Here is a 57,671-nt window from a genome sequence, read left to right as displayed (position 1 = left end):
CCCTCGAACGCATTTACGACCAGTTCAAGGACAAGGCGGAATTCTTCATGGTTTACATCAAAGAAGCCCACCCCACGGACGGCTGGCAGGTGCCGCAGAACGAGCGGCAGGGCGTTTTGGTGAAGGACCCGAAGACGATCGAGGAACGCAACAAAGTCGCGGCCCAAGCTTGCGCGATGCTCAAGATCAAACTGCCCTGCCTCGTGGACGGCATGGATGACGCCGCGAACAAAGCTTACGCCGCGTGGCCGGACCGCATATACGTGGTGGACAGGGAGGGCAAAATCGCCGTGATGGGTGGGCCCGGACCCGGCGGCTTCCCGCCAAGCGTGACTACGGCGCGGACTTGGCTGGAGCAGAATCTTGGCGGTGCCGCGAAACCGTAGCGCGCCTCCACCCGTCCGAGGAGGTTGGCATCGGTGTCAAACAGAGCGCGGAGGCCCGGGCTCATGCGTGGCTCCGGGCCGGAAGTCCGCGACTGCCCGTTGACCGCGCCCCCCAATCCCGCTACAAACCGGAACGACTCATGCACACTCGAACCCCGCTCCTGCTCATTGCCACTGCACTCTCGTCACTGCTCGCGCCCGCCTCCGCGCAGGCGCAGGCGACACCGCCCAAGGGCTTCACCGCGCTCTTCAACGGCAAGGACCTCGCGGGGTTTCGCGGCGGCACGACCTTCGACCACCGCAAGCTGCTCGCGATGACGCCCGAGGCGCGCGCCGGGCAAATCCTCAAATGGACCGCCGCCGACCAGAAGGGCTCGATGATGGAACTCAACGCCAAGACCGGCAAACCGCACTGGTATGTCGAAGCCGGCGAACTCGTGAACGACGGCTTTGGCGCCTACGCGAGCACCGAGAAGGACTACGGCGACTTCGAGCTCCTCGTCGAATACAAGACCGTGCCGCTCGCCGACTCGGGCATCTACCTGCGCGGCGTGCCGCAGGTGCAAATCTGGGACTCGACCGAAACGAGCGAGCAAGCCGTGAAGCTCGGCAAGCCCAAAGGCTCCGGCGGACTCTGGAACAACAGCGCCGGCGCGCCCGGCAAGGACCCGCTCGTCATCGCCGACAAGCCCTTCGGCGAGTGGAACAAGTTCCGGATCATCATGGTGGGCGACATCGTCACCGTGTGGCTCAACGACAAGCTCGTCGTGGACAAGGCGCGCATGGAGAACTACTACGACCGCAAGACCTCCGTGCCCGAGAAAGGCCCGATCCAGCTCCAGACCCACGGCGGTGAAATCCGCTGGCGAAACATCTTCATCCGCGAAATCCAACCCGGGAAGTAATCGAAGGCAACCCTCCAAACGACTCTCACTTGAACGCTCATCGCATTCTCACCGTCGCCTTCGCTTCCGCCGCCGTCGCCGGCGCCGCAGCGTGCGCGAGTCTTCAGCCCGACCCCGAGCGCGGCTTCGTCTCCATTTTCAATGGAAAGGACTTCGAGGGCTGGTCGGGCCCGGTGGACAACTACGAAGTCGTCCAGGGCGCGATCGTCTGCAAGAAGGGCAAGGGCGGCACGATCTACACGAAGGAGGAATACGCCGACTTCATCGTGCGGCTCGAGTTCAAGGTCCCGTCCGGCGGCAACAACGGCCTGGCGATTCGCTACCCGGGCTCGGGCGACACCGCCTACGTCGGCATGTGCGAGGTGCAGGTGCTCGACGACAACTACGACAAGGTCCGCGGCAAGCTCGACCCGCGGCAAGTCCACGGCTCCGCTTACGGAATGGCCGGCGCGAAGCGCGGCTTCCAGAAACCCAACGGCGAATGGAACGAGCAGGAAGTCACCGTGAAAGGCTCGACCATCAAGGTCGTGCTCAACGGCGAAGTCATCCTCGACACCGACCTCGCGAAGATCGATCCCGGGACGTTCATGGCCAAGTCAAAGCATCCCGGCCTCACGCGCACGAAGGGCCACTTCGGGTTCGCAGGACACAGCGACCCGGTGGCCTTCCGCAACGTGCGCATCAAGCGGCTGTAGGTCGCGCGAGGCGCGGCAGGCAATTCCCCGTTGGCTTCGCCGCGGGCAGCGGCTAGTTTTCGCCATGCCTTTCGACCGCCGCCGGTTCTTCACGCAGTCGGGCGCGATTGCCGCCACGTCGCTCGTGGCCCCGCAGGTCACCCGCCCCGCCGAGCCCTCCGGCGCCCGCCCGGGGCAGAAGCCGCGCCACATCATCCACCTCGTCGCCGACGGCATGAGCAGCGGCACGCTCACGTGCGCGGACCATCTCTCGCACTTGCTCCGCGGACGGGGGCTCACGTGGATGCAGCTCCTCAACCGCCCGGACACGCACACGGGCGTCATGGATGTCCGCTCGCTCAACTCGCTCGTGACCGACTCATCCGCATCCGCCTGCGCATGGGGCAGCGGCTCGCGCATCGTCAACGGCACGGTCAACATCCTGCCGGACGGCACGACACTGCGGACGCTTTACGAGCTGTTCGGCGAAGCCGGATGGAAACGCGCTCTCGTCACCACGACGGAGATCACCCACGCCACGCCCGCGGGATTCGCCGCGAGCGGACTCAAGCGCGAGGCGGCACCCGCCATCGCGAAGCAATACCTCGAACGCAAGATCGAAGTCCTTCTCGGCGGCGGCCAGCACTACTTCGATCCCGCGCTGATGAAGGATCCGGTCAAGCGCAGGCTCGTCCTCGACCTCTACCCCGATTACAAGGCCGCCGGCTACGCGGTGATGAAGACCGCCGCGGAACTTCGCGCCGCGCCCCTCGACAAGCCCTGGCTCGGCACGTTCGCCATCAGCCACCTGCCGTTCACGCTCGATGCCCGCGCGGACGACGCGGCGAAGGCGGCCGCGCCGACGCTCGCCGAACTCACGACGCTCGCGCTCAAGAAACTCCAGCGCGAGCCGCACTTCATCATGCAGGTCGAGGGCGGACGCGTGGACCACGGCGGGCACGCGTGCGACGCCGCGGCCGCCTTGCACGACCAGATCGCGTTCGACGAGGCGATGGACGTCTGCCTCGAATTCCAGAAGCGGCATCCCGACACGCTGCTTGTTTTCACCACCGACCATGGCACCGGCAACCCCGGCCTCAACGGCGCCGGCCGCGAATACAACTTGAGCGACCCGCTCTTCAAAAACCTCCTGAACGTCCGCCGCAGCTTCAGCTACATCGCCACCACGCTCGGCTCGGAGGAATACCCGGTCGATTTCAAGGTGCCGCGCGAACCCGCCGACGTCGCCCGGGTGATCCTCGACGCGACCGGCTACGAAATCCGCGCCGACCAGCTTGCGACGCTCCTGCCGTTCATGGAGAAGAAAGGCCGCGCGCTTTACGGGCTGCAATCCAACTGGAGCTCGCAACTCGGCCAGCTCATGGGCAACCACATCGGCATCGGCTGGTCCGCCAACACCCACACGGCCGACTACGTGCCCATCCTCGCCCTCGGCCCCGGCGCCGAGCGCTTCCGCGGCTTCATCCAAAACACGGACGTCTTCCGCCACTACACGCAGCTCGCGGGGATTGACTTCAAGAACCCGACGGCGCCGCCCCAGACCGCATCAGCCCGCGGCCCGCGGCGGGAGGACGCGGACCTCCACTGGCACCACGACGCGCTCGCTTAGCCCGGCACGAAACCCGGCCGCCGCGCGGCGCGGGGCCATCGGCGTCACCATGTTTGCCTTCATCACGGATGGGTTCAGCTTCGAGGCGCTCGCGAGCAACCCGGTCTTCTGGGTGTTCACCGTGTTCACCGTGTGGATGCTCGTGGATGCCATCCGGCGCGGCGAGTGGATCTGGGCGGTGTTCATCTTCATCTTCCCGATGCTCAACGCGATCCTCTACTTCTTCCTCGTCTTTCGGAACGCGGCGTCCGCCACGCGCGGATTCGAGCTGCCCGGCGCGTGGAATCGCAAGCGCATCAAGGAACTCGAGTCGCAAATCCACCATCTCGACAAAGCCCATCACCACCTCCAGCTGGGCGACATCTTCTTCCAGCAAGGCAAGCTCGCGAGGGCCGAGGCCTGCTACCGCGCCGCCCTCGAGCGCGACGCCGAGGATCCCGACCTCCGCGCGCACCTCGGCCAGTGCCTGCTCCGCCTCAAGCGCCCCGCGGAAGCCCGGCCGTTTCTGGAGCAAGTCGCCGCCGCCGACCCTCGCCATGATTACGGCCACACTCAGATGGCGCTTGCCGAGACCCTCGCCGCGCTCGGCGAAAGGGACGCCGCCATCACCGCATGGCGCCGGGTGCTCGAACAGAATTCCTACGCCCGCGCCCGGGTGCAACTCGCCGAGTTGCTCCGCGCCGGCGGCGCGACCGACGAGGCGCGCGCCCTGCTCCAGGAAGTCGTGGACGATCACGCGCACGCGCCCGGATTCCAGCGCGCCCAGGAACGCGTGTGGGTCAAGCGCGCCAAGCGCCTTCTGTAACACTCGCGCGCAAGCCTCAGTTCGTTCATTGACGCGGCCTGCCTTCCTGTTAGCGTCTGCCCCTTGCGTGCCAGTCCGCTGGCCAAACCAATACAACCACCATCGAATGAAACCCTTCCTCATCGCCGGCGTCGCGTCGTGCGCCCTCGCCGCCCTTGCCCTCGCCGCGGACAAACCCGAGACCGTCCCGCTCAAGGACATCAAGGACAAGATCGGCTACTCCATCGGCCTGGACATCGGCAAGAACATGAAGCGCAGCGGCGTGGAAGTCACCGTCGAGTCGCTCGCCCTCGGCCTGCGCGACGCGCTCTCCGGCGCGAAACCGCGCCTCACCGACGAGGAAATGCAGGCCGCGATGGAGACCTTGCAGCAGACCCTCGCCGCCAAGCGGCAGGCGCTCGCCACCGCGGAAGCCGACGATGCCAAGAAAGCCGGCGACAAGAACAAGAAGGACGGCGATGCCTGGCTTGCCGCGAACAAGAAGAAGGAAGGCGTGAAGACCACCGCCAGCGGCCTGCAATACAAGGTCATCAAGGACGGCACCGGCAAGACGCCCAAGGCCAGCGACACCGTCACCACGCACTACCGTGGCACGCTCATCGACGGCACCGAGTTCGACAGCTCCTACAAGCGCAACGAGCCGACGAGCTTTCCCGTCAACCGCGTCATCGCCGGCTGGACCGAGGCCTTGCAACTCATGAAGGAAGGCGCGAAGTGGCAGCTCTACATCCCCTCCGAACTCGCCTATGGCGCGCGCGGCACGCCCGGCGGCCCCATCGGCCCCAACTCGACCCTGATCTTCGACATCGAGCTGATCAAGGTGCAGGCGGGACAGTAGGTCGCACCGAGCCGGAAGCAGCAGGCGCGCGTTCCCAGCGCCATTCGAGCACGCGCTTCGTTCGAGGCGTGACCTTGAAGCTCTCGCCGATGCGCAGCCCCTCGACCCAGAAGGACCTCTCCCCAAGCAGGTCCGCAGCGACGATCAGCCCGCGCCGTTCCTCCGCGGGGATCTTCGCGTTGGTGAACAGATCCTGAAGCTTCACGTCGCGATCCATGCCAATGGGCTGAAACCGGTCCCCCGGCTGCCAGTGGCGCAGGCGGATGAAGCGGCCGACCTTGTCCGCATCAAACCGCTCGAAGCCCGGCGCAGGACGGAAACGCCGCGCGTCCGACGCATTCCGCGGCCGGCGCAGCCACGTGATCCGCACACCGCCGAATTGCCGCTCGCCGCGCCGCGGCTTCAAGTCGAGCGGCGCGCCGCTGAACTTGAACGTGAGCCCGCCCGGTTCACCGTGCCGGCTGGCGACGGTGCCGTTTTCGTCGCGCCACACGCGGACTCCGCGTTCTGCGGTGAACGCTTTGCCCGGATTCAACCGCAGCTTCTCGACGATGTGGAACTCGGTGGATGCGGACGCATCCGCGAGTTGCGTCCGCAACACCTGACGCTGCACGGCGACGTGAAGCCGGTCGAACCGCGGCCGACGGCGCGCGAGGAGCCAGCGTTGCGCGGCCGACATCACGAACTCCGCTTCCGCTTCCGTGATGTCCATCGCGCGCAGGGCCACGTTCACCACGGACGGCTGATACTTGCGCGCGAGGAGCGGCAGCAACTCGTGCCGGATCCGGTTGCGGAGAATGTCGGGGGAGCGGTTGCTCGCGTCCTCGCGGAAGCGGATGTGGTTGCGCCGCGCATGCGTCAGCAGATCGGCCTTTCGCACGTCCAGGAGCGGGCGGACGAGCCGGTTTCGTTCCCGCATTGGTGACGGTGAACTCCACTTCATTCCCCCCAACCCCTGCCCGCCCGCGCCCCGAAGCAGCCGGATGAGGAACAGCTCCGCCTGGTCGTCGGCGTGATGAGCGAGGGCGATGGCTGCGCAGCCGGACGACCTCGCTTCCCTCGCAAGGAAGACGTGGCGCACCTCGCGTGCCGCCATCTCCAGCGACAACTTGGACATGCGCTGGCGTGCCCGCACGTTTCTGCGGTCCGAGACAAATGGGAGCCCGCGCTCCGCCGCGGCGGCTTTCACAAACTTCTCATCGCCGTCGCTCGCGCGGCCGCGGAGCAGGTGGTTGAAATGGGCAACGGTCAGTTTCCACCCGTGCTTCGGTGCGAGGCGGTGCAGCACATCGAGCAGCACCATCGAGTCCACTCCACCGGACACGGCGACCAATACGGACTGTCCGTCGCGCAGCAGCTTGCGCGAGCCGAGGGTGCGCTCGACGTGAGTGACGAGGTTCATGCCAACGGCGGGACAATTTACGGCGCTTCACGACCGGTCGCGGCGCGACCGGTTCCACCTCTGCTCTCAGCGCGGCCGCGGGGCGCTCACGGCTTCTTCGGGAACGGCCTGCCGCCGGCCTCGGTCCACGCCTTCTCCACTTGCGCGGGAAACATCCCGCCGATGTAGCGGGCGATGCGGGCGTTCTTGCGGATGGCTTCCTTCACCGTGTCCACGGCGGCTTGCGCCTCCTCGGGCGACTTCTTTGCGTCCGCGAGTTTCTTCACCTCGGTGCGGAGCGCCATGAGAAAACTGATCTGGTCCTCAAGCACGTCCGCGCCGCCGACGGGGCCGTGGCCGGGGCAGATCTTTGTCGCGCCGAGTTTCTGCGCGGCCTGAAGGGTTTTGATCCACTCGCCGATGTTGCCGTCGCCGACGTAGTTCCACGGGCCGTTCACGCAGGCGTCGCCGGTGAAGAGTATCTTTTCCTTCGGCAGCCACGCGAATCCGTCGCCGTGCGTGTGCGCGACGCCGAAGTGCAGCAATTCGACGCGCCGCGTGCCGTCATCAAAGATGAGGTCCTTGCTGAACAGCACCGTGGGCGGTTTCAGCTTGCTGTCGGCGACGTCCTTGCGGCCTTTCGCGGCGTCCTCCCAGCGGCCGGGGCCTTTGCCGCCGAAATAATTCGTCTCGTAGCGCTTCATCTCGGTGATCACGCCCGTGTGCGCCACGGGAATCGCGCCATGCTCGTGCCACACTTGGTTCCCGTAGGCGTGGTCGCCGTGATGATGCGTGTCGAACGCGAAGCGGATCGGTTTGCCGCCGGCGGTTTCCTTGATTTTCGGGATGACTTCGAGCGCGCCGCTCGGGAAATTGCCGTCCACCACGAGCACATAGTCGGCAAACACGATCCAGCCGTTGTTGCAGTGGCCTTTGCGGCCGATGTCGCCCTCATGAAAGTAAACATCGGGCGCGACTTTCTGCACGACATTGACCTGCGCGGCTGCGGTAAGTGTGGACGCGGCGACGGTGGCGAGGAACACGGGAAGTTTCATGGCGGCATTGTCGGCAAACAACCCGCGCAGTCAAACGGGAAAGCCCGTGGCTCGACACTCCGTTGTCGAGTCGGGCGCGTTCGCCCGCGTCAGTTACCGACATTGGATCGTCGCGCCACTCTCGCCGTGAGCAACAAGTCCGCCCCGAGGCGCCGCGACTCGACCTCGAACAGTTGCAGAACTTCGGAGAGCTTCGCCGCGCCAACGCCCGCAACCGCCCGCCGGGCGTCGCGCCCGCCGAGGACCTTTGGCGCGTAGTAGAATGCGACGCGATGCGCATGGCCGCCCATCAGAAACGAGGCGTTCACCTCGCCGCCGCCCTCGACAAGCACGCTCGTGACGCCCTCGTCACCGAGTTTCCGCAGAACCCAACGAAGGTCGATACGTCCACTCCGGACGGGTGCGAGCCAGACGCGGGCGCGTTTCGCCAGCGCGGCCACCCGGCGGGCGGGCGCTTTGCGGCCGGCGACGATGATCGTTCCTGGCGCATACTCATCATTGAGGACTTTCACCGAAAGCGGCGTGCGGGCCCGTGTGTCGAGAATCACCCGGCGGCGCGGGATTGCCCTCAACTTTGAACTTCGAACTTTGAACCTTGAACGCCCGGCAGGCCGGAACGTCAGCGACGGGTCGTCCGCCCGCACGGTGTTGATGCCGACGAGAACGGCGTCGTTCGCGCGGCGCAGTTGCATCGCGTGGGCGCGCGCGATTGATCCGGTGATCCACTTGGATTCGCCGGCCGCGGTGGCGATTTTCCCATCGAGTGTCATTGCGGACTTCACCGTGACGAACGGCGTGCGATGCACGATCCAGTGGTTGAAGGATTCGTTGAGGCCCGCGGCTTCGCGCCCCAATACGCCCGAGGCGACCGCGATTCCCGCGCGGCGGAGCAGGCGCAAGCCGCGGCCGCGGTGCGCGGGATTCGGGTCGGTCGCAGCCGCGACGACGCGGCCAATCCGGGCGGCGATGATGGCCTCGGTGCACGGCGGCGTGCGGCCCTGCGTGCAGCAGGGTTCGAGCGTGACGTAAAGCGTCGCACCCCGCGCGGAATGGCCGCGACGCGAGGCATCGGCAAGCGCCTCGACCTCGGCGTGCGGTTCGCCGGCGCGCCGATGCCAGCCGCGGCCGAGAATGCGGCCGGACTTCACGAGCACGGCGCCCACGAGCGGGTTCGGCGAGGTGTCGCCGAGTGCGCGTCGCGCCAGGCGCAATGCCAGGCGCATGAACCGATCGTCTCGGGATTTTGGGTCGCTGGCCGCCGGCATGAACGTTCCGGGAGGTTGAGTGAATTCGACCTGCGAGTGAACGAGAAAAGGTTTCCGGGCATCGGTGTGATGCGCGGCATTTCCGAACAAACAGTTGCCCGGACGCGTCGCGTCGAGCATGCTGCATGCGATGGATGCGGGCGAAAAACGGGAGAGTGTCTGGCGCGAATGGCTGCGGCGCGACCGCGTGACATTCGCGCTCGCGCTGTCGCTCTCCCTGCATTGTTCGCTCTATGGAGGGTTCGTGCTCGCGCGGAAGTTCGGCATCGTGGACCTGCCGCTGCCGAGATGGGTGAGGCAAATCACGGAGTTGAAGTTCCTCATGCCGAGGCCGCCCACTCCGCAGGAGCGCGCGAAACTCCCCGTGCCCGCGAAGCCCGAACCGGAGCGCGAGGTGGTGCTTACGTTTGTGGACGTTGATCCGCGCCAGGCCGTCGAAGATCCCCCGCCCAACGCGAAGTTCATGTCCACGCACAGCACTCGCGCCGCGAATCCCGAGCCGAAGCGCGACACGAACGATCCCAACATTGAAGGCAAACAAAAGCTCCTGCCGAAAATTCTGGAGGCCGACCAGCCGCGCCCCGCGGCCACGCCGAAGCCGGAGGAACCCGCGCCGCCGCCCAAGCCGCAACCGCCCGAGCCCAAGGCCGCCCCGACACCGCCGCTGCCCGTCGCGCCGCCCAAGCCGCCGGAGCCAGTCGCTCCCGCACCACCCGCATCGAAGCCGCAGGTCGCCGAACTCAGACCCAGCCCGCAGCCGGTCCCTGCACCGGGCGATTTGCGTCCGATGAAGCCGCCGCCGGAACCGAAGTTCACCGAGGCGAAGTCCGGAGGGCCGCAGGATTTGCAGCCCGCGCCCGCCGCGCCGCGCGACAAGCCGCGACTGCTTTCACAGGTGCGGCCCGCAGAGCAGGGCCTCACGATTGCGGGCCAGCGGATGATTCAGGACGGCGGCGTGCGCCGCATCGGCGACGTCGGCCTCGATGTGCGCGGCTCGCTCTTCGGTGCGTATGACGCCGCATTGATCGCGTCCATCCAGCAAAGCTGGTTTCAGGCGATCGGTGACAAGGCGACGCCGCGCGGCAAGGTGATCATCCGGTTCAAGCTGCATCCCGACGGCCGGGTGAGCGACTTGAAGGTGGAGGACAGCACCGTGGGAGAATTCTTCGATTACTTCTGCCAGCGCGGGATTCTCGCGCCCGCGCCGTTTCCCAAGTGGCCGGCCGACATGCGCCGGCAGATCGAAGGGGACTACCGCGACGTGCGGTTCACGTTTTTCTACAACTAGTCGAACCGCGGGCTGGACACACCGGGCGGCCGCTCACCGCACTGTGATGAAGTCGTTGTGATTGAGCAGCGCGTGGACGAGGTCGGCGCGGGCTTTGGACTCCACTTGCGGATGCTTGCGCGACTCGAGCGCGGCGCGGAACTTTGCGAGACTCTCCAAACAGGCTTGTCGCTCATCGTCGGTGGGCTTGAGCGCGAGCACGGTTTCGAAGGCGACGCGGATGAACTCGTCCTCCGACGCGTCCGCACAGTCCTTCGCGAGCCGTTCGGCGAGCTTCGCGGCGGCGGTCGCCGAGAGCTTGCTGTTCGCGAGCGCGAGCGCCTGCTGCGGCAGGATGCTCTCGGCGCGGCGGTAGCATTCCTTCGTGTTCGCGTTGTCGAACATCTCGAGGAACTTGTTCAAGTCCTCCGGCGACTGCGTGAAGTAGAGGCTGCGCCGGAACGCAGTGTCCTCGACCTTCGGATTGAGGGTGGGCCCGCCCAACTTCGGGTCGAGCAAGCCCGCGAGGTGCAGCAGGCTGTCGCGCAGCGCGTGTGCGTCCATCCGTTGCGCGTTCATGCGCCACAAGAATCGATTCTCCGGGTCGGTCAGAAGGTTCCTTTGAACCGCAGGAAACGCAGTCAACGACGGCTTCGCTCTGTGCTTGTTTCCTTCGTTGCCTTCGTGTGTCGAAGCCATCCGATACGCCTCCGACAAGACCATCTTGCGGTGAAGGTGCTTGAGGCTCCAGCCGTGCTCCATGAAATCCACCGCGAGCCAGTCGAGCAAATCCTGGTGCGGCGGTGCAGGCGAACGGCGGCCGAAGTCGGTGAGATTCGCCACAAGCGGCTGGCCGAAGTGCCGCGTCCAGACGTGATTCACAAGCACGCGCGCGGTGAGGGGATTGCGCCGGTCGGTGATCCACTGCGCAAACGCGGTGCGTCGCCCGGTGCTTGTGGCGGGATACGGCAGCGCGCGGTGCGCCTCGGTTTCGTCGGGCCCTTCCTGCGCCTTGAGGGTTGCGCGGATGGAGGTGTAATTCGTGCCGGGCGCGGCGGCGAGTTTCTGCGCCTTTTCGAGCGCGTCCTTCGCGGCCTTCAGTTTTTGGGCGGGGTCGTCCTTCTTTTTCGCGGCGGCAGCAGTGGACGAGTCCGCTTCGGCTTTCGCGAGGTCGGCTTCGGCCAGGGCGAGTTTGAACCTGGCTTCGGTGCGCGCGGCTTTCTCGGAAAGTGCGACCGATGGGATGGAGGCGGCGCGAGGGTGGTCGGCTTCCCAGATGGCGCGGACCATCGCCGGGCGCAACTCTGCGGCGGCGAGCGCGAGTCCGGCGGCGCGCACGGCGGCTTCGCGGGCGGCCGGGGCGTTCGTTGCCTTGGCTTGCTCGACCGCGGCGCGGGCGTCGGCGATTTGTTTGTCGGCGGCGCGGAGGTGGTTCTCCAGGACGAACGGCCGGAGCGCGGGCTGGTGCGCGGTGGGCGGCAGCGCGACGGGCTTCGGCTCGAACTTCATGAACGCGAGCACGGCGGGCACCGCGGGCCGGATGACGGTGTTGGTGTCCGGGCGCTTTTCGTCGCCCTTGAGATGAATGAACGTCGGCCGGTCGATGTGCAGGTCGAACGCGCGCGGCAGGCCGCCCTTTTCGAGGTCGGTCTCGCCGGGCAGTTCGTCGAGGCGCGCGTGATACGGCTCGAAGATCGCGCGCATCGCGTAGTAATCGGTGTGCGTGAGCGGGTCGTATTTGTGGTCGTGGCATTTGACGCAGTTCATCGTGAGGCCGAGGAACGCCTTGCTCGTGTGCTCGACGACTTCATCGAGCCATGTCGTGCGGTTGAAGAGATAGTAGTTGCGCGCAAGGAAGCCCGTGGCGCGCAGCGTGCCGAGGTCGTCGGGCGCGAGTTCGTCGCCGGCAAGTTGGTCGAGGATGATCTGGTCGTAGCCCTTGCCGGCGTTGAGCGACTCGACGATCCAGTCGCGCCAGTGCCAGATGTGTTTCTGGCTGTAGCGAAGCTGCGCGCCGAGTCCCCACCAGTCGCTGTAGCGCCAGATGTCCATGAAGTGCCGCGCCCAGCGTTCGCCGTAGTGCGCGCTCGCGAGCAACCGTTCGACGACACGCTCGCGGGCCTGCGGCGAAGCATCCGCCTCAAACGCGCGCAATTCCGCAAGTGTCGGCGGCAGGCCGGTGAGGCCGAGTGTGACACGGCGCAGCCAGATGGATTTCTCCGCGGGTGGCGCGGCGGAGAGGCCGTGCTTGCGGCGGGTGGATTCGAGGAACGAGTCAACAGGGTTGCCGATTGCCGGTTGCCGATTGCCAATCTGGAGAAGCGCGACTTTCACCGGCGGCTTGAACGCCCAGTGGTCGCGCGGGTCGCGCTCCGGTTGTTCGTTCGCGGGAGCGGACGCGCCCCGTTTGATCCACGCGGTGATGGCGGCGATTTCCTCGGGCTTGAGCGCCTCGCCCTCGGGCGGCATGCGCTCGTCCTCGTGCTTCGCGGTGATCCGCCCGACGAGGCGGCTCTTCTCCGGGCTGCCCGCGGCGATGACCGGGCCGTTCTTGCCGCCCTTGCGGATGGACGCGGCGGTGTCGAGGCGCAACCCGGCCTGCTGCTTGAGGGCGCCGTGGCAGGCGTAGCAGCGCGCGGCGAGGACGGGCTTGACCTGTGCCCCGTAGTCGGCGCGGTCCGGCGACGCGGCTTCCGTGGAAAGCGCGGCGCAGGCGAGGAGGGCAGGGATCCGGTTCATTCGGAGTGCGGGTTGGACGGCATTCCCGCGAAGTTCATCAACGCGTCGGGTTCCGGGCGGCAAGCGGCAAGGCAAAAATGGAAACGCCCGTCGCGGGCGCGGCGGGCGTTACGAAGAAATCCGGGATGCGGCTAGGTGCCGTCTCCGATGGCCTCGACCGGGCAGCCTTCCTTGGCTTCCTTGCACTGGCGCTCCTCGTCCTCGCCCTCGGGTTGCTTGTAAACGTAGGAGTATCCGCCGTCGTCGCTGCGGGTGAAGTTGTTCGGCGCGGTCTCGCGGCACAGGTCGCAGTCGATGCACTGGTTGTCCACGAAAAAGCGGCCTTCCTTGTTCTCGGGATATCTGTTGGCGATGTCGGCCATAGAGCGTGGTTGTTCGAATTGCGGCGGCTGTTATGGAGTCGCGTCAGCGGGTTGGCAAGTCTCATTTGACGCCGGATGTTTCGCGCTCGAATCGGGCGCGCGCACCGCCGCCGCGATCCATGACGCGGATTGAACGAGGACACTTCGGCCAGGCGCTCCCACATCACGCGCTCCTCGTCCGTGACGGAGTTGGGCACCGGGATGTTGACGATCACGAAGTGGTCGCCTCTTTCGCCCGACTCGGTGGCAAGCCCGAGCTTGCGCAGGCGAAGGCGCTGGACGGCATGCGTGCCGGGTGCGATGCGCAGGTTCGCGCGCCGCTCGAGGGTCTTGATGGGGATGACCGCGCCGAGCACGGCCTTCCACGGGGTGATCTCCACCTGCGCCGAAAGGTCGGCGCCCTCGCCGGCGAAGGCCGCGTGTTTGAGAGGGTGGATGTGGATGAGCAAGTCGCCGGGGCCGGATATCCGCACGGTCTGTCCCTGTCGGCCGCCGGGCGGAATGTCCGCATCGTGTTCCAGCGCGCGTTTCATCACACCGGTCCCGCCGCAGGTTGTGCAGCCGGAGACGCGTCCGCCTGCGTCACGGCACCGAGGGCACGCCGTCTCATGCCGCAGCCGGATGTTGCGATGGCCGCCGTGGAGTGAATCCTCGGCCGTGCGCGTCACTTCGCGATCCCGGCCTGGCTGAGCAGAAACGCGTAATCGAGGGCGATCTCCTTGAGGTGGTCGTAACGGCCGGAGGAACCGCCGTGGCCGGCGTCCATGTTGATCTTGAGCAGCAGCGGGTTGGCGTCGGTCTTGAGGGTGCGGAGTTTGGCGACGTATTTGGCCGGCTCCCAATACATCACCTGGCTGTCGTTGAGCGACGTCTTCACGAGCATCGCAGGATACGCGGTGGCGCGCAGGTTCGAGTAGGGGCAGTAGGTGCGCAGGTAGTCGAACTCGGACTTCTTCTTCGGGTTGCCCCACTCCTCGAATTCCGTGATCGTGAGCGGCAGCGACTCGTCGAGCATGGTGTTGATGAGGTCCACGAACGGCACGTGCAGCACCGCGGCCTTGCAGAGGTCGGGCCGCGCGTTGAGCACGGCGCCCATGAGCAAGCCTCCCGCGCTGCCGCCCGTGATCATCAACCGGTCTCGCCGGGTGAACTTCTCCGCGACGAGAAAATCCGCGCACGCGATGTAGTCGGTGAACGTGTTCTTCTTGTTCATCATCCGGCCGTCGTCGTGCCACGGCTTGCCGAGTTCGCCGCCGCCGCGGATGTGCGCGATGGCGAAGATGAAGCCGCGATCCAGCAGGCTCAGCCGGGAGGAGGAGAAGCCCACGTCGTTCGGGCTGCCGTAGGCGCCGTAGCCGTCGAGCAGCAGGGGCGCGGAACCGTCGCGGCGCGTGCCCTTGTGATAGACCACGGAGATGGGAACCTTCGTGCCATCGGGGGCGGCGGCGTGCAGTCGCTCGGTGCGGTAGTCGTCGGGGTTGAACGTGCCCGGCACTTCCTGGCGCTTGAGCAGGCTCGACGTGCGCCGGACGAGGTCGAGGTCGAACGTGCTGCGCGGGGTGCCGAGCGACTCGTAGGTGTAGCGCAGCGTCGCCGTGTCGAATTCCTCGTTCTCGGCGGGATACACGTCATACACCGGCTCGGGAAGTTCCACGCGCCAGTTGATCCCGGTCTTCAGCTCCGTCACGCGCAAGTGCGGCAGGCCGTCCTCGCGCTCGAGCAACACGGAGTGGTCCTTGAACAGGTCCACGCCCGCGATCATCACCTTCGGCCGGTGCGTGACCACGACTTGCCAGTTTTTCTGGGACGGGTCCTTTACGGGCGCCGTCGCCAGGTGGAAGTTCCGCCCGCCCTTGTTGGACCGGATGTAGAAAAGTTCGCCGTGATGGTCCACGTCGTATTCGTGGTCGGCCTCGCGCTTGGAAATGACCTTCCACTCGCCGCCGGGATCGTCCGCTCGCAAATAACGCACCTCGTCCGAAGTCTTGCTGCCCGAGCTGCAAAGAAGAAACGCCTTGCTGCGCGTGCGGCCCACGTCGATGTCGAACAACTCGTCCTTTTCCTCGAACACAAGCGGGTCCTTCCGGGCGCCGAGCTCGTGCCGGTGCAGGCGATACTGGCGCTTCGCATCGTCCTCGACGGTGTAGAACAGCGTCTTGTTGTCCGCCGCCCAGGTGACCGTGCCGACCTTCTCCGCGCGGTCCGCGAGCAGCCTGCCGGTGCGCAGGTCCTTCACGAAAAGCGTGTATTGGCGGAAGCCGGTGAAGTCGAGCGAGTAGGCGAGCAGATGGCCGTCGTCGCTCACGTCGCTCGCGCCGAGCGCGACGTAAGGCTTGCCCTTGCCGAGCTGGTTCAAGTCGAGCAGCACGACTTCCTTCGCGCCCGGCGCCGGACTCTTCCGGCAGAGGATGGGATACTGTTTGCCCTTCTCCGTGCGCGAGTAGTAGAGCCACCCGCCCATCCGGTGCGGCACCGACGAATCGGTTTCCTTGATGCGCGAGAGCATCTCCTTGTAGAGCGACGCCTGAAACTTCGCCGTCGGCTTGAGCACCGCGTCGGTGTAGGCGTTTTCCGAGCGGAGATGCGCGAGCACCGCGGCGTTGGTCTTCTCGCGCAGCCAGAAGTAATCATCCACCCGCCGTTCGCCGTGGAGTTTGACCTCGTGCGGCGCCTTCTTGGCGACAGGCGGCACGGGCGTTGGGGATTTCGAGGCGGCGCGGGCGTGGGATTTCACAAGATGTAGGCAGGCGAACGCGAGCAACACCGCGAGCGCCGAAGCCCGGCGCGAACGCCACCCACGCCCCGTCACGCTCGCAGGAGTAATCACGCGGCAACGAGTATCCCGTCGCGAAGGTCGAGTCACGACAAAAGGCTGTCGTCCCACCGTGCGCCCGCGCCGCTTGACGCTCCGCGCCCCGTGGGCGTAGTTTGCAGCCAACGAATCCTGCCTGATCATGGATGCCCATCAACGAGCCTTGCGCGAATTCTCCGGCCGCATCGTCCGCCTGCTCGCGTTCCGCACCGCGCTCCGCTGGGCCACGGTCTGGATGCTCGCGCTCGGAGTGCTGGTGCTGCTCGCACGCACGATGACGCGCCTGCCCGTGCACCAGCTCATGCTCGGGATGTTCGGCTTGGTGCCGATCATCGCGGCCGCAGTCTGGCTCGAGTCGCGGCGAAAGCCCGCGCTCTCCGCGGTGCGCGCCGAGCTTGACCGGCACAGTGGTTCCGGCGGGCTCATCATGGCTGCGGAGCAGGCGGATGTTTCGAGCTGGGCCGGCCGGATGCCCGAGGCGCGCCCGCCGGCGCTTCGCTGGCGCAGCGGCCGCGCGCTCAACCTCTTCGGCGTCTCCGCGCTGTTTCTCGCGCTCACGTTCATCATTCCCGACCGCTACACGGCGCTCGGCTTTCAGCGGCCGCTCGAGATCGGCAAGATCGTCGAGGAGCTTTCCGCCCAGATCGAGGCGCTCGAGGAGGAGAAGATTCTCAAGGAAGACAAGGCCGCCGATTTCAAGAGCGAGCTCAACAAGCTCGGCAAGGAAGCGCTCGGCAAGGACCCCGCCAAGACCTGGGAGGCGCTCGACCACTTGCAGCAATCCACGCAGGACCTCGCCAAGCAGGCCGCCGAGGAAGCCATCGCCAAGATGCAGTCGCTCGCGCAATCCGAGGCGCTCGCGAGCGCGATGAGCCAGCTTCCCGACAGCACGGCGGGCGAGGTGCTCACGAAGGCCGCGCAAGAACTCGCCTCGCTGCTCAACGCCGCCAAGCTCGATCAGGGCCTGCTCAACGCCTCGCTCCCGCCCGAACTCCTCGCATCCGCCAAGGACGGCAAGCTCTCCTCCGAACAGATGAAGGAGCTCATGAAGGCCATCGGCGCGAGCAAGGAAAAAATCGAGGCCATCCTCGCGAAGCTCGAAAACCTCCGGCTCATTGACGCCGAGCTGGTTGGCGTCTGCAAGAACGCCGGCCGTTCGCCGAATCCCGGCGCGCTCGCGGCGTTCCTCTCCGAGAACGGGTCCGACGCCATCGCGCTGGAGATTCTCATCGAGCTGCTCGGCAACGGCGGCGTGGACCGCGGCCGCGGGGACGCGCCGCTCACTTGGAAGGACCCGAGCGACGAGAACGACATCGGCTTCAAGGAGCAGACGCTGCCGCCCTCGCAGCTTTCGGCGATGAAGGACGCGCAGCTCGTCGGCATGAGCAAGGCCGCGCCCGAGGTGACCGGCGAAAAGGCCACCGCGCTGTCCGGCGCCCTGAACGCCGCGGCGGCCGGCGGCGGGAACGCGCGCGCGCAGGTCATCCTCCCCGCCCACAAGGGCGCGGTGAACCGCTTCTTCAAGCGCGACAACTGATCGCGCCCATCTCGAGCAGGGCGGAAAAGTCTGTATCCACAACGCTGTCTCCGGCCTGTAATCTCCATCCACTCAATCCATCACCCGCATGACCACCGCCGCCGTCCTCAAACCCGACGAACTCCAGCCCGCCGCCGAGTTGAGCGCGCGCATCCTCGCGCAGATGGATTCCATCCTGCTCGGCCGCGCGGAACTGCACCGCCTCGTGCTCATCGGCGTGCTCAGCCAGGGCCACGTGCTGCTCGAAGGTCTGCCCGGCCTCGGCAAGACCGCGCTCGTCCGCACCATCGGCCGCATCATGAAGCTCGATTTCCGGCGCGTTCAATTCACGCCCGACCTCATGCCCGGCGACATCCTCGGCACCCACATCCTCCAGGAAACCTCGCCCGGCCACCGCGAGATGGTCTTCCAGCCGGGACCCGTCTTCACCAACATCCTCCTCGCCGACGAGATCAACCGCGCCTCGCCCAAGACGCAATCCGCCCTGCTTGAGACGATGCAGGAGGCGACCGTGACGCTCCTCGGCACCACGCGCAAGCTGCCGCGGCCGTTCTTCGTGCTCGCGAGCCAGAACCCCATCGAGCTCGAAGGCACCTATCCGCTGCCCGAGGCGCAGCTCGACCGCTTCCTCTTCCGTCTGCTCGTCAACAACGTGGACGCCGGCGTGCTGCACCAGATCATCGCCGACCGGCGCCGCGGCGAACTGCCCGAGCCGACGTGGCAGCTCGAGCGCGACCAGCTCGAAAACCTCTTCCGCACGATGGACCGCATCTTCCTGCCCAAGCCCGTCGCGCAATACATCTCGCGCGTGGTTGCCGCCACGCATCGCGACGCCGCTGAGGCGACCGAGCTTGTGAACCGCTACGTCACCTACGGCGCCTCGCCGCGCGCCGCCATCGCCATCGCGGAGGCCGCGCGGGCGCACGCGCTCATCGCGGGGCGACCGACCGTGGGCTTCGAGGACGTGAAAGCCGTCGCGCAGCCCGTGATGAACCACCGCATCATCCTGAACTACCAGGCGCGCTTCGACCGCGTGGACACCACGGCCGTCGTGAACGACCTCGTCGGCAAACTCGACGAGACGGGCCTGAAACTCCCCGCCGACGTGAAGCTCGAAACCGCGGCGTGATGAACGGCGACCCGACCATGCGAAATGTGAAGGGCGGCGGGCGGAATCGAAGACCGCGCAGCCTGTTCGCGCTCCTCGTTGCCGTCGTTGCCGTCGGTTCCCCGGTTTTCGCCGCGGACCGGTTCGATGACATCTCCATCCAGCCGCAGGTTTTTTTCCAGGGCGACACGCACCACGGCTACGTCGAGCACCGCGTGCTCGTGGAGAATCATTCCCCCGACCGCTCGCGCACAGTCGGCATCGAGATGCCGAACCAGTCGCACAACTACGGCACGCGCCTCCAGCGGTTGAGCCGGTCGGTGACCGTCGGCCCGAACTCCGCGCTCACCATCTCGCTGTGGCAGCCGCCCGTGCCGATTTACGGGAACAACCTCATGACAGTTTCTGTGGATGGCCGGCGCCGCGGCACGGTGACGCTGCCCGCGGGCCTCCGCCACCGCGCGGGATTCGCCGGTTCCGGCGGCGTTCACGCGGGGACGTTTCTCGTGAGCCGCAGCCTCAACAGCGACGACCTCGACAAACTGCTCAAGGGCGAGAGCGCGACCTCGGCGCCTTTGAGGACCGGCCCCTACTCCGCGCACATGGCCACCGGCCATCCGAACGCAGGCCGGGGCGCCGGCATGGCTCCGAACGCGTGGTCTCCGGAATTGAGTGGCGGCACCGGCGCGGAGTGGTTCGAGGCGGATTTCTCGCCCGCGCGCGCGGCGACGCGAGTCCGGCTTTACACGCGCAGCCAGCCGCCCAACGTGGCGACGATGGTCCTGCTCGACGCCTCGAAGGCCGAGCTCGCGCGATTCACGGGAACGAACATGCCGCCGGTCATGAACATGACCTACGGCGGCTATCCCGCGTGGGAATTCGGGCCGTTCACCAACACGAACGCCATCGCCACGGTGCGCGTGGAATTCACGCCGGGAATCTCGCCCATGAGCTTGACGCTCGACGCCGTCGAACTGCACGACGGCCGGGCAGGTGTGTTTGCCACCGGCGCGCGCGCGAGCAGCACCTACAACGTCCGCTACGGCGGCGGCCGCTCGGCGTCGCCGGCCGAGCTTTCCCCCACCGTGCTGCGCGCCGAGATGGAGGCCAACGCGTGGCGCGACCACTGGCTCGCGTTCACGCCGTTCGAGGCGATCCTCGTGATGCGCGCCGACTTCATGGCCATGCCGCCCGGCACGCAGGCCGCATTGTGGAACTGGGTCAATGCCGGCGGCAGCCTCGTCGTCTTCGGCGACATTCCGATTCCCGCGCCGTGGAATGCGAACGTGTCCCATCCACACCCGGGCTCCAGCGATGCGAGGTCCGGCACGCGGCTGTTTCATGTCGGTTTCGGACAGTGCGTGCTGTTCGCAAGCGCCGCCACCGCGTCACTCAGCCCGCTGCAGGTCCGCTTCCTGCGCGACCTCGGCCGGAGTTCCGGCAGCGCGTGGCCGCAAACCGCAGACATGAACGCGGCCAACGCGGCTTTCCCCGTCATCGCCGACCTGCAGATTCCCGTGCGCGGTCTCGTGGCAATCATGCTGCTCTTCATCCTCGTGGTCGGGCCGCTGAATCTGTTCGTGCTCGCGCGCACCAACCGCCGCATCTGGGCGCTGTGGACCATCCCGGCCATCTCGGCCGTGACGTGCCTGCTGGTTTTCGGCTGGTCGCTGCTCAGCGAGGGCATCACACCGCACGCGCGCATCGAGGGCGTGACGCTGCTCGACCAGCACTCGCACCGCGCGACGACGCTCGGCGCGACCGCCTTCTACGCGCCGCTCACGCCGGGCGACGGGCTGCGCTTCAGCTACGACACCGAGGCCACGCCCGTGGGTTTCGCCGGGGAATTGCGTGGCTACGGCCCGCGGCAGGACGGCTCACCGGTCGAGGTGGAACTCACGCAGGTGCAGCACTTCCGCCGCGGCTGGGTGACGGCGCGCGTGCCCGCGCACTTCCAATTGCGCAAGTCCGAGACCCGCCGCGAACGTGTGCAACTCGAGCGCACCGGGGGCAACCTCGCCGTCGTCAACGGACTCGGCGCGAACATCGAGACGCTGTGGTTCGCCGACACGAACGGCGTCATCCGCAAGGCGCAGAACATCGTCGCCGGCCAGAAAGTGGCGCTCGAACCGCCGGACTTGAACCACCGCGTCACCGCGCCGGCCACCGGGCTGCACGAGTTCTTCAAGTCTGCGACGTGGGATGCCACCCGGCCCCCGATGGTTTCCGACTCGCCCTCGTGTCTGCGGCCCAACACTTACATCGCGATCCTGGCCGACGCGCCGTTTCTCGAGAACGCGCTCGGTGGGAAAACTGCCGTGCGGACCAGGTCGCTCGTCTACGGCGTGCTCTCACCGGAGGATGTAAAGTGAAAGTCCAGGTCCAGGCCCTCCACAAGCGCTTCGCCCGCACGGTCGCGGTGGACACGATTTCCTTTTCGTTCGATTCCGGCCACGTCTTCGGCTTCGTCGGTCCCAACGGCGCGGGCAAGACCACCACGATGCGCGTCATCGCCACGCTCGAGGAACCCACCAGCGGCGACGTGCTCATCAACGGCGTCTCCGTGCGCGAGGAACCCGAATACGCGCGCCGCACCGTCGGCTACGTGCCCGACTCGCTCCCCGCGCACGCCGACGTGACGGTGCACGAGTATCTCGACTTCTTCGCGCGCGCCTACGGGCTTCGCGGCAGCGCGCGCGGCGACGCGGTCCGCGCCGTCGAGGAATTCACCGGCGTCACGACCATCCTCGACAAGCAGATCAAGGCGCTGTCCAAGGGCATGAAGCAGCGCGTCACGCTTGGCCGCGCGCTCATCCCGAATCCGGACGTGCTCATCCTCGATGAGCCCGCGGCGGGACTCGACCCGCGCGCGCGCGTGGAACTGCGCGAGTTGCTCATCCTGCTCGCGCAGCAGAAGAAGGCCATCCTCATCAGCTCGCACATCCTCACGGAGCTCACCGAGATCTGCAACGGCGTGGTCATCATCGAGCGCGGCAAGATCCTCGAGACCGGCACGATTGACGACGTGCTCAAGAAGAGCACGCCGCACCGCGCGCTGTGCGTCCGCGTGCTCGACCGGCAGCACGACCTGTTGAAGGAACTGTTGCAGACGCCGAACGTCGTCGGCGCGCGCGAGGTGAACGGCGAGGTTTACTTCGAGCTCGAGGGCGAGGAGGCGCGTTCGAGCGAACTGCTCGGCGGTCTCGTGGCGAAGGGGTTCAAAGTCGCCGAGTTCCGGCAGACCAAGGCGAACCTGGAGGACATTTTCATGAATGTGACGAAGGGAGGCGTTCAGTGAGGATGGCCGCACTCGCCAGACTGCGCGCGTGGGAACTCAACCCCGTCGTCGTGAAAGAACTCCGGCAAGCTGTCCGGAGCTGGGCCGTGACCGGCATGCTGCTGCTGTTCCTCGCGGTGCTGTTCTTCACGATGCTCGGAATGCTCGTCGGCTACAGCGTCATGGCGGGTGGCTCGCTCGCAGGTGTGAGCGGGGGCCGGCAGGCGCTCGGGCGCGACATCGTGCAGGTGTTCCTGCCGATCCTCACGTTCATGAGCCTGCTGTTCATCCCGCTTTATGTCGCGGTGCGGCTCGCGGCGGAGCGGTCCGAGCACAACGTGGACCTGCTCTACATCACCACGCTCAGCCCCGCGCGGATCATCCGCGGCAAGCTGATGTGCGGCATTTACCTGACGGTGCTGTTCTTCAGCGTGTGCATGCCCTTCCTCGTGTTTACGAACCTTCTGCGCGGCGTGGACCTGCCCACCATTTTCATCGCGCTCTCGGCCGTGTTCCTTGCGGACGTGCTCGCCATTCAAGCGGCCATCTTCCTGGCGTGCCTGCCCGCGACGAGGGGATTCAAGATTCTCATCGCGCTGCCGGTGATCGGATTCGGGATCAGTTGCGTCGTCGGGCTCACGGGCATGTCGTTCTTCATGCTTCAAAGCGGCGTGGGCAGCCGGCTTGGGTCGTGGTCGTTTTGGGGCGACGCGCTGACGGCCGTGCTGCTCGGCGGGCTTACGTTCGGCCTGCTGCACGTGGCTTCCATCGCGATGATCTCGCCGGCGTCCTCCAACCGCACGATGCCCGTCCGCGTTTACATCACCGCCTCGTGGTTCATCGGCGGCGCGACCGCGCTCGGGTGGTTCATCGTGAAGGGCTGGATCGATCCCATCGAGGCGTGGATGGCCATCACGATGGTGTTCGTGGTGCTGATGCTCCTGCTCGGCGTCTCGGAAGGCGATGAACGCAGCGTGCGCGTGGCGCGGGCGATTCCCACCCACCCGGCGCGGCGCTGGATCGCGTTTTTCTTCTACAACGGTTCCGCGGGCGGCCTGGCATGGGCGACGCTGCTCGGCGCGGTGACGCTCGGGTTCATGTGGCTGCTGAGCGAGTGGTTCAACGACCGGTCAATCACGCCCGCGACCGTGGTCATGCCGCTCGACTTTCTCCAGAGCTCCACCGCGGTGTTTGCCTACACGCTGGCTTACTGCCTCGCGGGGCTGTTCCTGCACCGGCGCTTCTTCCCTCAACGCGGTCCGATGATGGCGGGCCTGCTCGCGATGCTGGTGCCCGCGCTGTGGGCGGTGCTGCCCAACCTCGCGCTGTTCTTCATGAACAAGCTCACGTGGGACACACTCCAACAGCGGCAACTCGGCAGCGTGTTCAATGTGTTCGCGCTCAAGGACACCGCCCACCTCAGCCACCACCTCGCGTTCAGCCTGTGCTTCGCCCTGCTGATGGCGGCCGTCAACGTGCCGTGGTTTCTCAAGCAAGTCCGCGCTTTCAAAACCTACGTCCGCCCGGAGAACCCCGCGCCGCCGCCCCTGCCGGTGAAGTAAGCGCACCCGACCCATGGAAACCGCGGCCCGTGACCATCTCCAAGCCGGCGAAGCCCTCGGCCTGCGCTACGCGCTCGCCCTGCCGCAAAGCGCGCTCGCCGGACAATCCGGCAGCCGCATCGGCCGCCGCGCCGGCACTTCGATCGATTTCCAGGACTACCGGGAGTATCAGCCCGGCGACGACTTGCGCAGCATCGACTGGAACGTCTTCGCCCGGAGCGACCGGCTCACGATCAAGCTCTTCCGCGAGGAGGTGAACCCGCACCTCGACCTCGTGCTCGACGGCTCGCGCTCCATGCGGCTCGACGGCTCGGAAAAATCCACCGCGCTCCTGCGCCTCGCCGCCGCGCTCGCGATGGCCGCCGAAAACGCGCAATGCACGCACGCCGCGTGGCTCGCGGGCGACGGCTTCCAGCGCGTGGCCAACGACGCGCTGCGCCCGTCGGCGTGGGATGGCTTCGCCTTCGAGAGCAGGCGCAACATCGAGGAATCGTTCGCCATCCTGCCGCCCCGGCTTCGCCGGCTCGGCATCCGCGTGCTCGTGAGCGACCTGCTCTGGCCGGGAAACCCGTTGTCGGTGTTGCGCCGGCTCGCGGACTCGGCGGCCGAAGTGTTCGTCATCCAGTTGCTCGCGCGCGCCGACTCGGAACCTCCCGAACACGGCAACATCCACCTTGTGGACAGCGAGACGGGCGAGGGCCTCGACCTCTTCGTGGACGCCGCGGTCGCGGGCGAATACCGCGACAACCTCGCGCGCCACCAGGAGGCGTGGCACGACGCCTGCCGCCAGTGCGGCGCGCGCCTCGTGCCCGTGGCCGACGACGATTTCGAAGGCGCCCTCGCGGCCCTCGAGCAAGCCGGTGTGCTCCTGCCCGCATGAAAGTGGACTTCGGAATGCGAACCACGGAATTGCCGCCACGCCGAAGCGGCCCGGCGCCTCATGTCACATGCAGCCGCAACCGCGCGGCGCTCCGGCTGCTCGCCCTCCGCCCTTCCCGATGCTGCCCCTCCTGACTTATCCGCTCGCGCTCCTCGCCGCCGCGGCGCTGCCAACGCTGGCGGCGATTTACATCCTGCGGAACAAGTTCCGCCGGCGCCAGGTGTCGTCGCTCCTGCTCTGGCAGTTTCAGATGCAATCGCGCGAAGGCGGCGCAAAAGTCCAGCGGCTGCAACTCCCGCTTGTGTTCTTCCTCGAATTGCTCGCGCTCACGCTGCTGGTGTGCGCCGCGACCGGCCCGCGCTGGCAGCTGCCGCAAACCACGCGGCCGCTCGTGATCGTGCTCGACGACTCGCTCTCGATGCTCGCAGGCCGCGGCAACGACACCGCGCGCGCCCGCGCCGTCGCCGCCGTCAACTCGCTCCTCAAGGGGCGCAAGTTCCTTTCGATCCGCCTCGTGCTGGCCGGCCCGAAACCCCGCGTGCTCGGCGCGCCCGTCACCAACCCGCGCGAACTCCCGGCGCTCCTCGCGCAATGGCGCTGCCAGGCGCCCACGGCCTCGCTCGACGCCGCCATCGGGCTCGCCTCCGACCTCGGCGGGCCGCAGGCCGACTTGCTTGTGCTGACCGATCACGCGCCGCCGCAGACGGAGTTTTCCGGCGGACGCCTCCAATGGTGGGGCTTCGGCGCGCCGGAGCCGAACCTCGCGTTCATCAACGCGACCCGCACCGCGCACGGCGACAACGACCGCTGCCTGCTCGAAGTCGGCAGCTATTCGAAATCGCCGTCCGCCGCGGAATTGCGCGTGATGTCCGGCTCCAACCTGCTGCACCGCTCCGAGCTGAACTTCGAGCCCAACGGCCGCCAGCGCGTCATCCTCCAGCTTCCCGCGGCGACCGGGCCCATCGAGGCGGTGCTGCCCGCGGACTCGCTCGCCGCCGACAACCGCGTGGTGCTGCTTCCGCCGCCGCGCAAGCGCGTGCGCGTGCAGGTTTCGATCGAGGAGGAACCGCTCCGCGCGCTCATCCAGCGGACGCTTGACGCCACCGGGCTCCGCTCCACGGTGACGGCGCAGCCCGAACTCGTCATCCACACCGGCCGCGCCGCGCCCGCGGGCACGAACGTGTGGGGACTGCGCTTCGTCGCCGGCACGAATGTCACCGCGTTCACCGGGCCGTTCGTGCTCGATGCGGGTCACCCGCTCACGCGCGGCCTCGAACTCGAGGGCGTGCTGTGGTCCGCCGAATCCGCCACGAACCCGCCCGGCGCGCTGCCCGTCATCACCGCCGGCAACACGCCGCTGTTGCTCGCGCAAACGGACGCGCTCGGCCGGCAGCAGGTCGCGCTGTTCCACTCGCCCGCACAGTCCACGCTGATCAACACGCCGAACTGGCCCGTGTTGTTCCACAACCTGCTCGCGTGGCGGTCGCGCGAAACCCCGGGCCTCACGGAGCACAACTTCCGCCTCGGCAGCGACGTGCCGTTCCGCTCGCCGGGCGGACCGGTGAAACTGCTGCGCGCGGACGGCTCGGCGAAGGAAGTGGCGCAACCCGGCGCGAACCTGCTGGTCGAGCCCGAGACCACCGGCTTGCATGCGGTCGTCGCGGGCGGCGCGACGAACCAGTTCGCGGTGAACTTTCTCTCGCCCGAGGAATCCGACCTCGGTCGCGCCGCCGCGCCGCGCCTCGGGCAGTGGGAGCGGCCCGGCGACATGCGCCTCGAATACAGCACCGTCGTGTGGCTCTTCCTGCTCGGCACCCTCGTCGTGCTCGCCGCGCACCTCGTTCTCGTGACCCAAAGCAAAGGCCGCGTGTGACCGCAGCCAACCTGAAACTTGAAACCTTGAACTCGGAAATCTTGCAGTGCTGATCCTCGCCCAACCCATCTGGCTGGTGCTGCTCATCCCGCTCGGGGTGCTGCTGGCCATGTGGCCGTTGCCAACGCGGCTCCTGCGCGCGCTGCGCATGGCCGCGCTTGCGCTGGTCGTGCTCGCGCTTTGCCAGCCCGCGATCAAGCTGCCCGATCGTTCCGGCACGGTCGTGATCGTGGCCGACCGCAGCGAGTCCATGCCGCCGGATGCGCTCGCGGCCGAGAAAGAAGCCGTGGACCTCATCCAGAAGGCGATGGGCCCGCGCGACCAGCTCGCGGTCGTTTCGTTCGGCCAGTCCGCCGTCGTCGAGCGGCCTCCGCAGCGCGGGGAATTTGCGGGCTTCAACGCGCAAGCCGGCCCCGAGGCGTCGAACCTCGGCGACGCGCTCGAGACTGCGCTCGCGCTCATCCCGCCGGACGCGGGCGGCCGCGTGCTCGTGCTCTCCGACGGCAAATGGACCGGTCGCGATCCCGGCGCGGCGACGGCGCGCGCGACCGGGCGCGGCATCGCCGTGGATCATCGCCACCTCGCGCGACCGGGCGTGAACGACCTCGCGATCGCGGGCTTCCAGACGCCCGACTCGGTGCTGCCCGGCCAGGGTTATCTGATGACGGCCTGGGTGCAGTCCTCGATCGAGCAGGAGGTGGAATTCCAGCTCAACCGCGGCGCGACGGTCATCGCATCGGGCCGGCGCGCCGTGCCCGCGGGGCTTTCGCGCCTGCTCTTCCGCGACCGGGCGACCCAGCCGGGCACGACGCCATATCAGTTGAACGTGAAAGCCGCGGCCGCCGACCCGGTGCCGGAGAACAACACCGCCCGCGCGCTCGTCGGCGTGAAGGGCCCGCGCTCGATTCTCGCCGTGTCGAACAACGGCGAGAATTCCGGCCTCGTGAAGTTGCTGCGCGCGGGCGGCGTGGACCTCGCGGCCAAACGCCCGTCCGAGTGCCGCTGGTCGCTCGAGGAGCTTTCGAGATACTCCGCCGTCCTCGTCGAGAACGTGATGGCCGGCCACCTCGGCGGCGCGGGCATGGAGACCATCGCCGCGTGGGTCGAGACGACCGGCAGCGGGTTGATGATGACCGGCGGCAAGAAGAGCTACGCGCCCGGCGGTTACTTCGGCTCGCCGTTCGAGCGCATCCTGCCTGTCTCGATGGAAATGCGCCGCGAGCATCGCAAGCTCTCGCTCGCCATCGTCGTCGCGCTCGACCGCTCCGGCTCGATGCAGGCGCCCGTCGGCAACGGCAAGCGGAAGATCGACCTCGCCAACATCGGCACGGTCCAGGTGCTCGACATGCTTGGGCCGGGCGACGAACTCGGTGTCCTCGCCGTGGATTCCTCGCCACACATCATCGTGGACATCGCCACGGCCGACCGCGTGAAATCCGATCGCGGGAAGATCCTCTCGATTGATTCGCAGGGCGGCGGCATCTTCATCTACGAGGCGCTCGTCGGCGCGTCGCAGATGATCCTCAAGGCCAGGTCCGAGACGCGGCACATCATCCTCTTCGCCGATGCCGCGGACTCCGAGGAACCAGGACGCTACCAGGAACTCCTCGCCAAATGCCGCGAGGCCGGCATCACCGTCAGCGTCATCGGCCTCGGCACGGAGCAGGACGTGGACGCGCAGTTGCTCATCGACATCGCCCGGCTCGGCGAGGGGAACATCTACTTCACCGACCAGCCCACGGAGATTCCGCGCATCTTCGCGCAGGACACGTTCACCGTCGCGCGCAGCACGTTCGTCGAGCAGGAGACGCCCGTGAAGACCACGGCGGGCTTCGGCTCGCTCGGCGGGCTCGGCGACTGGAAGGTGCCCGCGGTCGGCGGCTACAACCTTTGCTACATCCGGCCCGAGGCCAACCTCGCGATCCTCAGCGAGGACGAATACGCCGCGCCCGTCATCGCCGCGTGGCAGGCCGGCAGCGGCCGCGTGCTCGCCTTCACCGGCGAGGCGGACGGACCATTCGCCGGACCGCTCGCGCAATGGGGAACCGTCGGTGACTTCTACGCGACGCAAATCCGCTGGACCGCCGGCGAGCAACCGCAACTCCCCGACAACATGCTGCTCACTCAGGAAGTCCGCGACGGTGTTTGCTACGTGCAACTGCACCTCGACCCCGAGCGCAAGTCCGAGCCGTTCGCTGCCGCGCCGAAGGTGACCGCGCTTCACGGCATCCCCGGCCAGCCCCCGGCGCGGATGCAACTGCCGCTCGCATGGAAATCCGCCGACCTGCTCGAAGCGGTCGTGCCCATCCGCGGGCGCGAGACCGTGCTCAACACCGTGCAGATTCCCGGCCTGAACCCGGTCACGCTGGCGCCGGTGTGCCTGGCGTATTCGCCCGAGTTTGCGCCGACGCCCGCGGACCGCGGCAAGGTCACGCTTGAGCGACTCTCCGCCGCGACCGGCGGCGAGGCGCGCGTCGAGCTTCCCTCGATTTGGAAAACACTGCCCGTTCGCCCGCGGTTGGTGGACCTCGCGCTGTGGCTGGTGCTCGCCGCGCTGCTGGTCTTCCTCGCCGAAGTGCTCGAACGGCGAACCGGCCTCGTCGCGCGTCTCGGAAGAAGGCGTCCGGTCGCCGCGAAAGCGGAGGAAGAGGAACCCGCGCAAACGCCTGCGTCGAGACCGTCTTCCGTGTTCGAGACGTTCAAGCGCCGCAAGCGCGCCCCGATTTCGCCCGCGCTCGCGCCGCGACCAGCATCGAAGCCGGCTTCCCAAGCGGCGGGAACTTCGGCGACCTCCGAACCGCCAGAGACCCCCGCATCCGACGCGTCCAACTTTGACGCGATGCGCGAGGCGCGCCGCCGCGCTTCGGAGCGACGAGGCAGGGCGGGCGATTGAGCCCTCAGCCGGTTTGACCCGCGGCAAACCGCTTCCCCGGCCACGGGAGTTTGAGTAGCTTCGCCCCGATGTCGCTGGTGGAACAGGTCACGCAACTCGCGAAGCAGGCGAAGGCCGCGTCGCGTGAACTGGCGCGCCTCACGACGGCGGAGAAGAACGAGTGCCTCGTGGCGATGGCGGATGGCCTGGAAAACGAGCAGGCCGACATTCTCGCCGCCAATTTGCTCGACATGCACGGCGGCGCGCGTGCCGGACTCCCGGAAGCCATGCTCGACCGCTTGCGGCTCGACGGGAAGCGCATCCGCGCGATGGCGAATGGACTGCGCGAAGTCGCCGCGCTTCCCGACCCGGTCGGGCGCGTGCTCGACGAGCGCGTGCGGCCGAACGGGCTGAGGTTGCGGAAAATCTCCACACCCATCGGCGTGGTCGTGATCATCTACGAGTCGCGCCCGAATGTGACCGCGGACGCGGCGAGCCTTTGCCTCAAGTCCGGCAACGCCACCATCCTCCGCGGTGGCAGGGAGTCGCTGAATTCCAACCGGGCCCTCGGCGGCATCATGGTCGAGGCGGCGCAGCGCGCGGTCGGGAACTTCCCCGCGCACGCGATCCAGGTCGTGCCCACCGCGGAGCGCGACGCCATTCCCGCGCTGCTTTCGCTGACGCAATACGTGGACCTTTGCATGCCGCGCGGCGGCGAGGGGCTCATCCGCGCCGTGGCGGAGTGCAGCAGGGTGCCGGTCATCAAACATTACAAGGGCGTCTGCCACGTGTTTGTGGAACGCGACGCCGACCTCGACATGGCCGGGGCGATCGTGCTCAACGCCAAGTGCCAGCGCCCCGCGGTCTGCAATGCGATGGAGACGTTGCTGGTGGACCGGCCGGTCGCCGGGAGATTCCTGTCGCAAATCGCTCCGAAGCTCGCGGACAAGAAGGTCGAGTTGCGGGCTGACGCTGATTCGCTGGACGTGTGTCGATCGGCCATCGGCCATCGGCCATCGGCCATCAGGGCCGCGACCGAACAAGACTGGTTCACGGAATACAACGACCTCGTGCTGAACGTGCGCGTGGTGGACGGCGTGGAGGCGGCGATGGAGCACATCGCGCACTACGGCTCGGCGCACTCGGACAGCATCGTGACGGGCAACGAGGCGACGGCCCGGCGCTTCCTGGCGGAGGTGGACTCGGCGGCGGTGTATTGGAACGCGAGCACGCGGTTCACCGATGGCGGCGAGTTTGGGATGGGGGCGGAAATCGGCATCAGCACCGACAAGGTCGGCGCGCGCGGACCGATGGGACTTGAGGAGTTGACGACCTACAAGTGGCTCGGCATCGGCACGGGGCAGATCCGGAGCTGAGCCTTCGCGGCGCGGGGCTCAGCTCGCGTATCCGTTCGCGCGAAACCACCCGACCGCGTCCTTGAGGGCATCGCGCGGCGGTGTCTGCGGCAGGCCGAGTTCGCGAACGGCCTTCGAGGGGTTGAAGAACATCTTGTAGCGCGCCATGCGGACACCGGCGAGCGGGGCCTTGGGCGGCCTGCCGGTGAACGTTGAAACCACCTCGTCCACGTGCGCCGCGGCGAGGGCGACTGTGTAAGGTATCCGCATCCGCGGGGCGCGAACACCGGTGAGTTCCTCAAGTGCGGCGAACGCCTGCTTCATCGTCCAGTTGCCGTCGGCGCTGCCGAGGATGTATCGCTCTCCCACGCGCCCGCGTTCGGCAGCGAGGATGTGGCCGGTGGCGACGTCGCGCACGTGGACCCAGTTGAGCCCGGTGTCGAGATACGCGGGCATCGCGTGGTTGAGAAAGTCCACGATGACCTTGCCGGTGGGCGTGGGCTTGACGTCGCGCGGGCCGACGGGCGCGCTCGGGTTCACGATGACCACGGGCAGGCCTTTGGAGGCGAGGCCACGGGCGACGACTTCGGCTCGCCACTTGGAGAGCTTGTAGGGGTTCCGCATTTGCGCCTCGTCCACGGGCGTGGATTCGTCGGTCGGCGTGACGGTGCCGTCCACTTCACGCGGCAATCCGATGCAACCGACGGTGCTGGTGTAAACGATGCGCGCGCAATTCGCGTCGCCCGCGGCCAACAGAACGGCGCGCGTGCCGTCGACGTTGGCGTGGAACATCGGCGCGTAGTCGGGCAGCCAGAGGTGGTAGCTCGCGGCGACGTGGAAGCACCAGTCGCAGCCGCGCATGGCTTTCGCGAGAGCGGCGCGGTCGGTGAGCGGCGCGTCCACGCGCTCGAAGTCCGCGCCCCGCAAGCCGCGCAAGTCGCTCGTGGCGCGCGCGAGGGCGCGGACGCGATGCCCGCGCGCGAGGAGTTCGTGGACGAGGTTTGCGCCGATGAAGCCCGTGGCGCCGGTAACGAAGCAGTTCATCCGGTGCGGTGGGCCGCGCCGATCGGAAGATGGGCGCTCCTATCCAAGGTTCATCCCGAGCAGGAACTCGATGTTGCTCTTGGTTTTCTTGAGCTTGCCGAGCAGCAGTTCCATCGCCTCGACGGGCGGCACGCCGGTGAGGGCGCGGCGGAGGAGGACGACCTTGGCGTATTCCTGGGGGTGGTAGAGCAGCTCTTCCTTGCGAGTGCCGGAGAGTTCGACGTTGATCGACGGGAAGATGCGCCGGTCCACGAGGTGGCGGTCGAGGTGAACCTCCATGTTGCCGGTGCCCTTGAACTCTTCGAAAATCACTTCGTCCATCCGCGAGCCGGTGTCGATGAGCGCCGTGGCCATGATGGTGAGCGAGCCGCCTTCCTCGATGTTGCGCGCCGCGCCGAAGAACCGCTTGGGCTTGTGCAGCGCGTTGGCATCCACGCCGCCGGAAAGGATCTTGCCCGAGTGCGGCTGCACGGTGTTGTAGGCGCGGGCGAGGCGGGTGATGGAGTCGAGGAGGATGACGACGTCCTTCTTGTGCTCGACCATGCGGCGGGCCTTTTCGATGACCATCTCGGCGACCTGCACGTGGCGCTCGGGGGGCTCGTCGAAGGTCGAGGCGATCACCTCGGCGGGCTTGCACGAGCGCTCCATGTCGGTGACTTCCTCGGGGCGCTCGTCGATGAGCAGGATGATGAGGTAAGCCTCCGGGTTGTTCTTGATGAGCGCGTTGGCGAGTTTTTGCAGCAGCACGGTCTTGCCGGTGCGCGGCGGGGCGACGATGACGCCGCGCGATCCCTTGCCGATGGGGCAGACGAGGTCGAGCACGCGCGTCGAGAGTTCATCGGGGGTCGTCTCGAGGATGAACCGCTTGTTCGGAAAGAGCGGCGTGAGGTTGTCGAAGTGCGTCTTCTCCTTCGCGATGTCCGGGTCGATGTGGTTGACGGACTCCACCTTGAGCAATGCGAAAAACTTCTCCTTCTCCTTCGGCGGGCGGATGTGGCCGGCGATGAGGTCGCCCGTCTGCAAGTCGAACCGCCGGATTTGCGACGGCGAGACGTAGATATCCTCGGGACACGGCAGGTAGTTGAAGGCCTGCGAGCGCAGGAAGCCGAAGCCCTCGGGCAGAATCTCGAGCACGCCTTCCGCGAAGAGTCCGCCGGAGCGCTCGGCATTCTTCTTGAGGATGGCGAAGATGACCTCCTGCTTGCGCATCGTGCCGAAGTTCTCGATGCCCATCTCCTTGGCCCGCTTGTTCAACTCGGACACCGGCATGGCCTGAAGTTCGGAGATGTGAAGGGCCGGTCCGGTGGGGTCGGGCGTCTTGTCGCTGTTGGCGCCGCCATTCGAATCGGCGGCCGGTTCGGGTTGCGACGGGCGGTGCTTCGCCTGCTGCGGGCGCGCGGGCCGGGCGGGCGCTTCCTCGGTGGAAGGCCCCGGCGGTTCGACGGGCGGGAACATCGGCTCGGCGCCAGTCGGGACTGGTGCTTCGGACGTGGAAGGGTCGCCTTCAGGAGGCAGGCCTTCGCCGGACTTGGGTTTCTTCGGTTTGGCTACGCGTGGCATAATATGACAGTCAATGAGAACGACGGCAGGGCAAAGCAGCCGGAGCTTGCGTGGTGAACGGCGAATTGGACGGCCAATCGCGGTGATTGTTCAAGCCGAAGCTGTGTCCTGCCGGGGATTTTTTCCGCTCGGGAACTGGTCGGAAGCGGTTATCAGGCGGTCAGTGCGCGGACACGCTGAAGAAGCAGCCGGACGGTGTCAATGACTTTGATGGGGGCTCCCGGGCGACCTTGACGCGCTCCCGCGGCCTTACGGCGCGAGGAAGAGCCTCTTCGTCCTCGGATCGTAGCCTAGTCGCTGCCCCGGCGGGGCCTTGGGGAGTGCCGGCATCATCGGCCACTTGTTGAGTTGTTCGAGCGATTGCGGGTAGTCGGAAATGGACTGGTTCACCATCGCGAGCCGCCTGTTATAGGCTGCCAACACCGCCGGCGTGGCGAGTTCTCCGCCTTTCAAGTTCGCGCCCGCGTTCGGGTCGATATCCGCTCCAGATTTGAGTTCGTTGACGCCGGAGGCCGGAGCTTCTGAAACGTCCGGCCGACTCGTAACCGGTGCGGGGACGGACGGTGCCGCTGCACCACTGGGAGTGACTGGCGCAGCCGGAGTCGCTGCCGCGGGTGGCGGTGCAGGCTTGGCCACAACGGGCGGACTGGTGGATGGCGGCGGAGTCTTTGTGCAGGCAACCAGCCCGAGGCACGCTGACAGCAGCACGCACGACAACGCGCTGACGTTGAAGCGCGTCCGCTCCCGGAATGGGGAAAAATCCACGGCTCGGGCGCGTGGCTGGTTTTGAATGTGTGCCATGGATCGGTTCACGGGAAGGCCGGGTCGGCAGCGGCCCGGTTGTAGGCGTTGGTGTAGGAAAGCAGGTCCGCGTGCCCGTCCGCGAATCCGATGTTCGCCTTGAGCTTGGAGTGGCACACTCCAAAGTAGTTTCCGTAGGTCCACCCGCCGTCTTCGATCCACGGTCCGCCTGTATTGCCGGCGTAGTTGATGGTGACGGTGGACGCGTTTTGGTTGACATCGATGACCTGGGTCACCGGGACGCGGAACTCCGTGACGCCGTGATCGTAGTCGGTCCGTTCCTCGACCATCATGAACTTGCCGTCGGGCCGGACCACGGAGGTCAGGCGCGCGGGCACTCTGGTGGATAACTGTCCCGCCGCGTCGTAGCGGAAGTCGGAACCCATGCCGTTCGCGCTGTATCCGTTCAGGGAGTAGCTGAAGCGATAGGGAGGACGGGCGGCGTTGTAGTGGGGGCGCGTCGCCCACCTGCGGTCGGTCGGACACCGGAGAATCAAGTTCCCATTGGTGCGTGAGCCCGCCTGTAAACCGCCGATAAAGGCGGCGATGCGGCTCTTCTCGAGCGGGCGCGGTGGATTGGCCGTGGTATTCTGGTTTGGACCGACGCCGGGGTCGGCCGGGCTGCCGTTCTGATACCAAATCCAGTCCTCCCACGCGTTGCCGCGGGCATTCTGCGAGGCGTAGGCCGGGAAAACCTCATCGAAGTCACCGCAATACATGATCATGCCCGTGGTGAGCTGCTTCATGTTGCTGAGACACTTGGTCTGGTGTCCTTTGGCTTTCGCGCTGGCCAGAGCAGGGAGGAGCATGCCGGCGAGAATCGCGATGATCGCGATGACGACAAGTAGTTCGATGAGCGTAAAGCCGACTTCCGGCTTGCGCGAGGGGCCGATGGCGTGGGTGGTGGTCGCGATCATATTCAATGTCATCGTGAATCTGCCAACAGGGCGGCGCGCTATGCGCGAGGACTCACGCGAGTGAGAGTCGCGCGATCGGCCAGTCAGTCCAGATAAATCTTCGCGGTCCGATAATCCATGGCCTTCAAATCGGGCTTGTAAACGAGCCGCTTGCCAGGAGGTGGAGTGGGCAGGGGGGGCAGTGCCCGGCGTTGCCTCAAGTCCGCCAGATCGCTGGGGATGTCGCTCACCCGGTGGCAATACTCGAACAGGGCCTTGTTGTAGGCTTCGATCTCGCCCGGGGTCGCGATTCGACTTCCCGAAACCGCCGGCGCGGGTTCTGTCGAAGGGGTTGGCTGCGCCGCCGGCGCGACGGGGGGCTGCGGCGGAGGCGGTGCGGCAGACGGCGGAGGATTGATTTGGACCGGCGCTGCTGGAGCCGGCGTTTCCCGATTGCATGCCGATGCCAATAAGCAGACGGCGGCAAGCACTTGGAGTCCGGTTTTCGTATCCATGGCGCAATGATCCGATTTCAATTCCGCGCGACAGCGAACGTGTCGTTGAAGGCATTCGTGTAGTTCAGCGTATCGCAGTGACCGTCCGCGAAGCCCGTGTTTGCCTTGAGCGCATGACGCACCGTGAAGGGATCGTTGCTCCCCACCCAGCGCCCGTCGGATATCCATTCGGACTGCGGGCCAGTCAACGGATAGATGCCGCGGCCGTCCTCCGGGCCACCTCGCTCCTCGGCGACCATGAACTTGATTTCGGGCCTCGTGACATTGATCAAACGGTTGATGACGATCGAGGTGCGGTTGAGATTGATGCCGGTCGCCATCCCTTGGCCCGCTGTGAAATCCATCCGTGCGTTGAGGGCGAAGCTGTATCGGAACGGCATGCGCGTGGCCACTTGAGGGTTCGGCCGCTTGTCCCATTCCAAGTCAGCGGGGCAACGAAGCACGCTCACATTGGTCCGGGCAGCCATGGTCAGGCCGCCGATGTAGGGGGCGATCTGGCTCTTGGAAATGTCCCGTGGAGTGCCCGTGATCGCGTTGGGCGGAATCGGCGTGTTTTGCCAGTGAATCCAATCCTCGGGCTGCGCGCCGTTGGCGTTCTGGGACGCGCCGCTCGGGAAAGCGTCGTCGAAATCGCCGACATACATCAGGAAGCCGGTCGTGAGCTGCTTGCAGTTGTTGAGACACTTGGATTGCTGGGCCTTCCCCTTCGCCTTCGCCAGCGCCGGAAGCAGCAAGCCGGCGAGGATCGCGATGATGGCAATGACGACGAGGAGTTCGATCAGGGTGAAGCCTTTCCCGCCGCGGTGGGTTCGGGAGGAATGCACGGGAGTTGTGGAGGAGGTCGTCATCGTTGTTGAGGCCTGGAGACACGCCGTGCGCGATGGTTTGCTGCTGGCACAGGCGGCCTCATGAAACAAACTGGGTGAAAAAACAATGTGCCGTCGCCCGGTTGGTGTCAAGCGTCGGTGCGGCGCAAGCTCAATTCCTTTGAACGGCAGGGAGCGCTTTGGCATAACTCCGCGCCATGCATGACTTTCATTGCGTCGGCGGCCGGTTGTTCTGCGAGCGGGTGAGCGTCGAGTCACTCGCCCAGAAGTTCGGCACGCCGCTCTTCATCTACTCGCAGCACACGCTCGAGGATCATTTCGGCAAGCTCGACCGCGCCCTCGCGCCGCTCGACCACCTCGTCTGCTACGCGATGAAGGCCAACTCCAACGCCGCCGTCATGCGCACCCTCGCCGACCTCGGCGGCGGGTTCGATGTGGTCAGCGACGGCGAACTCCGCCGCGTCCTCGCCGCGGGCGGCGACCCGCGAAAGTGCGTGTTCGCGGGCGTCGGCAAGACGGAGGCCGAGATCGAGTTCGCGCTGCGCAAGGGCATTTATTCCTTGAATGTCGAGTCCGAGCCCGAGCTCTCGCGCATCAATCGCGTCGCCGCGCGGCTCAAGACGATCGCGCCTGTTGCCGTTCGTGTGAACCCCGACGTGGACGCGGGCACGCACGCCAAGATCACCACCGGCACTTACGAGAACAAGTTCGGCATCGCGTTCGAGCAGGTTGAGGGCGTTTACGCGCGTGCCGCGAAGCTCAAGAATCTCCGGTTGCGCGGCATCCAAATGCACATCGGATCGCAGCTCACGAGCGTGTCGCCGTTCGAGGCGGCCGTGAAGAAAGTCCTGCCCCTCGTGCAGAAGCTCGCCGCGCGGCATCGTTTCGAGTTCTTCAGCATCGGCGGCGGGCTCGGCATCATTTACAAGCCGGCGCTCGCCAGCGGTCCCGGCGCGTGGTGGGGGACGGCCGCGGCGAAGAACATACTCACGCCCGCGGCCTACGCGGCGCGGCTCGTCCCGCTGCTCAAGCCGCTCGGCCTGCGCATCCTCGTCGAACCCGGCCGCTTCATCGTCGGCAACGCCGGCGCGCTCGTCACCCGCGTCGAATACGTGAAGCGCACCGGCAGGAAGACCTTCGTCATTGTGGACGCCGCGATGAATGACCTCATCCGCCCGGCGTTTTACGATTCGTTCCACGAGATCGTCCCGGTGCGGCAGAAGCGCGGGGCGCTCGTCTCCTCCGACGTGGTCGGGCCCATCTGCGAGTCGGGGGATTACTTCGCGAAGGACCGGCCGCTCCAGCGCGTCGCCGAGGGCGACCACCTCGCGCTGCTGAGCACCGGCGCTTACGGCTCCGTGATGGGCTCGAACTACAACACGCGCCCGCTCGCGGCGGAAGTGCTCGTCAACGGCCGCAACGCCGCCCTCGTCCGCGCGCGACAACGCACCGGGGACATCTGGGCCAACGAGCGTTTCGCCCCGTGGCAGAAATGACGGCCGTGCCCGCGACTTCCCTCACTTCCGACTGGCTCGCGTCCGGCCGAGTCCTGCGAGAACCGCCCGGCGCCGGGCGCGGCTACTGGGCCGGCGCGCCCGGCGTCTGCTACGCGCCGGATGAAAACGCCTGGTATCTCACGTATCGCCTGCGCCGACCCCGCGGGGTGCAACCCGACCGCGGCGGCGAGGCTCGCATCGCGCGCTCCACCGACCTCGTGCATTGGCACGACGTGTGGTCCGTCACGAAGGACAGGTTCAACACCGCCTCCATCGAACGCTGTTGCCTGCACAAGGACGCCGACGGCTTGTGGCGTTACTTCGTGAGCTTCGTCGATCCCGCGGACGGCCGCTGGTGCGTCGAAGCGTTGCGCGCACCGCGGCTCGACGCGCTCGACCCCGCGAAGTCGCGCCGGGTGTTCACCGCGTCGCCGTTCGGCCTCGAGGGCGTGAAGGACCCGTGGCTCTTCGAGAAGGACGGCGTGTTCCACCTGTTCCTCAGCGTCGCGGTGCCCACGGCGCGCACCCACGCCGGATCGCACTCCACGCTCGACATCTTCAACACCGGCGAATGCGTCAGCGCCACCGCGCTCGCGACGTCGCGCGACCTTGAGCGGTGGGACTGGCGCGGCGTCGTGCTGAAGCCCGGCGCGACCGGTTGGGACAGTTATTGCCAGCGCATCAACAGCGTCGTTTCCAGCGGCGGACGGTGGCTTGCGTTCTACGATGGCAGCGCGAGCGAATCAGAGAACTACGAGGAGCGCACGGGCCTCGCCGCTTCAACAGACCTGCTGCACTGGACACCGCTCACGCCGGGTGGCCCCGCGTTCACCAGCCCGCACGCGTCCGGTTCGCTGCGCTATCTCAGCGCCGTGACCGTGGGCGACCGGGCGCATCTGTTCTACGAGTGCGCCCGCGCGGACGGCGCGCACGAGTTGCGCTTCGCGATGTGCGACGCCTCGTCGCTGGCGTTGAAGGAGTGAGCAGGCAGCTTCGCCTCACCACTGATGGAATCGCTGCCCGACTACTTGCGCGTGTCGCGTGAATCGCTCGGTCACGGCGCGCCTGTAAAGGTTTGCGTGCTCGGCGACATGGCGTCCATCGCGCGCGACCTCGCCGATGCGATGAAGGCGGAGATTTTGGAAGCCCGCTCGCAAGGCCGCGCGGCGACGCTCATCGTGCCGGTCGGCCCGGTGGACCACTGGCCCCTGCTCGCCAGGTCCATCAACGACGAGCGCATTGATTGTCGCGAGACGGTTTTCGTGCAGATGGACGAATACCTCACCGACTCCGATGTGTGGGTCGACGAGTCGCATCCGCTGAGCTTCCGCGGCTACTTGAAGCGCGCGTTCTACGATCTGCTCGATCCCGCACTCGCGCCGCTGCCGGAGAACCGCGTCTGCCCCGACCCGCGCGACTGCGGCGCGGTGCAGCGGCTCATTGACGCGCGCGGCGGCGTGGACGCGACTTTCGGCGGCATCGGCATCAACGGGCACATCGCATTCAATGAACCGCCTGAGCCGGGCGAAACTTCGACCGTTGAGCAATGCGCCGCGCTGCCCACGCGCGTGCTGGGGCTCTCGCGCGAGACTCGCACCATCAACGCGAATACCGTCGGCGGCAGCATCGAGGTCATCCCGCGCCGCGCGGTGACGGTGGGCATGAAGGAAATCCTCGCGTCGCGCCGCGTGCGGCTCTACTGCAACCGCCCGTGGCAGAGCGCGGTCGTCCGGCGCGTGTTGCACGGACCGGTCGCGCCCGGGTGTCCCGCGTCGCTCATCCGACTGCACGCGGACGCGAGCATCACGGTGGCGGATTTCGTGGCGGCGTTGCCCGACATCCGGCTGCGATGACGCGGCTCAGTCCGGCAACGGCGCGCCCTTCGTCTCCGGCAGGAACTTCAACACCACGAGCCCCAACAGGAACGTCAGCGCGAGCAGCGTGACCGCGAGCCGCAGGTCCATTCCGGGAAGCCCCTTGAGCCAGCCGGCGAACACGAGCGCGCCCGCCGACAGGATGCGCCCGCCGTTGAAGCAGAAGCCCGTGCCCGTCGCGCGCAGATGCGTCGGAAACAACTCGGGAAAGTAAATCGCGTAGCCCGCGTGGATGCTGAGCGTGAGGAAGCCATACACCGGCAGCAACAGCAGCAGCGCCTCGTAGCTTTGCGGCAGCCAGCACACCACCGGCACGATGCACAGCGCAAGCACGTGCATGAGCGCGAATGCCCGCTTGCGCCCGAGCCGCGCCGCAAGCGGGCCGAAGAACAGCAGCCCGAGTCCGCCGCCCGTCGCCTGCACGTAGCCGTAGGCGACCTTGGCTTTTTCCGCGGCGACCTTCGCGTCCGTGCCGTGGCGGAGGAGAAACTCGCGCGCCAGATCCTGTCCCGCGATGACCACTCCCCAAAACGTGCTGAGCCCGACCGCCGCGAGCAGCAAGCCGAGCAGGGCGCGGCCACGCCAGCGCGGGTCGCCGAGGAGTTCGCCGAGGCTGCCGCGATTCACCGGCTCGCCGCGCGCGGATTTCTCGGCGAGTGCGGTCCAGCGCTCGGGTTCCTTCACGCTCGCGCGCACCCACAGCACGAGCAGCGCGGGCAGGATGCCGATGAGATACGCGTGCCGCCACTCGGCGCCGACCCACAAGCCCGCCCACGCGGCCATCCACGTGCCGAGAATGCTCGTCGAGTGGAAGATCGCCGACGCGTGTGTTCGCGCGTGCTGTGGAAACACCTCGGCCACGAGCGCCGCGGCCACCGACCATTCGCCGCCGACGCCCATCGCCACGAGGAACCGCAGCACGGCCACCTGCCACAGCGAGTCCGCGAAATACGTGAGCCCGCTGAACACCGAATACATCAGGATGGTCACGACCATCGTCGGCCGCCGGCCCCAGCGGTCCGCGAGCGAGCCGAAGAGAATGCCGCCGAGCGTCCCGCCCGCGAGGAACACGCCGAGGAAAAAATCCCCGTAGCGTTTGATGTCCGCCTCCGTCGCGCCCGGGCCGAGAATGTCCGCGAGCATCTGCTGGCGCGTGATGTTGAAAATCTGCCCTTCGAAGGTGTCGAAGACCCAGCCCGCCGACGCGATCGCAAGCACAAGCCACTGGTAGCGCGAGACGCCTTGATACCATCGCGATGGAGGGGCCGGCGCGGGGTTGTTCATGAGGATGCGCGATGCTGGCGCGAACAGGCCGGCGCGGGCAAGGCGAATGACCCGCGGGTGGCTCCCAAAGGCACCGCGACTCGCGACACTTTATTCTTCCGGGGCGCGGGGCGCATTCCTACGCTGCGGCCCAATCGCGATGCCCGCGCCACCTCCACCGCTACCCGAGGGTCCGCCTCCACTGCCGGAGGTGGCGTCGAACGCGGCGCGTTTTCACGCGCTGGACAGCTTGCGCGCGGCCGCGATGCTCCTGGGCGTATACCTGCACGCGGCCATTTCGTTCATGACGCTGAACATTCCCGACTGGGCGGCGCAGGATGTGAAGCGGCATCCCGTCTTCGATCTTTCCGTCGGCGTCATCCACGGCTTCCGCATGCAGTTGTTCTTTTTGATCGCGGGATTCTTCGGCCACATGCTCCTCGAACGGCTCGGGCGCGACGCTTTCATCGCGCACCGCGCGAAACGCATCGGTCTGCCCTTCGTGCTGGGGCTCGTGACGATTTCTCCGCTGGTCGGTCTCGCGTGGTCCATGGACAAGGGCTGGCTCGCGAAGTTCTTCGCCGGGGGATTCATCATCTCGGTGTTCATCCCCTGGCACCTGTGGTTCTTGTATTACCTCTGCATCGTCTACGCGGCGGCGGCGGGACTCGGCGCGCTCCTGGCGAAGCCGGGCGCGCGGGAATTCGCAACGTCGCTCGACCGCGCCTTTGGTGCGGTCGCGGGGAAGTTGTGGACTCCGTTCCTGCTCGCCGTGCCCGCGTTTCTGCTGCTCCTCACGTCGCGCCAATGGGGCGAGATCGAGCCGATGCCGGGCGTGTCGCTTCTGCCGAGTCCGCGCGCGCTGGTGTATTACGGGATGTTCTTCGGCTTCGGGTGGTTTCTTCACCGGCACGTGGAATTGCTCGACGCCATCAAGAGGCAGGCATGGATTTGTGCCGTGCTTGCGATTCCGTTCTGGCTGATGCACGCCGGGGCGCTCGTCGCGCAGGGGACCGCGCCCAAGCTGCTGCACCCCGCGCTCAAGGCGCAGGCGTGCCTGGGCTCGGCGCTTTATGCGTGGCTCGCGACATTTGGCGTGATGGGGTTGTTCCTGCGCTTTGCGGATGTGTCGCGGCCGTGGATTCGCTACCTGTCGGACTCGGCCTACTGGGTTTACCTCGCGCACCTGCCGGTGGTCGTGATGCTGCAGGTGCTGGTGTCGAAGTGGCAGATGAATGTATTCGCGAAGTTCGCGCTGCTGATGACCATCGCGCTCGCGGTGCTTTACGGAAGCTACCACTGGTGCGTCCGCTACACGGTCGTGGGGACGTTGCTCAACGGCCCGCGATCGCGCGACTGCACACCCACCCAATCATGATCCACGTCATCGCCACGATTGAACTCAACCCGGGCAGGCGCGGGGAATTCCTCGCTGAACTGCGGGCGCTCGTGCCGACGGTGCTTGCCGAACCGGGCTGCATCGCATACGGCCCGGCACTGGACGTTGCGACGAACGCCCCGGCGCAGGGAGGCGCGCGCCGATGTGGTCTCGATCGTCGGGCGATGGGCGGACCTTCCCGCGCTCGAAGGCGTTCGGGGACGCGATGCAGACCTTCAACGGAGCACTCCGGCGCGGCGAGCCGCTTCGATGGACTTCTCGGGCGTTTCGTGCAGCACCGCCTGCCAGCCGCGCGTTTGCGCCGTCTCAATGTTCTCCGGCCGGTCGTCGAGGTAGAACAACCCGCCCCCGCGCAATGTCGTGACGCCTTCGACCGCCTCGTAGAGCCGCGGGTCGGGCTTCATCGCGCCGTGCTCGTAGGAGAGCACGAGCGCATTGAACTGGTGCATGAATGGAAACCGCGCGCGAAGGTGTCGCACGGCGAGTTCGTTCGTGTTCGAGAACGCAAACGTCGGCACGCCCTGTGAGACGAGCCGCTCCAGGAGCGCGACCATCGGCGCGATCGGCGTGAAGATGTCCGCGAACACCCCGGCGAACTCGTCCAGGGTCCCTCGAAACCCGCTCCGCGACTGCACCTCGGCGAAGAACTCCCGCGTCGTCATCGCTCCGGACTCGTAGCGGTGCAACAAGCTCGACTGATCGAGCAGCGCGCGCAATTCGCCGCCCGACATGTCGCTCCGTGCCGAGAGCGCCCGCGCCATGATGCCGTAGTCAAAGTCGACGAGGACCTTGCCGAGATCGAAAATGGCGGCGCGCGCGCGGAGCATCGACACGCGCGACGGAACACAAAGCGCGGCCCGGCGGCAAGCCTGAGATCGACGGGAACGACTCCGTAATTTTCCTTCCAACGATTTCCCGGATTGGCTACAAGACGCTCGTGAACCCGGAAGAGCAACAGGGAGCTGGGGAGTCGACGGAAGCCGCCGCAGGCGCGGCGACCGACGTCGCGGCCGCGACGGGCCCCGGTTTCAAAATCTGGGCGGTGGACGATGTCGTCTACGGCCCGGTCGATTTGCCGACCCTCGTCGAATGGATCGCGGACGAGCGCGTGCTCGCCGACACGTGGATCTTCTCCGAGAAAGCCGACAGCTGGCACAAGGCCAGCGCGCTCCCGGACACCAAGGGCCGCTTTCAGGGCGGCGGTTCGCCGGCCTCCGCGCCGGCACAGGCCAGCCCGCTCATTGCCGGCATCAAGCCCGGCCATCTTCGCCGCGTGAAGATTCTCTCCGACATGACCGACCAGCAAATCGGCCGGTTCGCGCAGTTCATGGAAGTCGTCCAGGCCGCGCAATTCCGCGAGATCGTCAAGAAGGGCGAACCCGGCGACTCCATGTTTCTCATGCTCGACGGCGAGGCGCGCGTGCGCACGTTTGTCGGCGGCAAGGAGAAAATCCTCGCGACGCTGCGCGTCGGCGAGTTTTTCGGGGACATGGCGCTCTTCGACCACGGCCCCCGCGCCGCGGATGTCGTGGCCAACCTCAACTGCACCCTGCTCAAGATTTCCGCTGACTCGCTCATGCGCCTCACGACAGAGGCTCCCGAGCTCGCCACGCCGTTCCTGGTGGCGATTTGCCGCACGCTCACCTCACGCATCCGCGCAGACAACAAGCGCTTCACCGACATGATAGCCATGAGCGCGGCCTCGGGACGGGGCGGCTGATTCGCGACGCGGCGGTGGAAGAAGTGGTGCGCAAGGCGGGGCTCGAACCCACAACCTTCGGCTCCGGAGGCCGACGCTCTATCCAATTGAGCTACTCGCGCGAACGCGCGGAAGATGTCCCACGTCTCCGGCACTGGCAAGCAGTTTGGCCGTGTGGGCACCCCGCGGGGTTCACGCCGACCCCGAGATTGATTTCAAATCCGCGCGCACCTGCTCGTAAGTCGTGCTGAACGCCGCCACGGCCGGGTCCGGCTCGACGCCCCGCGATTTGCACGCCGCGCGATAACAGCCCGGCCACCAGTTGCGATGCTGCGTGAGGCCCTTCTCGCGCCAGCCCGACCAGTTCATCAGCACCTTGGACCAGCAGTCGTCGCCGTATTTCACGGCCGTCTTCGGGTCGGTGAATTCCGGCAGATACCAGTCCCGGCCGATGCGCGCGTGCAGCACCTCGTCCGCCCAGTCGTAATCCTGGAACAGCGCGGACAGGCCGTTGCCCGATGCGAGGCCGACCTCCCACTCGAAGCGCTTGCCGTTGCGCGGCATGAGGCCCTGTTCGATGAAGTAGAGGACGGCGTGCCGCTCGAGCGGCGTGAGCTGCGTGTTGAGGCCGAGCGACCACGTGAAATTCACCATCACCTCGCGCGGCCAGTCCACGCCCGCCTGCACGAAGCCCACCTCGCCCATCATCGCGTGGCGCGCCTCGTCCCAGAGCTGCCGCGTCATGTCGCGGTAATACCCCCACGGCTTGCCGCGCGTCTCGGTGATGATGCTCGCCATCATCTCCGGCACGTCAATTTCGCGGAGCCGCTTGTAAAACATCATCAGCGTCTTGGGCTCCGCGGGCATGGACTGGTCGTAGAGGAACACCTCCGCGTTCACGCCCATGTTGTAGGGGTCGGGGAAGCGCCCGTCGCGGCGCGGCGTGCCGTCGTAGCGGAACGGCTTGGCGGAATGCACGCGCGCGGGAAGCGTGATTGCTTCGCCAGGGCGGGACGCGGCAACGCACGCCTCGAGCACGGCAAGCCACGGCGCGAGCGCAGCGCGGCTCGGCGCGTCCACAAGGCACGGCACGGCCTTCGCGCCGAAGTCGAGCATGTCGCCCACCTCGAGCAGGGCGAAGCGGCACACGCGCACACTCGGCGCGTCCACAAGCGGGTTCGTGGCCGCGATGTGCGATTCGAGCCCGGCCTTCAGCGCGGGCAGCGCCTGCTCATAAAGGCCGAGCAGCAGTTCTCCCGTTGTTGGCGCCGCGAGGATTTCGTCGCAGAGGATTTCCAGTGCGGCGTGCGGCACCTCCTCGAGCCCGTAAGGCGGCTCGCGCATCTCGGTCACGCGCTTGCGCAACGCGGCGGTGTGCTCGGCGCAGTAGTGCGCGTGCAGGCTGAAGGCGCTCTTGAGCTCGTAGACGGGCTCCGCCGTGATGCGCGCCGTGAACACCTGGTGCAACCGGCGGAACAGATAGTGCAGGCGCTTGAGCTGCGCGACACACGCTTCGACGGACAGGCCGGGCTTCATCGCTTCGGCCATCGTGCACAACCCGCCGAGCGCGGGCAGGCCGTGGAGCGGTTTGTAATCGGCGGCGTGGGATGGCGGCGCGGCGGTCGGGTTCATGGGCTTGAAATGCTCCGCGAAGACTACCACCCGCGCGGACCGGACACGAACCGATTTCCGGCCGAAACACCGGCCCGCGATGGGCCCGCAGCCATCAAGCTGCGCGCACTACCAGTCCAGCCGAAGAAGACGCACAAGGTCCGTGCCCGCGACACGTCCATCCCAAAACCCTGCGAGATAAGCCGCCGCCCCGGGCGCGGGACAATTACAAAGTCCGCGCGGGCGCGGGCCTTGCGCGGAGCTTCGCGCTCTGGTAGCACTGCCGCATGCACGTCGCCGAGAGGCCCCCGGCCGGAGAGCCGCCGTCGGAGAAGGCGTTGTGGGTGTCGGCGGTGAAGTGGGTGCTGATCGTGCTCATCCTCGTGACGGCGATGGTGCTCCTCTTCAAGTCCTGCCGGGGACCTGTGGACATGGTGGATGCCGCGACGAAGGGCGGCGCGGAAATGGTGAACCAGGCCGGCAAGGCCGGCGCGGAGGTCATCCGCGAGGCGGGCAAACAACTCGCCACCGTTGCCGCCGCGTTCAAACAGGGGACCATCACGCGGACCTTTGAAAGCCATCGCACGTCGGTGAATCCACAACTCCGCCTGCAAGTCGCGGAACTCAAGGAGACGGCGGTCTTCACGCAGCGCAGCTCGGCGAGAACGGGCTTCGGGCTGATCCCGCTGCCGGATGTGTTCGTCGAGGCGCGCGCGCCGGTCGAGTGCACCTACTACCTCGATCTCGCGGGCGAGTGGCGCTTCGAGCTCGTGAACGGACTCGTGCGCGTGACCGCGCCGGCCATCCGGCACAACACTCCCGCCGTGGACGCGTCGCGCATCACCTACGAGGTCCGCAAGGGCAGCGTGATCCGCGACCACGCGAACGCGATGGACGAGTTGAAGAAATCCATCAGCGGCCTCGCGCAGGAACGCGCGGGCGAGAACATCCAGCTCGTGCGCGAGACGTGCCGGAGGCAGGCGTGCGAGTTCGTGGAGACGTGGCTCGCAAAGAACTTCGCGGACGGCGCGAAGCAGCACGTGAAGGTGATCTTCGCGGACGAAGCCGGCGCCGTGGTGCTGCCGGGCGCAAAGTTCTGACCGGCGAACCCGGGGACGCCGCCGCTCAGCCGTAGATGCCGAGCGGCTTGAGCCCGTGGTCCGGGAAAATCCGGGACAGCGCCGCGCCCGCGCCATGCCGCGCGAGGATGGGCGCGAGCACGTCGCGGTAATTTGTGGTCACGGGCAGGTCGCCGGGGCCTTCGAGAACGTCATCGGTCAGGCCGGGCCACGTGCCATAAACGCGGCCACCCTTCACACCGCCGCCCGCGAGGAACATCACGCTGCCGCGCCCGTGATCGGTGCCGAGCGCGGAGTTTTCGAAAAACCGCCGGCCAAACTCGGTCATCACCACGACCGAGACGGTCTCAAGCATCACACCGAGGTCGCGCATGAAGGCCGAGAGCCCGCGCGAGAGCTGCATCATCCGCGGGTCCATGACGAACCCCTGCTGGAAGTGCGAGTCCCACCCGTCGAGGTCGAGCGTGGCGGCCTCGAGGCCGACGCGCGCCTTGACGAGCTGGGCGATCTGCTGCAAGCCGCGGCTGTAATCGCCCGTCTCGTATTCGGCGCCGTGCGCGGGCGAATAGGGCGTCTTTCGAAGAGCCTCGATTTTTCGCAGCGCCCCAAGCGTGTCGCGTCCCGCGGCGGCGAGCGCGTCCTGCCCGCCTTCGTAGAGTTTCTCGAGGCCGAGTCGAAACTTCCGCGCGTCGCGGCCGAAAGAAAAATCCGCGAGCGACCGGAGCACAGTCACGCTCGGCGCGCCGCGGAGGCTTTCCGGGAGCTGCTGCCCGAGCGCGATCGCGGAGAGCGCGCCGTCCGCGGCGGGCGTCTTGCAACGGAGAAAACGCCCGAGCCATCCGCCCGCCACGATGCCGCCGTGCTCCATCAAGTCCTGCGCCTCGAAGTGCGACCGCGTGGAATCCTCGGAGCCCGCGGCGTGGACGATCCCAAGCTGGCCGGAGTCAAAACCGGGCTTGAGTTCCTTGAGCAGCGGATGGAGCGCGAAAAACCCGTCGAGCCTGAGCGCGCCGGATTCCTTGAGCGCGATGCGCGGGCGGGCCTTGTGATAGCCGGCGTCCTGCACGGGCGCGACCATGTTCAAGCCGTCCGCGCCGCCGCGCAGGAAGATGATCACCAGCGTGCGGAGTTCGTCGCGGTTGCCGGAGATGTGGGCTTGGAGTTTCGCGCGCATCGTGTCAGCAGCGCTGGAAGCCGGGCGAGGCGAGCAGGAGCGCGACGCCCTCGCCGCTCTCGTGATAGCTCGCGGATTCGGCGGGCGTCGGCTTGCGCCCGAGCAGGTGGGCCATCACGCCGTCGTCACCGCCGAAGGCTTCGCGCAGCGTGTCGAGGTTCACTTTCGTTTTCGCAACGTGGTTCTGGCAGAGTTCCGTGGCGAAATTCCAGCGCCACAGCATCGTGCCGAGCCACGGCGAGGCCTCTTCGGGAAATCCATCGGGCGTCGGATACGTGAACGGCGCGTGGCCCATGCGCAGCAGGATTTGCACAAGCTGCCGGGGCGCTTCGGTCTCCGCGTCGGTCGCGCGCAGCGCCGAGACGATGTAATGGAACGGGCGCTTGAGCTTGGCCCCGCGCGCGGCCCAGAACTCCGGCGTGGCGAAGAGCGCGCGCAGCGTCTCGCGGATGTCGCTGCCGCTCGCGGTGAACGCGGCGGCGACCGACTCGACGGCCGGCGCCGGCGGTTCGTCCGCGATGAACCGGCGGCAGAGCTTCTGCGCGATGTAGCGCGCCGTCGCGGGATGGCTGAGCAGGATTTCCAGCACGCGCTCGAGTTCCCACTCGCCGCGGCGGAATTGTTCCTCCTTCTTCAGCGGGGCCGGCCATGCGTCGATGGTTTTCCCGAGGATGACCTTCCCGTCCTTGTCGTGAAGATGCGGATGGAACTCCACCCGGCCAAGCCCGAAGCCCTTCGAGCCCGGCCCGCGCACGGTCCAGCCCGTGAGCGCGCGCGCGACTTCCATCACGTCCTGCTGCGTGTAGCCGCCGTGGACGCCGAGCGTGTGAAGCTCGAGCAGTTCGCGCGCGTAGTTCTCGTTCGGGCGGTCCTCGGGTCGGGCCTTGCGATTCTCGCGGCCGTCGAGGTAGCAAAGCATCGCCGGGCTGAGCGCGCTCGCCCGGACCATCTCGCTGAACCGCCCCAGCGCATGCGCGCGGATCACGTCGCGGTCGTCCGCCGTCTTGAGCCAGCCGCAGTCGCCCTTCGACGGGTCGATGTTGAAGTGGTCGCTCCAGAACTGGACCATCACCTCCCAGAGCTGGCGCTCGCTGTGGATGGCGCGCGTGAGCGTCGCGCGTTGCAACTCGTCGAGCAGGATCCGCTCGCGGTATTCGAAGAGTTCGCCGACCGGTTCGCCCAAAGTCTCGAACGTCCGCACGGCGTGCCCGGCATAATCGTCCTCGATGCGATGCGGGTCGAGTTGCTCCTCGAGGAACGCGCGCGCGGCCTCGTCGGGTGTGGCGCGGAGTTTCGTCACGCGCTCGTAATCACCGGGGCGCGCGCCGAACGTGACGCGGTTCAAGACGTGCGAGACGGGGTCGATGGAATCGGACAGCGGCGCGCGGAACGGACCCTTCGCCCGGGGACGCTGCGTCTGAAACGGGAGCACCGACCGCAGCGGCTTCGGCACGTCGCAACCCGCCGCGGCGGCCACCGCGGCGCCCGCGCCTGCGCAAAGGAACTGCCGCCGGTCGAGTTTCACGATGTGGCGGAACCCGCGGCGATGGTCGGCGGCGGCGTCATCGGCGACGGTTGTGGAACCGCTGTCGCGCCGCGCCTCGACTCGCGGATCGAAAGCACCGCGGCGGCGAAACCCGACACAAGCGTCCAGAGGGTCAGGGCGAACCACCCGAAGAACGGCAGCAGAAACGTGAGCACCAGCACCACGCCGCCACGCAGCACGCGGCGCCACGGCTGTTGTTCATCCGACGGCGACGCGAGCCCCTGCCCGATGCGCAGGCACAAGCCCGCCGAGCCGATAAAGCCGATCAGCGCGCTGCCCGCGATCACTCCGATCCCAAGCATCACCACCACCGGGTTGTTCAGTTTCAGGAGCCCGATGGCGATCAGGACGAGCGGGAGGACCATCAGCAGTCCGAGAAAAGTGAGGCGGAACGGACGCCGGTATTGTTCCGCGGCGCGGGCGACGACGTTGGGGCAGAGCGCCGATGCCGCCAGCCAGTAGGCGACGAACATGAGCATCGTCCCGAGAAATCCAACCACCCACGCAAGCACAGTTGCCATTGTCATAATCAGGTTTCCTCTCGACTGCCGTCGTTTCTGGACATGCTGACAACACGCGGCCGCGCCGGAAAGTTTCGCCGGGAATTCCGCAAGGGTCCCGGTGAATCGAACCCGGCGCGACTGCCCGCACGAGACGGTCGCTCCGCTAGCGCTTCTTCTCTTCGAGCAGCCGGCGCATCTCGGCCATCGCGCGGCGCATCTCGGCGATCTCGGCGCGGAGTTCGTTGACCTGCGCGGCAAGGTCGCCGCCACGCTCGCCCTCGCGGGGCGCGGCATCGCGTCGCGGGGCGCCTTCGCGCCGGGCTTCCTCGCGGCCGCGGGCGACCTTGTCCGGCGCGGGCTTTTCGCGTTCGCCATCCCGGGCGCGTTCCTGGGCGGTGGAGGTGGGCGCCGTGGCAATGATGGACGCGGCGAAAAGGGCAAACGAGGTGGTTTTCATGGGCCGCAGTTGTTCCGGATTGTGGCGAGAATCCCCGTTCCGATTCAGGCTGTCAACACCGGGGGAAGCGGCGGTTTCGGGTCCAAGCGTCTTGTGCTGCGAGTTGTCGCCGGTCGCAGCGTGACCGGTGCCACCATTCTCTTACTTCACCCGCTTCAATTGCAACCCGTCCACCACCACGTAGCCGTCGGTGTCCTTGTTCGAGATGGTCACGGTGGTTTGCCTGCCGGCGGGGAGCTGGAACTTGCCGAGCGGGAGGAGCGGCTGGGTCTTTTGGTTCACGGTCACGGTCCGGGTCGCGCCGGCGGCGGTGCTGACGGTCACGGGGACGTTGCTCGCGCGGTTCGGGTTCGGCGTGCTGAGGAGGATGAGTTCGTATTCGCCGGCGTCCTTGATGTCGGGCGTGAAGGTGAGCGTGGCGCCGCCCTTGTTCGCGTTGCCGTCGTGCGCGTAGCCGGTGCCCGCGCGATACGCGACGGAGGCCGAGTGCGACCAGTCGCCGGTCTGCTTCGCGTCGGCGTCGTCGAGGATAATGCCGTCGAGTTTCACGTCGAGCTTGCCGCCGCCGGCGCCCGCAGTCGCGGGGCCTTTCCATTCGAGGACTTGTTTGTCGGCGAGCAGGCGGGCGCGAAGTTTGTCGTAGTTCACCTTCTGCACGGGGACATTGTCGTCCATCGCGATGGCAGCGGCGGTGGCGGCGCTTTGGCCGAGGATCATGAAGACGGGTTCCATGCGGATGCTGCCGTAGGCGATGTGCGACGAGCTGAGGCACACGGGCACGAGGAGGTTTTCGCACTGCGCCTGCCTGGGAATGATGGCGCGATAGGAGACGGGGTAGGGCTTCATCGGCGCGACTTGCACGTCGCCCTCGTTCTCGACGCGGCCGTTCTTCACGATGCGCTGGCAATTGTGCGAGTCCATGTTGTAGGCGGCGAGGCTGACGGGGTCGTTCACGATTTCCTGCGCGCGGCAGTGCTTCTCGGTCATCACGATTTCACCGATGAGGCGGCGGCCCTCACGCACGTAGAGTTCGCGCGGCCAGCCGGCGGTGTCGGTGAACTCGTCCTTCGCGGGGCCCCACGTCTGCATTTCGAGGCGCATGTCCTCGGGCACGCGCGGGTCGGTGGCCATGAAGGTGATGAAGCCGCGGATGTAGTCCTCGTGCTCGCGGCGGATCGCGTCGCGCCGCTCGTAGCCCGCCCCGGGGAAGTCCCAGTTCGCGCCGATGAAGTCGGTGGAGAAGCCGCCGTTGTTGTTGATGTCGGTCTTGTGGTTGGGCATCCAGATGGGGTTCCAGAATTGCGCGAGGCGCGGCTGCTTGTTCGCGGCGACGAGCGCGACGCAGTAGCGGCCGAGCAGCTCGAACTTCGCCGCGTCGTAATCCGCGGGCGGCGTGACGGGCAGCTTGCCGTTCGCGGCCTTCACGAGCGCGTCGAACTTCGCCTGGGGCATCGCGGCGGGTTTCGCCGCGGGCAGGCGGTTGCGTTCGTCGGTGGTGAAGCAGAGGCGGTAGTTGTAGGTCTGCACGCGCGCGTCGCCGTCGCCCGGCTTGCCGCCGTCGCCGGGCTGGATGAAGGGCAGCAATCCGCTCGACGGGTCGCCCGGTTTCATGAACGGATCCACCGGCACGGTGAACTGGTGGTGCGGCGTCTGCGCGCGGATGCCGTTGAGCGTCTCGCCGTAAGTGGCGTTCGACTCGCGGCCGATGTGGTAGCTCACGCCGGCCTTCGCGAGCAGGTCGCCCTCGTAAGTGGCGTCTATGAACATCTTCGCGCGGTAGGTGTTGCCCGGCTGCGTGGCGAGCTCGGTGATGCGCGCGCCGGATTTCTTCACCGCGGTGAGCCGCTGCTGCGTGTGCACGGGAACCTTCGCCTCGCGCAGCATGTCGAGGAAGACCGCCTCGGCGACCTTGGGCTCGAAGGTCCACATCGTCGCGTCCGCGCCTGTGAGCGAACTCGCGCCGGCCTGTCCGCCGCGGCGCCGCGCGAAATACTGCGCGGCCGTTTCGAGCTTCCACGCCGACTCCTTCGCGTAGTGCTGCGCAAGCCGGTGGTAGAACTCGCGCGAGACGCCGCCGACGGCGGCCTTGTTGCCGATGTCCGTCGCGCCGAGCCCGCCCGTGGTGAGGCCGCCGAGATAGTTCGACGGCTCGACAAGCACGACGGACTTGCCCATGCGCGCCGCCTGCACCGCGGCCGCGATGCCGCCGGACGTGCCGCCGAAGACACAAAGGTCGGCCTGGACCACGTCCGCGGCGGAAAGCGGCGCGGCGCCGGACAGCGCCGCCGCGGCGACGATTGCGGCAGCACACGAGGGGAATCTGTTTCGCATGGGCTGAGTTCACCGCATCGGACGGTCGTGTCAACGCGGGAGATTGGGCGGGGGCGGGCCGGATTGCGCCAGCTTCCAACTTGCATCTCGCGCGGCGGATTCCTAGCCTCCCGCCCTGTCACCCGACTGGCTCGCCGCCCCAAAATGAAAAACGCGCGTTTCCACTTCCACCGGACCTGCCTCCGTGCCCCGACACGGTTCGCCTCGCTGCTCGCGCTCGCCGCGAGTGCGGCTTGTGCGGCCGACTTGCTCCCGCCCGGGCATCGGCCCATGCCGCTCGGCGCGCACGCTCTTGTCGGCGGCAGGGTGGTTGTGAAGCCAGGACAAACTTTTGACGAGGCGAACGTCATCATCCGCGACGGGCTCATCACGGCGGTCGGCGTCAATGCGGCCGTGCCCGCCGACGCGCGCGTGTGGGACTTGAAGGGCGCGACGATTTACGCCGGCTTCATTGATGCCTATCTCACGATGGGCACGAACGTCTCCGCCGTCGCCACCACGATGACCGAGCCCATCGGCGAACTCACGAGCGGCATCAACTTCTTCGGCGTGCCCGGCCAGGAACGCGACCCCGGCAATCCCGGTCCCGGCTACGAACTCGCGCGCATCACGCCCGAGAAGCGCGCCGCGTCCGACTATTCGCCGAACGCGCGCGCGCTCGAGTCGCTGCGCGAAGTCGGTTTCACCGCCGGCAGCGCCACGCCTGCGCGCGGCATCCTGCGCGGCACGAGCGCATTCGTCCTGCTCAGCGACGTGAACCCCAACACAGCCATCCTCAAGCCCGATGTCTTCCAGCACGTCGCCTTCGAGTCCGCGCCCCGCCCGGCCGACCCGAACGCGCAGACGCCGTTCCCCGGCTCGCTCATGGGCGTCATCGCCGCGGTGCGGCAGAGCTTCTTCGACGCGCGGCATTACTTCCTCGACCATGCCGATTACGAGAAGAAGCCCGCGGGCCGCAAGCGCCCCGACTTCAACCCCGCGCTCGAAGCCCTCGAACGCGCCATCACGAAGAAAACCACCGTCGTGTTCGAGCCCGGCAGCGTGTTGATGGTGGACCGCGCCGCGCGAGTGGCCGCGGAGGCTGGCGTGAACTTCCACGTCGTCGCGAGCGGACAGGAATGGCGCCGGCCCGACATGATGCAGGCCGTGAACTCGGCGTTCATCGTGCCGGTGAACCTGCCCGCCGCGCCGCGCATGCCCGACGAGGACGACTGGCACAGCGTCTCGCTCGACACGCTCCGCGCGTGGGACTGGGCGCCCGAAAATCCCGCGTTGCTCCGCTCGCTCGGCAAGGAAGTCGCGCTCACCACGCACGGCCTCGCGGACAAGCGCAGCTTCCGCCGCAACCTCCAACAGGCCGTGGACCGCGGCCTGTCCGAGAACGACGCGCTCGCGGCCCTCACGACCGTGCCCGCGAAACTCTGCGGCGTGGACGCGCAACTCGGCACGATCGAGCCCGGCAAGATCGCAAACCTCACCGTCGTCGAGGGCAGCTACTTCAACCCCGACGCGCGCGTGCGCGAAGTTTGGATCGACGGCCGCCACCTGCCGAACGCGCCCGCCGCCAGCCGCCGGCCGCCCGGCGCGAAAGCCGCCGCTGGCGCGGAAAAAGGAAAGGACGACAAGGGCGCGAAGGGCTCGCCGAAGGGCGCCGAGCTGCGCGAACTGCTCAAGAAGCGCGACGCGCAGCCGCCACAGAAGAACCGCGGCCCTCTCGCGTCCCCGCGCGGCGTGCTCATCGGCGGCGCGACTGTGTGGACTTCGGCCGCGGCCGGCCGCGTCGAGAAGGCCGACCTTTACGTGGCCGATGGGAGGATTCAGGCGGTCGGCCCGAACATCGCCGCGCGCGTCCGCGTCGGGCCGGACACGCTCATCCTCGCGGGCGAGGGCTGGCACATCACGCCGGGCATCATTGATTGCCACAGCCACAGCATGATCCTCGGCGGCGTCAACGAGGGCACCCTCCCGTCGTCCGCGATGGTCCGCATCGGCGACGTGGTGAACTCGGAAACCGCGAATCTCCACATGCAACTCGCCGGCGGCGTGACGACGGCGAACAACCTGCACGGCTCGGCGAATCCGATCGGCGGCCAGAACGCCGTGATCAAGCTGCGCGACGGCGCGAGTCCCGAGGCGTTGAAGTTCGCGGGCGCGCCCGAGGGCATCAAGTTCGCGCTCGGCGAAAACGTGAAGCAATCCAACTGGGGCGACCGCAACACGACGCGCTTCCCGCAGACCCGCATGGGCGTGCCGACGTTCATGCAGAACCGCTTCATCGCCGCGCAGCAATACCTCAAGGCACAAGACGATGCCGCCCGCAACGGCACGCCCGCGCCGCGCCGCGACCTCGAGCTCGAGGCCGTCGGCGAGATCATCCGCGGCACGCGGCTCATCCATTGCCACAGCTACCGGCAGGATGAAATCGTCGCGTTCCTGCGGACGATGGAGGGCTTCGGCGTGCGCGTGGCGACGCTCCAGCACGTGCTCGAGGGCTACAAGGTCGCCGACGAAATCGCGCGGCACGGCGCGGGCGGCTCGTGCTTCAGCGACTGGTGGGCCTACAAGTTCGAGGTCTATGACGCCATCCCGCACGCGGGCTCGCTCATGCACAGCCGCGGCGTGGTGGTGTCCTTCAACTCCGATTCGAGCGACCTCGCGCGCCGGCTCAACATCGAGGCGGCGAAGGCCGTGAAATACGGCGGCACCTCCGAGACAGAGGCGCTCAAGTTCGTCACGCTCAACCCGGCGAAGCAGCTCCGCATTGATGCGCGCACCGGCTCGCTCGAACCGGGCAAGGACGCCGACTTTGCCGTGTGGAGCAAGTCCCCGCTCGACTCGACGACGGTGTGTTTGCAGACGTGGATTGACGGGAAGAAATACTTCGACCGCGCGCTCGTGCCCGCGCGCACCGACTCGCTCGCGAAGGAGCGGAACGACCTTGTGGCGAAGGCGAAGAAGGCCGCGCAACTCGGCGGCGGCGCCGGAGCGGGCGCCGAGGCGACGGAAGCCGCGCAGGCGCTGTTCTTCATCCCCGCGCTGGAGATGTTCCAAAGCCACCTGCACGACTGCCTCGACTGCGCGCACGGAGGGAAGCACTGATGAATGCGGAACGCGGAATGCGGAATGCGGAATGGCGGACGCACGACGCGCCAGCGTTTTGGACTGCGGCAGTCCGCTGCCGCTTTTCCTTGAAGGAGCCCGCGCGAAAGCGCCCGAGGACTGGCGCAGTCCAGACCCTCGCGGTGCTCGCGGCGCTGCTTCTTTCAGTCGGTTCAACCCAGGCCGCCAGCACGCTCTTCACCGGCGCCACGGTTCACACCGTCTCCGGCGAGACGCTCGCGCCCGGCAACGTGCTGGTGCGCGGCGGCAAAATCATCTCCGTGTCGGTGAACGTCGCTGCGAAGGCCGACCGCGTCGTGGATCTCAAGGGGCTTCACCTGTATCCCGGCCTCATCGCCGTGCCGAGTTCGCTCGGGCTCGTCGAGGTCAGCTCCGTCCGCGCCACGCTCGACATGAGCGAGGTCGGCAGCTTCAACCCCGATGTGCGCGCGTGGCTGTCCGTCAGCCCCGACTCCGAGCTGCTGCCCGTGGCGCGGGCCAACGGCATCACGCACTTTCTCGCCACGCCGCAGGGCGGCACGGTCAGCGGACAGAGCGGCCTCATGCGCATCAATGGCTGGGGCATGGAGGAGATGACCGTCGCCTCGCCCGTCGCGCTGCACGTCGCCTGGCCGAGCGCCGGCGGTGGCGGCTTCGGAGGACGCCGCGGTGGCGGCCCGCCTGCCGCGGAGGAAGGCGCGAGCGCCCGGCAGCGCAGGCTCGCGGAGTTGCAAAACTTCTTCGACGAGGCGCGAGCCTACGACAAGGCGGGGCGAGCCGCGGCCGCGAACACTGCCGCCGCGCCCGCACTCAATCCTTCGTGGGAGGCGATGCTTCCGTTCGTCCGCGGCGAACGTCCGCTGATGGTGCACGCGGATGATTTCCGCCAGATTCGCGCGGCGGTCGCGTGGGCGAACACGAACAAGTTCAGGATCATCCTCGCCGGCGGACGCGACGCGTGGCGCGAGGCGTCGCTGCTCGCGAGCAACAAGGTCGCGGTCATTTACGAATCCACCTTCGACCTGCCGAACCGCGACTCGGAATCCTACGACGCGAACTTCGCCGCCCCCGCCGTGCTTCATCGCGCCGGCGTGAAGGTCATCTTCAGCGAGGGGCTCGGCGGCCGCGCGGCGTCGCAGGCGCGCAACCTGCCGTATCGCGCGGCGCAGGCGGTGGCGTTCGGCCTGCCCGCGACCGAGGCGCTCAAGGGCATGACGCTCCACGCCGCCGAGGCGCTCGGCGTCGCGGACCGGCTCGGGAGCATCGACGCGGGCAAAGAGGCGAGCTTCTTCGCGATGGACGGCGACGTGCTGGACACGCGCGCGCAGGTCCGGCGGCTGTGGCTGGCGGGCGTCGAGCAACCGCTCGACAGCAAACACACGCGCCTCTGGCAGCGCTACAACAGCCGGCCGAAGCCGAACTGATCATGAATGCGGAATCCGGAATGCGGAATGCGGAGTGGCGGACGTCCGCGGTTGCGGTCGCGACGCTCCTGGCTGCTGGCTCGGGTGCGTTCGGCGCCGACACCGTCTTCTCCGCTGCGTCCGTTCACACCGTTTCCGGCGAGACGCTTGCGCCGGGGCAGGTCCACGTTCGGGACGGCAAGATTGTAACGGTGGCGAGGCAGATCCGAGTCGCGGGCGCGAAGGCGGTGGACTTGAAGGGGCTTCACCTGTTCCCCGGCCTCATCGCGTCGTCCACGTCGCTCGGGCTGATCGAGATTGATGCCATCCGCGCGAGCCGCGACATGGTCGAATCGGGCGACTATCATCCCGAAGTCCGCTCCTGGCTCTCGGTGAATCCCGACTCGGAGCTGCTGCCCGTCGCGCGCGCGAATGGCATGACGCACTTCGTCGCGACGCCTCAAGGCGGCGTGGTCAGCGGACAGTCCGGCCTGCTCGCGCTCGACGGCTG

The 57,671-nt window shown here is 67.2% G+C and carries 42 protein-coding genes, 1 tRNA gene and 4 pseudogenes; 26 read left to right on the top strand and 21 right to left on the bottom strand.

Going from position 1 to position 57,671, the window contains the following annotated elements:
• Nucleotides 1-11 precede the first annotated feature (11 nt).
• From FJ386_01055 to FJ386_01030, 6 genes are all read left to right on the top strand, one after another.
• Complete coding sequence (locus tag FJ386_01055; GenBank protein MBM3875295.1) at nucleotides 12-386, top strand: hypothetical protein; 375 nt, start codon at nucleotides 12-14, stop codon at nucleotides 384-386.
• Nucleotides 387-526: 140 nt separating this feature from the next.
• The gene (locus FJ386_01050) at nucleotides 527-1,291 is read left to right on the top strand and encodes a DUF1080 domain-containing protein (protein ID MBM3875294.1); all 765 of its coding nucleotides are present in this window, start codon (nucleotides 527-529) and stop codon (nucleotides 1,289-1,291) included.
• Nucleotides 1,249-1,986: a DUF1080 domain-containing protein gene (locus tag FJ386_01045; protein ID MBM3875293.1), complete on the top strand. Its 738-nt coding sequence runs from the start codon at nucleotides 1,249-1,251 to the stop codon at nucleotides 1,984-1,986. Before FJ386_01050 ends, FJ386_01045 begins: the two co-directional genes overlap by 43 nt.
• A 64-nt stretch (nucleotides 1,987-2,050) precedes the next feature.
• The gene (locus FJ386_01040) at nucleotides 2,051-3,595 is read left to right on the top strand and encodes a hypothetical protein (GenBank protein MBM3875292.1); all 1,545 of its coding nucleotides are present in this window, start codon (nucleotides 2,051-2,053) and stop codon (nucleotides 3,593-3,595) included.
• Between the two features lie 49 nt (nucleotides 3,596-3,644).
• A complete protein-coding gene (locus FJ386_01035) occupies nucleotides 3,645-4,400 on the top strand; it encodes a tetratricopeptide repeat protein (GenBank protein ID MBM3875291.1) in 756 nt (251 codons plus the stop codon).
• Between the two features lie 106 nt (nucleotides 4,401-4,506).
• Nucleotides 4,507-5,238, top strand: a complete 732-nt coding sequence (locus FJ386_01030) for an FKBP-type peptidyl-prolyl cis-trans isomerase (GenBank protein ID MBM3875290.1) — start codon at nucleotides 4,507-4,509, stop codon at nucleotides 5,236-5,238.
• Here the strand turns inward: FJ386_01030 and tilS are convergent.
• The 3 genes from tilS to ribD form a co-directional block, all read right to left on the bottom strand.
• On the bottom strand, nucleotides 5,216-6,640 hold the full coding sequence (gene tilS / locus FJ386_01025; GenBank protein ID MBM3875289.1) for a tRNA lysidine(34) synthetase TilS: 1,425 nt from the start codon (nucleotides 6,638-6,640) through the stop codon (nucleotides 5,216-5,218). The two genes, FJ386_01030 and tilS, sit on opposite strands and share 23 nt — an antisense overlap.
• 86 nt (nucleotides 6,641-6,726) lie before the next feature.
• A complete protein-coding gene (locus tag FJ386_01020) occupies nucleotides 6,727-7,674 on the bottom strand; it encodes an MBL fold metallo-hydrolase (GenBank protein ID MBM3875288.1) in 948 nt (315 codons plus the stop codon).
• A gap of 89 nt (nucleotides 7,675-7,763) precedes the next feature.
• Nucleotides 7,764-8,897 (bottom strand): bifunctional diaminohydroxyphosphoribosylaminopyrimidine deaminase/5-amino-6-(5-phosphoribosylamino)uracil reductase RibD, encoded by a 1,134-nt coding sequence (gene ribD, locus FJ386_01015; protein MBM3875287.1) that lies wholly within the window; start codon nucleotides 8,895-8,897, stop codon nucleotides 7,764-7,766.
• 136 nt (nucleotides 8,898-9,033) lie between these two features.
• On the opposite strand from ribD, the gene FJ386_01010 reads away from it, so the two are divergent.
• Complete coding sequence (locus tag FJ386_01010; protein MBM3875286.1) at nucleotides 9,034-10,227, top strand: TonB C-terminal domain-containing protein; 1,194 nt, start codon at nucleotides 9,034-9,036, stop codon at nucleotides 10,225-10,227.
• 33 nt (nucleotides 10,228-10,260) lie between these two features.
• On the opposite strand, the gene FJ386_01005 is transcribed toward FJ386_01010, so the two are convergent.
• The 4 genes and pseudogenes from FJ386_01005 to FJ386_00990 all read right to left on the bottom strand — a co-directional run bounded on the left by FJ386_01005 (nucleotide 10,261) and on the right by FJ386_00990 (nucleotide 16,263).
• The gene (locus FJ386_01005; GenBank protein MBM3875285.1) at nucleotides 10,261-12,945 is read right to left on the bottom strand and encodes a DUF1553 domain-containing protein; all 2,685 of its coding nucleotides are present in this window, start codon (nucleotides 12,943-12,945) and stop codon (nucleotides 10,261-10,263) included.
• A 131-nt stretch (nucleotides 12,946-13,076) separates the two neighbouring features.
• On the bottom strand, nucleotides 13,077-13,307 hold the full coding sequence (locus tag FJ386_01000) for a ferredoxin (GenBank protein MBM3875284.1): 231 nt from the start codon (nucleotides 13,305-13,307) through the stop codon (nucleotides 13,077-13,079).
• A 191-nt stretch (nucleotides 13,308-13,498) separates the two neighbouring features.
• Nucleotides 13,499-13,975, bottom strand: a pseudogene (locus FJ386_00995) (hypothetical protein).
• Complete coding sequence (locus FJ386_00990) at nucleotides 13,972-16,263, bottom strand: S9 family peptidase (GenBank protein ID MBM3875283.1); 2,292 nt, start codon at nucleotides 16,261-16,263, stop codon at nucleotides 13,972-13,974. The pseudogene FJ386_00995 and the gene FJ386_00990 overlap by 4 nt, the downstream one beginning before the upstream one ends.
• Here FJ386_00990 and FJ386_00985 point away from each other — a divergent pair.
• The 9 genes from FJ386_00985 (at nucleotide 16,262) to FJ386_00945 (ending at nucleotide 30,604) form a co-directional block, all read left to right on the top strand.
• Entirely contained in the window at nucleotides 16,262-17,656 is a 1,395-nt protein-coding gene (locus FJ386_00985; GenBank protein MBM3875282.1) for a hypothetical protein, read from the top strand. The genes FJ386_00990 and FJ386_00985 overlap by 2 nt on opposite strands.
• 139 nt (nucleotides 17,657-17,795) lie before the next feature.
• Nucleotides 17,796-18,785 (top strand): AAA family ATPase, encoded by a 990-nt coding sequence (locus tag FJ386_00980; GenBank protein MBM3875281.1) that lies wholly within the window; start codon nucleotides 17,796-17,798, stop codon nucleotides 18,783-18,785.
• Nucleotides 18,785-21,136 (top strand): hypothetical protein, encoded by a 2,352-nt coding sequence (locus tag FJ386_00975; protein ID MBM3875280.1) that lies wholly within the window; start codon nucleotides 18,785-18,787, stop codon nucleotides 21,134-21,136. Before FJ386_00980 ends, FJ386_00975 begins: the two co-directional genes overlap by 1 nt.
• On the top strand, nucleotides 21,133-22,062 hold the full coding sequence (locus tag FJ386_00970) for an ABC transporter ATP-binding protein (GenBank protein MBM3875279.1): 930 nt from the start codon (nucleotides 21,133-21,135) through the stop codon (nucleotides 22,060-22,062). Before FJ386_00975 ends, FJ386_00970 begins: the two co-directional genes overlap by 4 nt.
• 2 nt (nucleotides 22,063-22,064) lie before the next feature.
• Nucleotides 22,065-23,603: an ABC transporter permease gene (locus FJ386_00965; GenBank protein MBM3875278.1), complete on the top strand. Its 1,539-nt coding sequence runs from the start codon at nucleotides 22,065-22,067 to the stop codon at nucleotides 23,601-23,603.
• 13 nt (nucleotides 23,604-23,616) lie between these two features.
• On the top strand, nucleotides 23,617-24,483 hold the full coding sequence (locus FJ386_00960; GenBank protein ID MBM3875277.1) for a DUF58 domain-containing protein: 867 nt from the start codon (nucleotides 23,617-23,619) through the stop codon (nucleotides 24,481-24,483).
• Between the two features lie 67 nt (nucleotides 24,484-24,550).
• Nucleotides 24,551-26,356, top strand: coding sequence for a VWA domain-containing protein (locus FJ386_00955; GenBank protein MBM3875276.1), 1,806 nt, complete (start codon nucleotides 24,551-24,553; stop codon nucleotides 26,354-26,356).
• A gap of 46 nt (nucleotides 26,357-26,402) precedes the next feature.
• Entirely contained in the window at nucleotides 26,403-29,249 is a 2,847-nt protein-coding gene (locus FJ386_00950) for a VWA domain-containing protein (GenBank protein ID MBM3875275.1), read from the top strand.
• A gap of 68 nt (nucleotides 29,250-29,317) precedes the next feature.
• Nucleotides 29,318-30,604, top strand: coding sequence for a glutamate-5-semialdehyde dehydrogenase (locus tag FJ386_00945; protein ID MBM3875274.1), 1,287 nt, complete (start codon nucleotides 29,318-29,320; stop codon nucleotides 30,602-30,604).
• An 18-nt stretch (nucleotides 30,605-30,622) separates the two neighbouring features.
• Here the strand turns inward: FJ386_00945 and FJ386_00940 are convergent, their stop codons facing one another.
• From FJ386_00940 to FJ386_00920, 5 genes and pseudogenes are all read right to left on the bottom strand, one after another.
• Nucleotides 30,623-31,627, bottom strand: coding sequence for an NAD-dependent epimerase/dehydratase family protein (locus tag FJ386_00940; protein ID MBM3875273.1), 1,005 nt, complete (start codon nucleotides 31,625-31,627; stop codon nucleotides 30,623-30,625).
• A gap of 39 nt (nucleotides 31,628-31,666) precedes the next feature.
• A complete protein-coding gene (rho, locus tag FJ386_00935) occupies nucleotides 31,667-33,082 on the bottom strand; it encodes a transcription termination factor Rho (protein ID MBM3875272.1) in 1,416 nt (471 codons plus the stop codon).
• A gap of 354 nt (nucleotides 33,083-33,436) precedes the next feature.
• A complete protein-coding gene (locus tag FJ386_00930; protein MBM3875271.1) occupies nucleotides 33,437-33,640 on the bottom strand; it encodes a hypothetical protein in 204 nt (67 codons plus the stop codon).
• A gap of 1,082 nt (nucleotides 33,641-34,722) precedes the next feature.
• Nucleotides 34,723-34,905: pseudogene (locus FJ386_00925) on the bottom strand (type II secretion system protein).
• A 1,150-nt stretch (nucleotides 34,906-36,055) separates the two neighbouring features.
• Nucleotides 36,056-36,247: pseudogene (locus FJ386_00920) on the bottom strand (type II secretion system protein).
• Between the two features lie 176 nt (nucleotides 36,248-36,423).
• Between FJ386_00920 and lysA the strand changes: the two are divergent.
• The 3 genes from lysA to FJ386_00905 are packed head-to-tail and all read left to right on the top strand — an operon-like array spanning nucleotide 36,424 to nucleotide 39,575.
• The gene (gene lysA / locus FJ386_00915; protein MBM3875270.1) at nucleotides 36,424-37,722 is read left to right on the top strand and encodes a diaminopimelate decarboxylase; all 1,299 of its coding nucleotides are present in this window, start codon (nucleotides 36,424-36,426) and stop codon (nucleotides 37,720-37,722) included.
• Between the two features lie 5 nt (nucleotides 37,723-37,727).
• Complete coding sequence (locus FJ386_00910) at nucleotides 37,728-38,705, top strand: hypothetical protein (GenBank protein MBM3875269.1); 978 nt, start codon at nucleotides 37,728-37,730, stop codon at nucleotides 38,703-38,705.
• Nucleotides 38,706-38,729: 24 nt separating this feature from the next.
• Nucleotides 38,730-39,575, top strand: coding sequence for a glucosamine-6-phosphate isomerase (locus FJ386_00905; protein ID MBM3875268.1), 846 nt, complete (start codon nucleotides 38,730-38,732; stop codon nucleotides 39,573-39,575).
• Between the two features lie 6 nt (nucleotides 39,576-39,581).
• Here FJ386_00905 and FJ386_00900 read toward each other — a convergent pair whose 3' ends face one another.
• Nucleotides 39,582-40,880 (bottom strand): MFS transporter, encoded by a 1,299-nt coding sequence (locus FJ386_00900; GenBank protein MBM3875267.1) that lies wholly within the window; start codon nucleotides 40,878-40,880, stop codon nucleotides 39,582-39,584.
• Here FJ386_00900 and FJ386_00895 point away from each other — a divergent pair.
• On the top strand, nucleotides 40,879-42,237 hold the full coding sequence (locus tag FJ386_00895) for a hypothetical protein (protein MBM3875266.1): 1,359 nt from the start codon (nucleotides 40,879-40,881) through the stop codon (nucleotides 42,235-42,237). The genes FJ386_00900 and FJ386_00895 overlap by 2 nt on opposite strands.
• Nucleotides 42,234-42,594 (top strand): annotated as a pseudogene (locus FJ386_00890) (hypothetical protein). The gene FJ386_00895 and the pseudogene FJ386_00890 overlap by 4 nt, the downstream one beginning before the upstream one ends.
• On the opposite strand, the gene FJ386_00885 reads toward FJ386_00890, so the two are convergent.
• The gene (locus FJ386_00885) at nucleotides 42,474-43,091 is read right to left on the bottom strand and encodes an HAD family phosphatase (protein MBM3875265.1); all 618 of its coding nucleotides are present in this window, start codon (nucleotides 43,089-43,091) and stop codon (nucleotides 42,474-42,476) included. The pseudogene FJ386_00890 and the gene FJ386_00885 overlap by 121 nt on opposite strands.
• Nucleotides 43,092-43,195: 104 nt before the next feature.
• Here FJ386_00885 and FJ386_00880 point away from each other — a divergent pair, with 104 nt between their 5' ends.
• A complete protein-coding gene (locus FJ386_00880; GenBank protein ID MBM3875264.1) occupies nucleotides 43,196-43,978 on the top strand; it encodes a cyclic nucleotide-binding domain-containing protein in 783 nt (260 codons plus the stop codon).
• A gap of 24 nt (nucleotides 43,979-44,002) precedes the next feature.
• Here FJ386_00880 and FJ386_00875 read toward each other — a convergent pair.
• Nucleotides 44,003-44,079: transfer RNA gene (locus FJ386_00875), tRNA-Arg, on the bottom strand.
• 70 nt (nucleotides 44,080-44,149) lie between these two features.
• Entirely contained in the window at nucleotides 44,150-45,589 is a 1,440-nt protein-coding gene (locus tag FJ386_00870; GenBank protein MBM3875263.1) for a hypothetical protein, read from the bottom strand.
• Nucleotides 45,590-45,855: 266 nt separating this feature from the next.
• Here FJ386_00870 and FJ386_00865 point away from each other — a divergent pair, with 266 nt between their 5' ends.
• Nucleotides 45,856-46,668, top strand: a complete 813-nt coding sequence (locus FJ386_00865; GenBank protein MBM3875262.1) for a hypothetical protein — start codon at nucleotides 45,856-45,858, stop codon at nucleotides 46,666-46,668.
• A gap of 25 nt (nucleotides 46,669-46,693) precedes the next feature.
• Here the strand turns inward: FJ386_00865 and FJ386_00860 are convergent, their stop codons facing one another.
• The 5 genes from FJ386_00860 to FJ386_00840 all read right to left on the bottom strand — a co-directional run bounded on the left by FJ386_00860 (nucleotide 46,694) and on the right by FJ386_00840 (nucleotide 52,658).
• A complete protein-coding gene (locus FJ386_00860; protein MBM3875261.1) occupies nucleotides 46,694-47,821 on the bottom strand; it encodes a DUF1501 domain-containing protein in 1,128 nt (375 codons plus the stop codon).
• A 4-nt stretch (nucleotides 47,822-47,825) separates the two neighbouring features.
• Nucleotides 47,826-49,346 (bottom strand): DUF1800 domain-containing protein, encoded by a 1,521-nt coding sequence (locus FJ386_00855; protein MBM3875260.1) that lies wholly within the window; start codon nucleotides 49,344-49,346, stop codon nucleotides 47,826-47,828.
• A complete protein-coding gene (locus FJ386_00850; GenBank protein ID MBM3875259.1) occupies nucleotides 49,343-49,888 on the bottom strand; it encodes a hypothetical protein in 546 nt (181 codons plus the stop codon). Before FJ386_00850 ends, FJ386_00855 begins: the two co-directional genes overlap by 4 nt.
• Nucleotides 49,889-50,033: 145 nt before the next feature.
• The gene (locus FJ386_00845; GenBank protein MBM3875258.1) at nucleotides 50,034-50,327 is read right to left on the bottom strand and encodes a hypothetical protein; all 294 of its coding nucleotides are present in this window, start codon (nucleotides 50,325-50,327) and stop codon (nucleotides 50,034-50,036) included.
• A gap of 141 nt (nucleotides 50,328-50,468) precedes the next feature.
• The gene (locus FJ386_00840; GenBank protein ID MBM3875257.1) at nucleotides 50,469-52,658 is read right to left on the bottom strand and encodes an FAD-dependent oxidoreductase; all 2,190 of its coding nucleotides are present in this window, start codon (nucleotides 52,656-52,658) and stop codon (nucleotides 50,469-50,471) included.
• Nucleotides 52,659-52,802: 144 nt separating this feature from the next.
• Here FJ386_00840 and FJ386_00835 point away from each other — a divergent pair, with 144 nt between their 5' ends.
• The 3 genes from FJ386_00835 to FJ386_00825 all read left to right on the top strand — a co-directional run.
• Entirely contained in the window at nucleotides 52,803-55,757 is a 2,955-nt protein-coding gene (locus tag FJ386_00835; protein ID MBM3875256.1) for an amidohydrolase family protein, read from the top strand.
• Nucleotides 55,757-57,181 carry an amidohydrolase family protein gene (locus FJ386_00830; GenBank protein ID MBM3875255.1) on the top strand — a complete coding sequence of 475 codons (1,425 nt, stop codon included), beginning with the start codon at nucleotides 55,757-55,759 and terminating at the stop codon, nucleotides 57,179-57,181. Before FJ386_00835 ends, FJ386_00830 begins: the two co-directional genes overlap by 1 nt.
• A 2-nt stretch (nucleotides 57,182-57,183) precedes the next feature.
• On the top strand, nucleotides 57,184-57,671 hold a 488-nt coding region (locus FJ386_00825), incomplete at its 3' end, for a hypothetical protein (GenBank protein ID MBM3875254.1).

This window comes from Verrucomicrobiota bacterium (genome assembly GCA_016871675.1).
In the GTDB taxonomy this organism is placed as follows: Bacteria; Verrucomicrobiota; Verrucomicrobiia; order Limisphaerales; family VHCN01; genus VHCN01.
This window is presented reverse-complemented; position numbering and strand designations above follow the sequence as displayed.

Coding starts and splice junctions, on each gene's coding strand:
- FJ386_01050 (MBM3875294.1), top strand. CDS start 527: ATGCACACTCGAACCCCGCTCCTGCTCATTGCCACTGCACTCTCGTCA.
- FJ386_01040 (MBM3875292.1), top strand. CDS start 2,051: ATGCCTTTCGACCGCCGCCGGTTCTTCACGCAGTCGGGCGCGATTGCC.
- FJ386_01035 (MBM3875291.1), top strand. CDS start 3,645: ATGTTTGCCTTCATCACGGATGGGTTCAGCTTCGAGGCGCTCGCGAGC.
- FJ386_01030 (MBM3875290.1), top strand. CDS start 4,507: ATGAAACCCTTCCTCATCGCCGGCGTCGCGTCGTGCGCCCTCGCCGCC.
- tilS (MBM3875289.1), bottom strand. CDS start 6,640: ATGAACCTCGTCACTCACGTCGAGCGCACCCTCGGCTCGCGCAAGCTG.
- FJ386_01020 (MBM3875288.1), bottom strand. CDS start 7,674: ATGAAACTTCCCGTGTTCCTCGCCACCGTCGCCGCGTCCACACTTACC.
- ribD (MBM3875287.1), bottom strand. CDS start 8,897: ATGCGCCTGGCATTGCGCCTGGCGCGACGCGCACTCGGCGACACCTCG.
- FJ386_01005 (MBM3875285.1), bottom strand. CDS start 12,945: ATGAACCGGATCCCTGCCCTCCTCGCCTGCGCCGCGCTTTCCACGGAA.
- FJ386_01000 (MBM3875284.1), bottom strand. CDS start 13,307: ATGGCCGACATCGCCAACAGATATCCCGAGAACAAGGAAGGCCGCTTT.
- FJ386_00985 (MBM3875282.1), top strand. CDS start 16,262: ATGGATGCCCATCAACGAGCCTTGCGCGAATTCTCCGGCCGCATCGTC.
- FJ386_00990 (MBM3875283.1), bottom strand. CDS start 16,263: ATGATCAGGCAGGATTCGTTGGCTGCAAACTACGCCCACGGGGCGCGG.
- FJ386_00975 (MBM3875280.1), top strand. CDS start 18,785: ATGAACGGCGACCCGACCATGCGAAATGTGAAGGGCGGCGGGCGGAAT.
- FJ386_00965 (MBM3875278.1), top strand. CDS start 22,065: ATGGCCGCACTCGCCAGACTGCGCGCGTGGGAACTCAACCCCGTCGTC.
- FJ386_00960 (MBM3875277.1), top strand. CDS start 23,617: ATGGAAACCGCGGCCCGTGACCATCTCCAAGCCGGCGAAGCCCTCGGC.
- FJ386_00955 (MBM3875276.1), top strand. CDS start 24,551: ATGCAGCCGCAACCGCGCGGCGCTCCGGCTGCTCGCCCTCCGCCCTTC.
- FJ386_00945 (MBM3875274.1), top strand. CDS start 29,318: ATGTCGCTGGTGGAACAGGTCACGCAACTCGCGAAGCAGGCGAAGGCC.
- FJ386_00940 (MBM3875273.1), bottom strand. CDS start 31,627: ATGAACTGCTTCGTTACCGGCGCCACGGGCTTCATCGGCGCAAACCTC.
- rho (MBM3875272.1), bottom strand. CDS start 33,082: ATGTTCCCGCCCGTCGAACCGCCGGGGCCTTCCACCGAGGAAGCGCCC.
- lysA (MBM3875270.1), top strand. CDS start 36,424: ATGCATGACTTTCATTGCGTCGGCGGCCGGTTGTTCTGCGAGCGGGTG.
- FJ386_00905 (MBM3875268.1), top strand. CDS start 38,730: ATGGAATCGCTGCCCGACTACTTGCGCGTGTCGCGTGAATCGCTCGGT.
- FJ386_00895 (MBM3875266.1), top strand. CDS start 40,879: ATGAGGATGCGCGATGCTGGCGCGAACAGGCCGGCGCGGGCAAGGCGA.
- FJ386_00900 (MBM3875267.1), bottom strand. CDS start 40,880: ATGAACAACCCCGCGCCGGCCCCTCCATCGCGATGGTATCAAGGCGTC.
- FJ386_00870 (MBM3875263.1), bottom strand. CDS start 45,589: ATGAACCCGACCGCCGCGCCGCCATCCCACGCCGCCGATTACAAACCG.
- FJ386_00865 (MBM3875262.1), top strand. CDS start 45,856: ATGCACGTCGCCGAGAGGCCCCCGGCCGGAGAGCCGCCGTCGGAGAAG.
- FJ386_00860 (MBM3875261.1), bottom strand. CDS start 47,821: ATGCGCGCGAAACTCCAAGCCCACATCTCCGGCAACCGCGACGAACTC.
- FJ386_00850 (MBM3875259.1), bottom strand. CDS start 49,888: ATGGCAACTGTGCTTGCGTGGGTGGTTGGATTTCTCGGGACGATGCTC.
- FJ386_00845 (MBM3875258.1), bottom strand. CDS start 50,327: ATGAAAACCACCTCGTTTGCCCTTTTCGCCGCGTCCATCATTGCCACG.
- FJ386_00840 (MBM3875257.1), bottom strand. CDS start 52,658: ATGCGAAACAGATTCCCCTCGTGTGCTGCCGCAATCGTCGCCGCGGCG.
- FJ386_00835 (MBM3875256.1), top strand. CDS start 52,803: ATGAAAAACGCGCGTTTCCACTTCCACCGGACCTGCCTCCGTGCCCCG.
- FJ386_00830 (MBM3875255.1), top strand. CDS start 55,757: ATGAATGCGGAACGCGGAATGCGGAATGCGGAATGGCGGACGCACGAC.